A 57,671-nucleotide genomic window follows, 5' to 3' on the forward strand; every position below is an offset into this window, starting at 1 on the left:
CCGCTCATCTCTCAATCCTCGCGAAAGGCCCGGTTGAAGCTGTCGAGAATCGGACGAAGCACATAATTCGCAGCCGTAAACTCGCCGGTCTTGATCAGCACTTCGACCGGCATGCCGGGCATGATCTCCACTTCCGGCAGATCCTTCAGGGATGCTTCGTTGATCCGGATCCGGGCGACATAATAGGGAAGCTCAGTCTCCTTGTCGACGAGCCGGTCGGCCGAGACGTAGGTCAGCACGCCTTCGACAGGGGGCACCCGCCGATGCTTGTAAGATAGAAGGCGCACGTGGGCCTCAAGACCAGTACGGACCAGATCGATGTCCTCCGGCTTGACCCGGACTTTCACGATCAGCCGATCCTGGCGAGGAACGAGATCCATAAGAGGCTCACCGGCGGCGATCACCCCGCCTGGCGTATGGATGCGCAGATCCGTGATGGTGCCGGCCTCGGGCGCGCGAATCTCCGTGCGGGCGAGCACATCGCCCGCTGCCTGGATACGCTCGAGGATCTGGAAGATCAATGCCTGGGTTTCGCGCAAACTCTGGGCGACTTCGGTGTGGAAGTCGCTTTCCAGCTTCAGGATCATCGCCTGGGATTCGCCGACTGACTGCTCCGCGCGCGAGATCTGGGCCAAGGCGTCTCCGCGGCGTCCGTCGATCTCCGCCTGCTCACGTTCGAGCTGCAGGAGACGCGGCTTCGTCTGCAGGCCCTTGGCGACGAGCGGAGCTATGGCGGAGACCTCCTCCTTGATGATCTCCGCCCTCTTCCTGGCAGCCTCCTCCTGGAAATGAAGACCGACGATTTCCCGTTCCGTTTGCGCCCTACGCTGCTGGATGATTTCGATCCGCGACCCTTGAAGCCTTCGGCGGGTATCGAAGATCTTGGCCTGTCCGGCCAAGATCTCCTCCAGGTCCGCACTGCTCTTGGCAGCCAACCGGAGAGCCATTGGGAACTCGATCGCCTCGCGACTGTCGCGCTCCGCCAGGAGACGCGCCTCGCGGGCCTGCGCGTCCCAGAGCTGCCCCTGGAGTACCTGAACGGCGGCCCGGGCTCTCGTGCCGTCAAGGCGGATCAGCACCTGACCCGGCGTGACCTCGTCGCCATCCTTTACAAGGATCTCGGCCACAATGCCTCCCTCCAGGTGCTGGATGGTCTTGCGGCTCGACTCGGCTTCGATGGCTCCCCCTGCAATCGCTGCGCTTTCCAAAGGCGCATAAATCGCCCACACCCCGAACCCGACCACGAAGATGCCGACGAGAGCGAAGGCGTTGGTCGCCAGGAGGCGCAAGCGCTGGAGCGGGGTCTCTGACGGCGGCGGCAGGACGGCCGCAAGCTCATGGACGAGAACGTTCCTCGATTCTCTCATGACACAGCCCTCTGAGTCTCCTCACCTGCCCCTGTCTCATCGGATCCCTTGGCCTGCGGCGGCTCGGAGGAGTGGATGTCCGGGAGCGGCCTCGCCCTCTTGCGGGTGGTAATCTGAGGATTTCTGACAGGAAGAATCGTGCGTCCGCTCCTGATCTTTTCGGCAACCTCGCGTCGCCGTCCAAAAGCATTCATCGCCCCGTTGTCGAGCACGAGAACCTTGTCGGAAAGATTCAAGATCCCGAGGCGTTGAGCGATGATCACGATGGTCGTTCCGCGGTCGCGCATTTCCTGGATCGCCTGCCGCAGCGCCTCTTCGCCGTCGGGATCGAGGCTGGCGTTTGGCTCGTCCAGGACAATGAGCTGGGGATTGCCGAAGAAGGCTCGTGCCAGGCCGAGCCGCTGACGCTGTCCGCCCGACAGCCGCAGGCCCCCCTCCCCGATATCCGTTTCATAGCCCCTGGGAAGGCGCATGATCGTCTCGTGCAATCCCACCAGGGTAGCGGCAGCGATCACATCCTCTGACGGGGCGTCCTGAAGGCGGGCGATGTTGTCGCGGACCGTGCCACCGAACAGCTCGATGTCTTGAGGGAGATAACCGAAATAATGGTGGCCGCCGGAGGCCTGCCAGATTGCGATGTCGGCACCGTCTAGGCGGACATGCCCCGATGTGGGGGCGAGCGTGCCCGCGATGAGGCGCGCAAGGGTAGACTTTCCCGCCCCTGAAGGCCCCACCACGCCCAGGATTTCGCCCGGATCGAGCGAAAAGGTCAGTCGGCGCACGGTCGGCGTATCCGCTCCCGGAGGCGTGAACGTCACCCGCTCCAGAGTGAGAGCGCCGCTGGGGCGCGGCAGCCTCATGACCTCCCGGCCTTGAGGAGCCGCCGCCATGATCTTCTGAAGGCGGCTGTAGCCGAGGCGCGCACTGGTCACGGCCTTCCAGGTTCCTATGGCCCCCTCAACCGGACCCAGAGAGCGGCCAAGCAGGATCGAGCTCGCGAAGATCGCACCCGGGCTGACGTCGTGCACGATCACGAGCCAAGCGGCGCAGGCCATGACGATAACCTGAGTGAGAAGCCTGACGAAGCGTGCGAAGGCCTGGATCGCTGCGGCCCTCGCCGAGGCGGTGAGTTGCGCCTCCTTGGCATAGGATTGGTTCTCGTGCAGGAGCCGGGCGACCCCCGGAAGCATCCCCATCGTACTGATAGCCTCGACATTGCGCAGGAGCGACTCGAACCGGTGCTGGCTCTCGACCCAGGCGGCGCTTGAGCGCGCAAAAAGGTTCCGCGTCACCATCTCATTGAGCAGCGCCAACCCGAACAGAACGATCGACGCCGTGAATCCAATGACGCCGAGCAGCGGATGAACAAGGATCATCGCGAGAATGAAGATCGGCGTCCACGGAAGGTCGAATAGCGCCGTGCAGGCCGTTCCGCTGAAGAACGAGCGCAGCCCGCTCAGATCACGCCACGCCTGCGCCGCTGCCGACGGATCATTGCGCAAGGCCGATTGAACAGCGCTGATCAGTACAGAAGCCTGGAGGCGGTCATCGAGCCATGTGCCGATACGGCCAAGCATGCTGCGCCGCAGTGCCTCCAGGATCGCGTGCACAGCCAACGCGACAACCACGATGGAGGTGAGCATGACGAGGGTATCGAAACTCCTACTCGACAGCACATGGTCATAGATTTGGAGGAGATAGAGAGGAACCGTCAGGGCCAGCAGGTTCACAAAGAAGCTGAGCGCGAAGACTAGGAGGAGCGAGACCCTGCAGAGGCTGAAGGCGCGCTCAATTTCCGTCTTCTTGCGAGTTTTCATCCAGGTGAGAGCCATGGGCGAAACATCTCCGCGATGGCGTAACAGGAAGCGGGTATGACCTGTCCCTAATTGATCTGATATTATCGGACGAGCCATGTGAACGGATACGCTGCATCCGACATCAAGATCAGCGCCCGGACACCGTCCGGGCGCCTCAAATCAGCAGAATGCATCAGGCGAAGTCGAAATCGATGTCAATATCCGCATCCTGATCGGCGTCCTGCTCCTGATTGACGTCGACATCAACGTCCTGATCCTGGTCAACATCGACATCAGCATCGTTACTCTGATCGTTGTCGTTGTCGTTATCCTGATCGGTGTCGTTGTCGTTGTCCTGATCGATGTCGACATCAGAGTCCTGATCCGCGTCTACATCCACGTCTTGGTCTTGATCTTGGTCGAGGTCCTGATCAATATCAGCATCGATATCGATGTCGAAATCGTTGTCATCGAAGTCAGCCATAGTGAAACCTCCCATTCGGAAGCTTGATGAAAGCCACCCTGGAAAACCTTTGTACCAGGAGCAGATCGACGATCGAGCAATCGGCAAATCACCTTGTGCTTCGTCGATTCATGATCATTCGCCGGTTCGCACCACAACGGCTAGTTGCCAAATCGCATTCGAACCAAAGGCCCATATTTCCGACCCGGCCGTCATCCTCATAGGTTATGGCCGCCGGGACAGGTGATGGCTCAAAGTAGTACGACCAACTCCGATACCTACTCCATTCATACTCTTGGCCACAAACGGGAACCGAGCCCGGACTTCCAGGCTCGCCGCATCTCACGCCCAAACTGGATTAATCATTGACGCCACTCAGGTCGACCATGATATCGACATCTGCATCCGCCAACGCATTCTCATCGAAGTCGACGCCGATCTTGTCGCCATCTTCGGCAACGAGGCCCCGGACTACCGCGTTGATAAGAGAGTCGATGCCCACAGCGGGATCTACATCAATATCACCGCGAACCTCCACGTCGACATCGATGTTCCTGTCAACCTCGGAGTCGTCTTCGATATCACTGTCAATGCTGTCCTTGTCCCCTTCATCGATATCGATATCGATGTCGCTCTCAATCTCGACATCGTCCTCAACCTTCGCGTCGATCTCAACGACGATGTTGCCGTCATCGTCCTCGCTTATTTCAACTTCAACGTCGATCCTCTGATCAACCTCCAGCCTCTGAACGCCTGCTACATCGACCTCTCGACCATCACTGTCATCATCGACGTCGACATCGATATCCTGATCGACCTCGCCGTTCTGATCGATTTCCGTATCGAGATCGACGCTCACAGGGCGCGGGCTGATGACATCTATCTCTATGTCGACATCGTCATCGGTTGAGGAATTCTGATCGACGTCGATTTCCCGGTCCAGGACGTCATCATCGGTCTTTTCCGTCGAGCGCCCATCATTGTCGTCGTTCTTCATGGCAGGACTCCACAACATAAGGCTCTGGCGACCCAGCATTATTTTATTTGCGAATGAGAAAAAGAGACCAAGTTGGGCGAGATGTTTTGAATAGGCGGACTACAGGATCCCTGAGTATTAAGCCGATCGAATTTGGGATTACGCTCGGCTTCGTTATACGCTTGCCGAGAACATTACCTGTTCGAATGGGCATGAAGAGGCGTATCTTGGGCCCTTAAGAAAATAAGTTGATGCTAGAATAAGTTTCCAATCTTCGTCCATTTATTTGCCGACGCCCTCCTATCGGACCAATCATTTTGCGATAATGCAAATGGGTAATACCCAAAGCATGAATAATATGGTCAGATCATCCTAGGATTCACTTCAACAAGAAGTCTGATGCTATCCCCTCGCAGAGTTATTTTAGGTCGATTGCCCGGCGTATGAATGAATTGCGCCCAATGCACATGGTCCGAGATTAGGACGTCGCGACGAGACACTGACTGTGGAGTTTTCATCGCAGTAGGGCAGAGCAAGGGAAGCAATGCCTATGTCGAGCTTAGCGAGACACCATCAACCTGAATTTCGTCAAGGTTGCATCGTCATCATTGATGACGAGCTCCTCTCCCAGGATTGCCTAGCTGAAGCGATAAGGGGAGAATTTCCCCAAATGAGGATCATCGGAATTCCGACTGTCCATGACCTCGTCCGGCCTGCGGAAATTGCGATCGAAGGGGTTCTTCTGAAAGTTCATCCCCGTTCCGGCAACTCCCACAACCTGACGCACGACGTTAGGGCTGTCTGCCAATATTTCGCCCGTGCCCCCGTGGTCGTCATATCGTCCAGGGACGACATTTCCACTGTTGAAGCTGCGGCTGCCGCCGGAGCGCGCGGCTTCATTCCCGTCACGACCTCCTTCAAGATTGCGATCGCCGCCCTTCGGCTGGTGCTGGCCGGCGGAACTTACTATCCGCATTCGTTCAACGGCAAGCTCGACCCGAGCAACGTCGTTCTCGAAGTCACTCATGAAAATACCATAGAGTATCCTTCGGATCTTTTATCGCACCCAGCTCTCCCTACCGATGTTCCGCAGGACGAGCTGGGATACGAGAAGGAGTTCAACGGCTTCAATGCAGCCTTTACCGCTCGGGAAATTGATGTTCTGACTGCTCTGCGGCAGGGACGCTCCAACAAGTGGATCGCGCATCACCTCAACCTGTCAGAGAATACCGTCAAGGTTCATATCCGAAATATTATGCGGAAGCTGAATGCAACCAACAGGACTCAAGTCGTCGTCCTGTCTCAGAGCCTCGTCCCAAATGGAAAGATGAATGGTGGTTAACCGGCACCTGCTCTGACGCGGCACCGCTGCATTACCTTGGCAGTTTCAGGGAAGGCGGCGATCCGAGGAGCCGCCCTCTTGTCTCTCTGTTCGAGCGCCTCCGTCTTCCGGTCGGGATCATTCCGCTGTGCGGGTGCTGGCGAGGAACGTCCGGCATCAGCTCCCGCAACTGGCTGAGATGATGCTGGAGCGGGGCGTTGAGGTGATGCGGATGATCCGCTACGGCCATCGCGGCCTGACAGGCGAGATCCGTCCTGTGAAGCAGCTCTTCGGTCCGCCGGCCTGAGTGATCCGATCGACTGGGTTGGCTCTGACCTTCTCAAGTTAATGCAACAGAGGCCCCATAGACTGCGCCCGCGCGGGTCAACGAACGAACCGGCGCAGGAAACGGGAGAAATCCTCCACCAATACGAACGCTGCTGGGACGAAGACAAGTGAGAGGAGTGTCGAGACGACGAGACCGCCGATAACCGCTATCGCTATGGGCGCCCGCGCCTCCCCGCCGTCGCCGATGGCGAGTGCCGAGGGGACCATGCCGGCGACCATGGCGACCGTGGTCATGATGATCGGTCTGGCGCGCTTGCGTCCGGCGTCGACAATAGCATCCTGCGGACTCATCCCCTTCGACTGCGCCTCCAGCCCGAAATCAACCAGGAGGATCGCATTCTTCGTCACAATGCCCAGCAGCATCAGGATACCGATCGCAACCGGCATACTGATGGGCTGGCGAACAGCCAACAGGCCTAGCATCGCGCCCCCAATAGAGAGCGGCAGTGAGAAGAGAATCGTCAAGGGCTGCAGGAAGCTCGCGAAAAGGACAACCAGCACGCTGTAAACGAGAAGGAGACCCGCCAGCATGGCGGTCGAGAAGCCCTTGAACAGATCCGTCATGACCTCAGCGTCACCCGCCTCGCGCACGGTGACGCCGGCTTCGGGAGTACGCGCAGCGGGCAGTGCGAGTATCGCCTTGACGGCATCGCCGAGCGCGGCTCCGCCGACCAGGTCAGCCTCAACAGTTACGCTGCGGGAGCGATCGTGGCGCTCAATCGAGGCCGGGCTGCGGCCAATCTCCACGTCCGCCACCGCGGCGAGCGGAATCGGCTGCATGCCCGAGGGCCTGCCCTGTGGCGGAGAAAGGCGTACCGCATCGAGTTCTCGCGGGTCCGTGAGCGTCGCAGGATCGAGGCGAACGCGAATGGGAACGAGCTGGTCGGCGGCATCGAAGTGGGGAAGGTTCGTTTCGACATCGCCAACGGTCGTGACGCGGATCGCGCGCGCAAGCGCCGCGGCGGGAAGCCCGAGCGCAGCAGCGTCGACAGGCCGCGGGACAATGCGAACCTCCAGCCGGTCGAGGGACGCGGTGGAGATCACATTGGCAAGCATGGGAAGACGGCGCATCTGCGCCGCTAGGTCGGCCGCCGCAGTCGAGACTTTTGCGCCATCGGCACCCATGACGATGATCATGACGGGCCTGAGACCGTTTGCGTCGAGGAAATAGGAGCGGATATCGGGTACGTTGACGAGTTCCGCCGCAAGGACGGCTTCGAGCTCGCGTTGGGTGCGGCTTCGTTCAGAACGGGGTGTATAGTTGACAACAAAGGTAGCATCGCGTGCCTCCGGCGTTCCGATTGGCACACGCCCTCCTTGAGCCAGAACGGAGCGCACCTCCGGCACCTCCTTGAGACGATGCGTGATGAGATCGGCGGTGCGACGGGTGTCGGCGAGGTCGACACCAGGAGGGAGTTCGACAACAATGAGTGAGCGGCTCGTATCCTGCGGGGGCAGAAGCGAAGTCGGCAGTAGCAAGGCACTCGCGATCGAGGCAACGAAGACGGCAAGCCCGATAACCACCGTAGCAATTCTGTGACGGACCGACCAAGCGACAAGCCGCGTATAGGTGCGCAGCACCCGGCCCTCCCTTTCGAGGATGTCCGGTACGGCAGGGAGGCCATAGGCCGCCATCATCGGCGTGATGAGGCGGGCGACGAGCAGTGAGAAAAACACCGCGACTGCAATAGTAACACCGAATTGCCTGAAGAATTGGCCCGCAACACCGCCCATGAAGCTTGAGGGTACGAAGATTGCAATCAGGGTCGCTGTCACGGCGATGACGGCCAGTCCGATCTCGTCTGCGGCCTCGAGCGCCGCTTCGTAGGCACCCTTTCCCATTCGCATGTGGCGGATAATGTTCTCGACCTCGACAATGGCGTCGTCGACGAGAATGCCGGTCGACAGCGTAATGGCAAGGAGTGTCACGAGGTTGAGCGAGAAGCCCATGACATCCATAACCCAGAAGGTCGGGATGACTGAGAGCGGCAATGCGATCGCCGCAATCAGAGTGGCGCGCCAGTCCCAAAGGAAAATAAACACCACGATGACGGCGAGTATCGCGCCCTCAACGAGTGCGCTCATCGTGGCTCTGTAGTTGCCGACTGTATAGTCGACCGGTGAATCGATAAGGCGAATCTCGTAGTCGGGGTTCGCTCGCTGCAGGACAGCGATTCGATCCGCAACCCCGCGAGCGACGTCGACGTCGCTCGCGCCACGGGCCCGGGAGACTGCAAAGGCGACGATGGGCTCACCGTCAAAAAGGGCGAAGGTCCTCGGCTCAGCCTTGCCATCCGTCACAGTACCGAGATCATCGAGACGAACTGTGCCGCCAGTCGGCAGGACGATAGGAATGGCAGAAAGGCTTGAGATGCTGCGAACGCCGGCAAGCGTGCGGATCGTCGCATTGCGGCCTCCGACCTCTACGCCCCCGCCTCCAACGTTGACGTTTGCCGCACGCAGTTGCTCATTCACATCGACGACAGTGACACCTGCGTCCGCCAGCTTCAGGGGATTGAGATGGACTGCGATCTCGCGCTCGGAACCGCCAATGCGCCTGATACCCGCGATTCCACGGAGTCCGAGCAGCGCCCGCTTGACGGTCTCGTCGACGAACCAGGAGACTTGCTCCGGCCCGCGGTCTTTAGACTTTACCGCATAGGTGACGATCGGTAGGCCAGCAATTTCGATGCTCTGGACGATGGGAGCCTGCACGGCCTGGGGTAGTTCAGCGCGGATGCGCGTCACTGCATCGCTAACGTCGTTGACCGCAGTGGTCGCATCCATCTCAAGGTGAAACTCGATCACCGTCGTCGAGAGGCCATCCGTAATGGTTGAGGAGATGTGACGCACGCCAGCCACGCCTGCCACGGCGTTTTCGACAGGTGTCGTTACCTGGGTTTCAATCTCCGTCGGCGATGCGCCGTACATCGGCACAGTAACGGACACGATCGGAAGGTCGACCGCAGGAAGGCGCGTAACCGGCAGCTGTCGGAAGCTCATAAGACCAAGCAGACACAGCACGAGGAAGAGGACAATAGCAGGGATCGGCTGGCGGATCGACGCTGCCGATATCGGGATCCTCATTGCTGCACCTCTGCAGGCGCCGTGCGCACGACATCGCCCTCGCGTAGGAAATCGGACGCGCGGGCGACGACGCGATCGCCGGCCGCCAGCCCGGATTCGACTTCGACCATGTCGCCCTGAATGAGGCCAGTCTTCACCGCGACACTCTCTACTTTACCATCGCGCACGCGACGAACCAGCGTTTGATCACGCTCGGAGACAAGAGCTGAAAGCGGGATGCCCGGGCCGCAGCTCTGCCCCGTCTCGATGACGCCTGACACGGAAGCGCCGAAGGGCAGCCGCGGGTCTCCATCAAAGTTGATACGCACCAAGGCGAGCCGGCTCTGCCGGTCCACCTCCGGCGCGACGAGGTGCACTTGACCGCGGATCTCCCCTCCAGGGGTCTGGAGGAGCACAGCGCGACCGGTCTGCACGTTAACGAGGCGGCTCGCCGGCAGCCCCGTCATCACGTCCATGGCACCATCGCGGGCGATCCGAAACAGGGGTTCCACGGAGGATGCGGAGACAATGAGACCCACCCGGGCACTGCGGGCCAGTACGATGCCGCCAGCAGGTGCCGTCACGTCGATCGACCCGCCACCCGGTGGCTCCGGCCGGCTGAGCCGCGCCAGCACTTGGCCGCTCCGAACCCGCTCGCCCGCCTCGACGGGCACCTCGTTGACGCGTGCGCCTTCAACGAGAGGGATAACGAGCACCTCCTCGCGGGGCACAAGCGTACCGATGAAGAAGACGCGGTCCTCGAAGCAGGTCTGGGTGGCGGTAGCAACCGTGACGGTCGGTGCCGGCATTGTGGCTTGCGCCGTGCCAGGCGCCGGCCACAGCGTCAGGACGACTGGAACCAACCAGCCTATGAAGAGAAGAGCCGTCGCCATCCGCTTCAGTTTCCCCAGAAGAGGGCGCCGCGGGCGGCTGGGCTCATCTAAAGCAGAGCTTCCGCGGTTATGCTGAGCCATGTTGAGTCGTGTACCGGCAGGTTCCATCCCGCACCCACTCATGTCCCGTTAAGCAATCCTGCAACGGCTGACGCAGATACCGTGGCCCGGCCGAGGTTTGCCGCGACAAGCGATTTCTTGCAGACGCATCAACCGTGTGAGCGCCCGCACAATTCCCCCGGAACTATTGGGCTTCGTCAGCATAATGACTGGTGATAGCCTGAAAGGTTCCACAAGGTCGTTCCGTGTTCCGTCCGCCCTTGCGCGAGAACCCATGCCTCATGCTTGCCGCTTTGAGATTACAATAAGCGAGGTCAGAAGCTGCTCGTTGCGCAACCGTGAATCTGCTCAGGCTCAACCGGAGCGGACCCGTGGGGTCCGGGACCAACATGGTCAGCCAGAAGGTACTTGCCGCGACCTTCCTCGCGGTATTCATCACCGTCCCGTCTTTGGCCCAGCCCGAAAATAGGCCGAGGACGTCTGCTACCTCGCAAAAGCCGGCGCCTATCGACGGTGAGTGGATTGTCGCCGACCAGACCGCACGCATCCGCATCGCACCCTGCGGCAATGGCAGCGACGGAACTCATTGTGGCACACTCACCTGGACAAAGACACCGGGGGGCGTCGACTCGAACAACCCCGACCCGGCCCAACGCAACAAGCCGCTTCTGGGACTTGAGATCATCAAGGGTATGATGCTCAAGGGGCAGAACTTGTGGGAGGGCACCGTTTACAACGCCACCAATGGCAAGACCTATATGGCTACTCTGGCGCCGCAGAGCCCGACCACACTCAAGATCGAGGGCTGCATCCTTGGCGGCCTTCTCTGTGACGGCGAAATCTGGACGCGCGCGGTCGAGACCGGTGGTACAGTTTCGCCCAAGCCCGCCGACGGCACCCGCCCCCGCTCCGTACAGCCCCGCTAAAAGGATCCGGAGTTGCCAATGAGTCTTGATATCCCTGCACTCTTCCATGCTCACGGAGAGGACCGCTACGACCTGCACATCCGCTATCTCAACGAGCAGATGGTACGTGTGCTGAAGGTGCTCGGCTACGATGTAAGCTTCCACCGGGCCCAGGGCGCTCATCTGTGGGACCGCGACGACCGGCGCTACCTTGACCTCCTGTCCGGCTGGGGCGTCTTCGCACTCGGGCGCAATCACAAGGGCGTTCGCGAGGCACTCGTCTCAACGATCGATGGAGAGCTTCCGAACCTCGTGCAGATGGACGTCTCGCCACTCGCGGGCCTTCTCGCCGAGCGGCTCCTGTCCCACACACCCTATCTCGACAAGGTGTTCTTCGCCAATTCAGGGGCCGAAGCCGTCGAGGCCGCCCTCAAGTTCGCCCGCGGCGCCACCGGCCGGCCGGGCATACTCTTCGCTAGTCACGCCTTTCATGGACTCACCTATGGCAGTCTGTCGGTTACTGGCGACGAGATGTTCCGAAGAGGTTTCGGGCCGCTCTTGCCGGACTGCGCTGAGATCCCCTTCGACGACCTCGCTGTCCTTGAGCGTGCGCTCGCGTCGAAGACCATCGCGGCCTTCATCGTCGAGCCTATTCAGGGTAAGGGCGTCAACATGCCCTCCGAGGGCTATCTGAAGGGTGCGGCGGAGCTGTGCCGGCTCCACGGGGCTCTCTTCGTCGTAGACGAAATTCAAACAGGCCTCGGCCGCACGGGCAAGTTCCTCGCCATCGAGCATTGGGGTGTTGAGCCCGACATGGTGCTCCTGGCGAAAGCGCTTTCGGGTGGCTACGTGCCGGTTGGAGCTGTGCTGACCCGTCGCTGGATCTTCGACAAGATCTTCGACCGGCTGGACCGAGCAGTCGTGCACGGCTCGACCTTCTCGAAAAACGACCTCGCCATGGCCGCCGGGCTTGCGACGCTGCATGCCCTCAAGGAGGAGCGGCTGATTGAGAATGCAGCTGAGAAGGGGACGCGTCTGATGACCGCCTTCGGGCGCATGGCCGAGCGTTACGAATTCGTGAAGAAGGTGCGCGGCAAGGGGTTGATGATAGGACTCGAGTTCGGCCCACCGCGGTCCCTCAAACTGAAGGCTGCCTGGAGCGCCCTCGAGGCCATGAACCAAGGTTTGTTCTGCCAGCTTATTACGGTTCCCCTGTTTAAGGAGCACGGCGTCCTGTGCCAGGTAGCGGCCCACGCGAGCCATGTCGTGAAGCTCCTGCCGCCACTCGTTATCGATGAGGGGGACTGCGCCTGGATCGAGCATGCCTTCGATACCGTGATTGCCGATTCCCACCGCGTCCCAGGTGCCGCATGGTCCCTTGGCAAGACGCTCGCCAGCCACGCGATGAAGGCGAAGGCCGGCGCTGCGTGAGGGCACGATCGGGCAGCAGCATACCTGCCTGCAGCTTTCTTATGCTAGACCATCGGACGCGGGAAGTGAGAACCGGTATTGCGTGAAAAATGCTCGAGACCATAGACTGACCGCATCGGATGTGAGTTCGGTTTCACATTCGATGCTGTAGGCAGAGAGGCGAACGATGCTCGGCTCAATCTGGACGGGTTCTCCGAGCCGCCGCCCCAACGCTGGCTCGACATTCTGCCTCGTAATCGATGCAGGCGCTGCTGGAGGTCAGGAGGTAGTCGGGACTTGCCCTGCCTCTTTATCGATATGACATAAGGTCGTATGGATTGTATAGTTCATGACCTCCAGCACTGCTTTCAGGAGGAGCAGGCGCATGGCCAGTATAGTGGTGAACGAGAATGGCTCCCCCCTTGTTGCCAGAAGCCTGTTCTATACAGCCAAGCATATATTGCCACGCTTTTGGCGTAAGACAATGTACGCCGCATATGCGCTCCGCCGAGCCGTTAACGACATTCCAGATAGCCGATCATATCGCGCCAGTCACCCCAGACAGCTTCGAGCACCGCGAACATGCGCCCGCCACTCCGGAATCGGGCATATCTGCATCCAACTGTTCGATACAGCATCCATTCATTTCCAAGCGGAGACTGTCCACGCTGGGCATTCGCGTCTCGTGAAGGCAATGTTAGCATATGGGCCAGTTTGATTGACAGCCTCATCCAATACTTCGCCTCGAGATAGGCGTTTGATCCAAGCACACTCAACTGTTGTGAATGCAAGGACTCTTGCTCGAAGGACATGGAGTATTGAATGACTCAAGTTAGTCCTAGTCGAATTGAACTATCAACCGATGTGATTGAGACGAACATCCAAGCTGCCAGCCGTGCGCTTATCGCATGTGCGCAGGCCGACGGTCATTGGAGATTTGAGCTTGAGGCTGATGCAACAATTCCTGCCGAGTATATCCTACTAAGGCATTATCTTGGGGACCCCGCAGAAGGTGACATTGAAGAAAAGATCGCCGCGTACCTGCGCCGCATACAGATTAAGAATAATGGCTGGCCTCTCTACCATGACGGATCGTTCGACTTAAGCGCAAGCGTCAAGGCATACTTTGCCCTTAAGATGATTGGAGACCCGCCTGACGCTCCGCATATGCGTTGGGCTCGTGATGTAATTCTCGCTCATGGCGGCGCCGTAAAGAGCAATGTATTCACGCGGACATTGTTAGCACTTTATGGCGAGATTCCCTGGCGCATGGTCCCGGTCATGCCAATTGAGATTATGCTTCTCCCGCGCTGGTTCCCCGTACATGTCCTGAAGATATCCTATTGGGCACGCACGGTCCTCGTCCCGCTCATGGTCCTGCAGGCTTTGAAACCAAAGGCACGTAACCTGCGTGGCATCGGTGTCCAGGAGCTTTTCAAGGCTCCGACAGGTAGCGAGCGCAGCTGGCCAGCGGGCCCGCGTCAGAAGTCGCTCTGGGCGGGTTTCTTCGAAGCGACAGATAGTATCCTTCATCGAGCGGAGACTGTCTTTCCGAAAGGTACGCGCCAGCGTGCGATCGAGGCCGCAGTAGCATTCGTCGAAGAACGCCTGAACGGCTGTAGTGGGTTCGGGGCTATATTCCCGGCTATGGTCAATGTCCTGATGATGTACGACGCTCTAGGGTATCCAGGAGATCATCCATCCGTCATCGCGGCGCGGGAGGCAGTTGAGGCCTTGCTCGTCGTGAAGGACAATGAAGCCTATTGCCAGCCATGCCTCTCGCCCGTGTGGGATACCGCACTATGTTGCCAGACGCTCCTCGAAGTTGGAGACGATGAAGCGGAGCAGTGCGCAAAGAAGAGTCTTACTTGGTTAAGGCAGCGCCAGATCCTTGATGTAGCGGGAGATTGGGCCATGATCCGCCCCGACCTGCGCCCTGGCGGCTGGGCATTCCAATATGCCAATCCTCACTACCCCGATGTCGATGACACTGCAGTGGTCGTCATGGCGATGCATCGCGCGCGATCTCAGTCGGCTCCGCAGGATGCCAACGCCTATGACGAGCCCATTGCCCGCGGCCGCGATTGGGTTATAGGGCTGCAGAGCCAAAATGGGGGCTGGGGCGCCTTCGACGCCGATAACACTTACAGTTATCTCAATCACATTCCCTTTGCCGACCATGGAGCGCTTCTTGATCCACCGACCGCCGATGTGACGGCTCGATGTGTATCTATGCTCGCCCAACTTGGCGAGAGATCCGAAAGAGACTCGCCACTGGCTCACGGCATTGCGTATCTCCTTGCAGAGCAGGAGGACGATGGGAGCTGGTTCGGCCGTTGGGGCATGAACTATATTTACGGGACCTGGTCTGCTCTCTGTGCCCTGCGCGCAGCAAAAGTGGATCCACGTTCAGACCCCATCCGAAGAGCCGCAGAATGGCTCGTACGAATCCAGAATCCCGACGGAGGTTGGGGTGAGGATGGCGAGAGCTATCGTCTCGATTACCGGGTTCACCGGCCTGCATCGAGTAGAGCATCTCAGACGGCTTGGGCTCTCCTTGGCCTTATGGCCGCCGGGGAGGTCACGCACCCTTCTGTTGAGAGCGGCATCGAGTATCTCTGCAGCACGCAAGATCGAGATGGTTTTTGGCCCGAAGAACATTTCACGGCCACGGGTTTCCCAAGGGTCTTCTACTTGCGTTATCATGGTTACCCTAGGCTCTTCCCGCTTTGGGCGCTTGCGCGCTATCGGAACCTGAAGCAGGGTCTCTATGATACAACCGACCGAGTCGGAATGTGAGCTCCAGAATGCCGCTCCTGATCGTGACCGGACTTGCCTATGAAGCGCGCATGATCGCGGGACCCGACCTCGTCACGATCTGCTCAGGAGGGTCGCCGGAACGGCTGCGCCATAAGCTTAGCCGACATACTCCTGCGTATAGGGCTGTGGTCAGCTTCGGGATTGCCGGCGGTCTTGATCCAAGCCTCTCGCCCGGCGATGTCGTTCTCGCTCAAGGTATTGTGAACGGAAAAGTGCGATGGCTCTCGCACCCTGGCCTCACCCAGGACTGGGTTCAAAGGTTGTCAGTAAGGGGCCAGAATGTCGTCGAGGCCGAGATTGCAGGGGTTGAAGACACGGTCCGGACTCCTGTCGCAAAAGCGGCACTTCGCTCCGCCACAGGCGCCGCTGCGGTCGATATGGAGTCCCATGTCGCAGCCGAATTCGCGGCCGTCTGCGGAGTTCCGTTTGCAGCCATTCGAGTGATCTGTGACGCCGCGAACCACTCACTTCCGCCATTTGTCGGTGACGCGCTGGATGCCGACGGGCTCCTGGATTGGCAGTATATCCTTCGCGGAGTCATGCGGCAGCCTATCCAGATCGCGTTGCTGGCGCGTCTTGCCCTCGCTTCATCGGCAGCCCTCGCAGGCCTACGTCACTGTCGGCCCCTTCTCGGACCCAATCTTGAGGTCGGCAATCTCGCCCAGCCTTTCAGTGACATTTCGTGAGTACGTAAACTGCGCCGGACGTTGTTGGCCCAGCGGGATATCCGGCACCATCGGGCCGCGCGTTGTCACTCCCTGCCAAGCGACTCGAGCCGCCTTCCAGGGCCGCCGAACCGCGTCCCTGACCGCCGATGCCTCATAGCCTGAGTGGACCATGCAGTCGGCGCATTTCTCATAGTGGCCCGTACCGTAGGCCTCCCAATCCGTTTCCTCCATCAACTCCCGGTAGGTCTTGGCGTAACCCTCGCCCAGGAGGTAGCATGGGCGCTGCCATCCAAAAATCGTTCGGGTGGGATTCCCCCATGGCGTACAATGATAGGCTTGGTTTCCAGCCAAGAAATCGAGGAAGAGCGCCGATTGGTTGAACACCCACCGCTTACCACCTTGGTCAAGACGGAAGATGCTCCGAAAGAGCTCCTTGGTGGCTTTTCGGTTGAGGAAATGCTGCTGGTCAGGAGCTCGTTCATAGGCGTATCCGGGCGAGACGGTGATCCCGTTCACACCAAGCTCCATGACCGTGTCAAAAAAGCGAGCGACTCGCTCTGGATCTGTACCCTTGAACAAGGTGCAGTTGATCGTTACCCGGAATCCTTTCGCTCGGGCCAGCTTGATTGCAGCAACAGCACGATCGTAGACGCCTGGCTGACACACGGACCGGTCGTGCATGCCCTTGTCGCCATCCAAGTGAATGGACCAGGTGAAGTATGGGCTTGGTTGATACTGATGAATTTTCTTTTCCAGCAAGAGCGCATTGGTGCAGATGATCACGAACTTACGCCGCGTGACAGCACCCTCGACAATCTGCGGAAGTTCTTTATGCAGGAGCGGTTCGCCACCTGCAAGGACGACGACTGGGGCGCCACATTCGTCTATTGCACCGAGGCAGTCCTCCAATGACAAGCGCCTGTTCAGGATCGGATCCGGATAGTCGATCTTGCCGCACCCTGCACAGGACAGATTGCACCGGAACAGAGGCTCCAGCATCAACACGAGTGGATAATGCCTTCGGCCCAGGAGATGTTGGCGAACCACATAGCCACCGATACGAAGAATTTGACGGAAGGGGATACCCACGAGCAGATCCTTGTCCTGGCGAAGTGCAGCACTTCGATCCTACTGATCTCAGGTAGTCGACAGTTCAGCAGGTAGGCGAAAGTTGATATTCTCTTCGATGCCCGGAAGCATGGAGATCTCGACCGGATACCTTCGGGACAGGGCATCGATAACCCTATCGATAAGCATTTCAGGTGCCGATGCACCGGCAGTCAACCCGACGACCTCGACCTTGAGCAGCCATTTGTCGTCAATGTCTGTCTCGTCTCCGATAAGATAACTGGGTATGCCCGCCTCCTCACCAATTTCTCGCAGACGATTAGAATTGGAACTGTTGCGAGCGCCGACAACCAATAGGAGGTCGCACATCTGACAGAGTTGCCGGACGGCCGTCTGACGGTTCTGCGTTGCGTAGCAGATGTCTCGAGTCTCGGGCCCGACGACCTCATGAAAGCGCCGCTCCAGAGCCGCAATAATCGACCGGGTATCGTCTACGCTGAGGGTCGTCTGGGTTACATAAGCGATGCGCGTCTCAGCTGGCAGATTAAGCGCGTCCACATCCGCCTCGGTTTGCACCAGATGAACGTTGCCATCAATTTGCCCTAATGTGCCTTCGACTTCCGGATGCCCGGCATGGCCGATGAGCACGAGCACCCGACCTTGCGCCACATAGCGCTGGGCTTGGTGATGAACTTTGGTGACAAGCGGACATGTCGCATTCAGCGCGGGCAGATTTCTTGCGTGAGCCTCTGCGACGACTGCACGAGATACGCCATGCGCACTGAAGATCACAACGGCCCCGTCCGGCACCTCACTGAGGTCTTCAACAAAGCGCGCGCCCTTCTTTTCCAGACCTTGAACCACATGCCGGTTGTGAACAATCTCATGCCGGACATAGATGGGAGCGCCATACTTGGCGAGGGCACGCTCTACGATTTCAATTGCACGAATAACGCCAGCACAGAAACCACGGGGCCGAGCGAGGATAACTTTCATATCCTATCCTCTTATGCACACGTTATGCAAAAGCCACGTTGAAGTCTCTACCTCGGGATGTGGCTCTTAAACTATCGCCAATTGCGGCGTTCTCGCACAACGATAATAACATCAATCTAGAGATATACTACTACGGTCCAATATTCTGTTCGGAGACATCCTCAAGCTCATCGAGGAAATACCTGAGCAATATACATTCAGCAGTGATGGTCACATCACCGTCGAGTTCAAGGCGCCTGCATCCATTGAATAGTCCCGCTGGCGCAAAGCACCGTTTGCCCCGGCAATCATGACTTCAAGATCGCTCGGTTCGACCCCCTATTGCGCGAACGAGGTAACGTGGAACACCCTCACTGAGGTATGCATGCCGCTTTGTATCCGGCTCCGCGTGAGCCCCTAGCGCCGAAGGAATCGTTGCACCCGAGCGAACAGCAACCTTGCTCGTTGCCGACAAGCTTGTCATCGTGCAGTCGCCTGACAGAGACAAGTTTCGATGGTGGGTTCGTATTCGAAGCCATTGCCCACTCTGGTTTCGAGTTTCAGCGGGGGCCCCTCGTTGCCCCTTGAGGATCCGCCACGCCGCCTGGTCGGCGTTGCTGATCACAATTGAGAGACGACGCGAGTAGCGCATTGTGCGGACCCTTCGGATCCGCTCAAGCGATGCGCTCCTCAAGTCTATGATCTTGAGCATCCCCTTACGCAACACCGGCTCCCGCTTTTGCGTTCGATGCTCTAGGAAACATCCCTGTCGCTGAACGAGACAAACGCAGGCAGCGCGGAGCCCACGTCGTGGTGATTCAGTCCCTGATGTAGGGCCAGTGACTTCCACGCCCATTTAACCTGGCCAGAAGGACATCATCTCCCAGCACCGCATTGGCATCGACCATTACCCTCGCTTTCGGTCCCGATGCACACCCAGACCGATACTCTGCAGCTTCTGTTCCTGCGCCGCTCCCAACGCCTCGAAGACCTTGGTGACGATTCCTGCGGCGTCGAGGCCGGCCTTGGCGTACATGCGCTCGGGCTTGTCGTGGTCCTGGTAGAGGTCGGGCAGCACCAGGGTGCGCACCTTCAGGCGGCCGCGATCGAGCGCGCCCTGCTCGGCGAGCAGCTGCAGCACGAAGGCGCCGAAGCCGCCCATCGCGCCCTCCTCCACGGTCACCAGAACCTCGTGCTGGCGGGCCAGATCGAGGATCAGCGCCGTGTCGAGCGGCTTGGCAAAGCGGGCATCGGCCACGCTCGTCGACAGCCCGCGCGCCTCGAGCTCCTCGGCCGCCTTGAGCGCCTCGGCCAGCCGGGTGCCGAGCGACAGCAGCGCGATGCGGCTGCCCTGGCGCACCAGCCGGCCCTTGCCGATCGCCAGCGGCACGCCCTGCGCGGGCAGATCGACCCCGACGCCCTCGCCGCGCGGATAGCGGAACGCGATCGGGCCGGCCTCATGGGCCGCGGCGGTTGCCACCATGTGCACCAGCTCGGCCTCGTCGGCGGCCGCCATCACGACCAGGTTCGGCAGGCAGCCGAGATAGGCCAGGTCGAACGCCCCGGCATGGGTCGGCCCGTCCGCCCCGACCAGGCCGGCCCGGTCGAGCGCAAAGCGCACCGGCAGGTTCTGCAGCGCCACGTCGTGCACGACCTGGTCATAGGCCCGCTGCAGGAAGGTCGAATAGATCGCGCAGAACGGCTTGTAGCCCTCGGTCGCCAGGCCGGCCGCAAAGGTCACCGCATGCTGCTCGGCAATGCCGACATCGAAGGTCCGGGCCGGGAACTCCTTGGCAAACAGATCCAGCCCGGTGCCGGACGGCATCGCGGCCGTGATGGCGACGATCTTGTCGTCCTGGCGCGCCTGCGCGATCAGGCTCTCGCCGAACACCTTGGTGTAGGCCGGCGCATTGGCCTTGGCCTTGGTCTGCGCCCCGGTCACCACGTCGAAGGTGGCCACGCCGTGATACTTGTCGGCGGCGGCCTCGGCCGGGGCATAGCCCTTGCCCTTCTGGGTCACCACATGGACCAGGATCGGCCCGGTCTCGGCATCGCGCACGTTCTTCAGGATCGGCAGCAGGTGATCGAGGTTGTGGCCGTCGATCGGCCCGACATAGTAAAAGCCGAGCTCCTCGAACAGGGTGCCGCCGGTCCAGAAGCCGCGGGCGAACTCCTCGGCGCGCTGCGCCTTCTCGTAGAGGAACTTCGGCAGCTTCTGGGCGAGCTGCTTGGCGGTTTCGCGGATGCCGCGATAGGTGCCGCCCGAGACCAGGCGGGCGAGATAGGACGACATCGCGCCGGTGGGCGGGGCGATCGACATGTCGTTGTCGTTGAGGATCACGATCAGGCGCGAATGCAGGGCACCGGCATTGTTCATCGCCTCATAGGCCATGCCGGCCGACATGGCGCCGTCGCCGATCACCGCGATGACGTTGTTGGCCTGGCCGGCAAGGTCGCGCGCCACCGCCATGCCAAGGCCGGCCGAGATCGAGGTCGAGGTGTGGGCGGCCCCGAACGGATCGTACTCGCTCTCGGCGCGCTTGGTGAAGCCGGACAGGCCGCCCGGCTGGCGCAGGGTGCGGATCCGGTCGCGGCGGCCGGTGAGGATCTTGTGGGGATAGGCCTGATGGCCGACATCCCAGATCAGGCGGTCGCGCGGGGTGTCGAAGACATAGTGCAGCGCGACCGTGAGCTCGACCACGCCGAGCCCGGCCCCAAGATGCCCGCCGGTCACCGACACCGCGCTGATCGTTTCCGTGCGCAGCTCGTCCGCAACCTGCCGCAGCTGCCCTTCCGAGAGTTGACGAAGATCCTCAGGGATCGTGATGGTGTCCAGGAGCGACATTGACATGTGCAATACTCCTGTTGGCGACTATAAACCCAACTGGCTTACGATAGAATCCTAAAGTTGCTCCGGAATCGGAATTCGCGCAAATAGTAATTTACGGCCTAGGTTGGCTGGATTCTCATGGCGGCGTAACTGGCATAATCAATGCCAATCACCCCTGAGATGTAGGACTGCCATCCCGATTAATAATCGGAGCAGGGCATTCAGTTGTCGGGACAGTCTAACAGCGCGCGCAAATGACGTTTACCAGTCCAATCTGTCACTTCAGAAGACACCAGATGGTTGGACCCGTACATATCCGAAAATAATGTCACGTTGAACAAGATCAGGTGCCTTGAGGCAACCGCGGCCACTTGCAAACTCGGCCACTTGCAAGCTCGACCACTTGAAGGTCAACTGCCGATGCAAACTGCAGACTTCCACGCTGCCATACCATGGAGATGATGAACATGGGTTGCAATAGAAGAGCGGTGGGAGCGGGAAGGATCGAAGTGATTGCACACCCTTGAGAACACGGCAAGAATCCACTGCAAGCCTCATACGGATTCTCTCTGCGGCCCGTGAGTTAGAGCATCGTGCGAAGAAGTGGGGACCGGTTCTTCGCGAAAAACGATGCTTCGCCAAAGAGAAAGAGCAAGCATTCTGATCCCGTCAGAATGCAATTTGCTCTAGGTGCTGGGTATGGCAAAGTCTCGCACCTACAAGCGTCGCTGCTGTAGAGCGATTTGGTACGGAAACGCAGACATTCCAACTAGCCGGAAACTCCGCTCTGTGTCCCCTGATAGCTCGCGCAGCGTCAGTACCCATGACGCGGAGGAGATGATGTTAGAGCATCGGATGTGAGAAGTGGACCCACTTTTGGGATCCCATCCGATGTTCCAAGCCTCGGATGGCGCATCGTTCATGCGAAAGACCGGCGCCACTCGCTCGCACGATGTGCTAACCCGACGTTACCCGTCGGACAGTCTCCTCCTGCCTATCCAATCGACGGTCTTGCGCCGCGACAAGCCGCGTCATCTTGCGCAAGTCCTGCTCCCCCAGTTTCATTGCTGCGTCGAGCCAAATATCGACAATATCTCGCAGCTCCTCATACTTCAGAGGATTGATCCGCCTCTTTGAGCGGTAGATTGCACTGTGGGCGTTATGCTTGCGCCTGTTGCGCGCAATATAGTCCCGGACTGCGTTCTCTCCCTGGCCATCCTCAGCAAGAACGTCGACGACACCGAGCCGGTGTAGTTCCTCAGCGGAATAGACATTACCACTCATGATGAGCTTCTCAGCAGCTGCCGTACCGATCTTGCGGGACAAGAGGCTATATGCTCCCATACCAGGGAAGAGATTGAACAGCACCTCCGGCAATCCCATCTTTGCGCTCTTCTCTGCAATAAGAACATCAAAAGACAGTGCGCATTCGAAACCACCGCCTAGCGCATCGCCTTGCACCAAGGCGATGGTGATCAGAGGCGTATGGAACGCCATCGCATTCCCATAAACCACGTCGATACAGGCATAGGCGTATTCCTGCAGCCCCTTGTAGTCCCTGCGCCGGATGCAGTCGGCAAAGTAAGCCAAGTTCCCGCCGAAGTTATAGACGCCAGGTGTCTGAGATGCCGCGACGAAGTACTCTAAGTGCTCACGCTGTTCGCGATTGCCCTCCTCCACGATCGCACGAACGGATTCCTGGACGCACATCATGTCCCGCAGGAGTTCCATTGTGATCATTGGTTGCTGGCTCGGACGCATAGCCGCCCAATAGATCATCTGCTCAAAGTCAATCTTGACGTCGATGTATGGCAGAGAGAGGCTGGTTGGGTGAGGTCGTGCCGAGCCGGACGCGGAGATCGACCCCGGCGTGATAGGAGTCGGAATTTCCAGATCCGTAACGGACTGAGTGTTAGAAATGGAATGGTCATCAGCTTTGACCAACGGCGATCGCATCCTGCTCTCCATCATAGAGAATTCATCAAAACAGCGAGCTTCATCTCGCAGTCGAGCGGTGCACACCTGTCGGAGGCAACCTTCCTTAAGGATAATGATCCTTTAACGGTCACATGGATAGCACCTAGGAAGATTTGTCGAGCAACTTGGTTAACATCGACCACTTTCTACCAGGCGAAAGCATCAAAGAGGTTCTCTTTTCTTGGTATATGCGAACAGCGGCATTTCCAGTCACAAACTTATATTAACCAAATTCATAGAAGGCGAAGCACACAGGATACAATCCCTACGTAATCGCGATATGAATAATATGCTCCACGCAATCGCCTGTCGCTTTCGGAGGAAGGTAACGAAATGCGAGATCGGCGATCTACGCATCACCAGAGGGTTTCTCAAGAGGGACAAACAGAGCTCGCGCTTGAACACGCGGCATGCCTTATGAAGCGACGGCAACGGCGTAGGTCATCCGCCCAAGTTGCTCATTGGGCAGGCTCCGCGACGCCAGAGGATCGATCGAGCTGGCAGGCCGGGGATGGCCGAGGATAACACATGACAGCTATTCTGATCCTCGATGACAAAAGCACCAACCGCAACATTTACTCCCGACTCGCACAGACGACCGAGGATGGTGCAGTGGTGCATGCCTTTGCCTCCCCTGAGGAAGCTCTTGCATGGCTCGAAAGCAACACCCCTGATCTCATCGTTACAGACTTTCGAATGCCCAGCATGGACGGCGCCGAATTCACCAGGCACGTCAGGAACAGCTCCAACGGTATCGACGTTCCTATTATCGTCATAACCGCCTACGATGACAGAGCCTTCCGGCTCAGCGCATTGGATGCGGGGGCTACAGACTTTCTGCGCTCCCCGGTCGATCATTATGAATTCGTCACCCGTGCTCGCAACTTGCTTAAGCTGCAGCGCCAGCAGCAAAAGATCAAAGGTCGTGCCCAGGCCCTCGAACAGCAGCTGCGCATCAGCGAGCGCTCTCAAGAGGAACTCGTCCGCAGCAGCCGAGAGGCTCTGGCCCAGGTCATTGATACGGTGCCGGCATTGATCAGCGCAACGGACAAGGACGACCGCATTGTTTTCGTAAACGCCTACCTTGCCGATTTCGTCAACTCGACCCCTGAAGCTCTGACGGGGCAACGGCTGAGTGCTATCCTGCGAAGCAACAAGCCGGAATTCAGCCGCCAGATTCATCGATCCGTCGGAGGGAACCAGCAAACGTCCGTGAGCTTCGAAGAGAGCTTGATCGACATCGCCGGAGCCGAGCGGACGTTCCTGACAACGAAGACGTCAATGCACGCCTTTTCGGGGGCCGAAACAAGCGTTCTTACGACGTCGGTCGACATAACCGAGCGAAAGCAAGCCGAAAGCACGTTGCGGCACATTGCACTGCACGACACGCTGACCGATCTTCCCAACAGGAGAATGCTGTACGAGTGGATTCACCAGAAGCTCACCGGTGGAGGAGCCGAGTTCGCAGTCCTCCTGATCGACCTCGACCGCTTCAAAGCGGTCAATGATGCTCTCGGTCACGCGGGAGGAGACCGAATGCTCCAACTGGTGACAAGCCGCCTCCTCGGAATCGTATCGAGCACCGACCTTGTTGCGAGGATGTCGGGTGACGAGTTCGTCGTGGTTCAGGCGAGCATCAGATCCCCGGATGATGCGGAAGAGCTAGGGCGCAAGATCATCGATTCCCTGTCTGCTCCTTTCCTCCTTGAAGAGAGCGAGATCAGAATTGGGTGCACGATCGGGATCACGTTGGCGCCGCGCCACGGCCAGAGCGCTGAGAACCTCCTCCGGTATGCCGATCTGTCAATGTACCGAGCCAAGGCCGAAGGAAGGAACACCCTGCGGTTCTACTCGCCCGAGCTGGACAGCATCTCATGGAACAACATTGGTTTGGAGGTCGACCTCCGCAACGCAATTACCCGAGAACAGTTCGAGCTCCACTTCCAGCCCCAGATCGATCTGGCGACGGGATCGATTGTAGGTGCTGAAGCGCTTCTGCGATGGGTCAGACCGGAATTCGGCCTGACTTCACCTGCCTCATTCATCGATATAGCGGAAGAGACAGGGCTGATTAATGAAATCGGCGCATGGGTACTTAAGCAGGCCTGCACTCAGGCTGCGGCATGGCAAAACCTCCCATATTGCCCGCTTCGCATCTCGGTTAATCTGTCGCCCATGCAGTTTCTGCGCCAAGATATTGTCGGCCTTGTCGAAAATACCCTCACGGTGACGGGTCTCGATCCGCAGTTCCTCGAGCTCGAACTTACTGAGGGCAGTCTTCTCAAGGATGTCGAGCGAACCAAGCAGATCCTCCAGAGCCTGAAGAAACTTGGGGTGAGAATCGCAATCGACGACTTCGGAGTGGGATTCTCCTCTCTCAGTTATTTGAAGAACTTTGCAGTGGACACGTTGAAGATCGACCGCTCGTTCATCTCGAGTCTCCTGGCTGGAAGCCGTGACGAGGCCATCGTCAGGACGATCATCTCCCTGGCTCAAAGCCTTGATTTGAAAGTGATTGCCGAGGGTGTCGAGACGGGTCCCCAACTCGCGTGTCTGCTCAATCATGACTGCAACGAAGCTCAGGGTTACCTGTTCAGTCGCCCGGTGCCATCCGATGTCTTCGAGACTTTGCTCAAGGAGAACCCTCAGTATCTCCTATCAAGGCAGAGCATTGTGCCGAAGAGGGCTCAAAGCGCGTGCTAGCCGATATCCTGTCGCGCCTGAGGTGCAGCCCCGATCGTGAACACGAGATGACCCTGAACAGGCTCATCTTTCTGAGCCTGATCGCAGCTTACACTTACTGGATCAACCCTTCGGTGCCTCGCGAGGCGCTGATCAGCGCAATTGCGTTCGCAATCATCTCGATCGGCATCGCCGTCCATCTTCTCCTCAGACCCCACCAAGCAAGAGTCCGCCGGACTATTGCCATTATCAGTGATCTTGCAACCGCATCCATTCAACTTCACTACGTTGGCGAGACATCCGCGGCCCTTTTTCCGCTTTACCTATGGATTACGCTTGGAAACGGCTTCCGTTTTGGCGTCCAGTTCCTCTATGTCGCGCTGGCCGTCTCGGTTATGTGCTTCGCGATCGTAATTTATACTACACCGAGGTGGTACAATGACATCTATCTCTCAGTGAGCTTGCTGCTGAGCCTTGTCATTCTCCCATTCTATGCGGGTACCCTGATCCGCAAGCTGTCCAATGCTAAGGCGCAGGCGGAATCGGCAAACCGAGCCAAGACGTTATTTCTTGCCAGCGTCAGCCATGAGTTGAGAACCCCGCTGAACGCGATCATCGGTCTTTCGGGTCTCATATCGGAAACGTCCCTCGACGTCGAACAGCGTGGCATCGTCCGAACGATTAGCTCAGCCGGAGAGTCCTTGCTCCGGCAGATCAACAGCATCTTAAACCTATCCCGCATCGAAGCAGGGAAGATGCCGATCGATCAGGTCGACTTTGATCTTTCCGAAGTTCTTTCCACTGCCCGGGCGATGGTTCTGACCCAAGCTCAACAGAAGGGGCTCCGATTGACGATCCATATCGCTCCGGAGACTCCTCTCCAGTTGCATGGACCGAAGCACCATCTGACAGAAATTCTCCTGAACCTCCTCGGAAATGCCGTCAAATTCACGGAGAAGGGGTATGTCACGCTAGCAGCGCACCCTATCGCCGAGGGTAAACAGACTTTTGTTCGCTTCCTCGTATCCGACACCGGCATTGGTATCGCGCCCCAGGGACTCGGAAGAATCTTTGAGAGCTTCACCCAAGCCGACGAAACCATCGTCAACCGTTTTGGCGGAACGGGGCTCGGGCTTTCCATCTGCCGACAACTCGTAGATGCCATGGATGGCAAGATAGGGGTCGAAAGCAGAGAAGGTCACGGTAGTCGTTTTTGGTTTACGCTTCCGATGAGGGCATTGGATCCGGAGGCAGCGGGCGGACAGCTGTCTCAGAAGATCCAATCCCTCCTGGTCTGCGCCGAACCTAGCCTTGCCCACACCATTGCAACCCGACTTGGAGACCGCGAAGGTATCCCTGTCTCTCAGACCCTGTCCGAGGGGAGCGAATGGCTTTGGCAGAACAGAGATCGGCAGGTCGTGCTGTTCTACTATAGTGACCTGCCAGACGACCGTATTGCGGCAGAGATCGAAAGGGCAGACCTTCCTATCCCTCCAATTCTCATACGCCCTGGTACCTCCCGGATCTTCACGGCTTCGGAGCTGATGCATGTATCAAGCAGCATCCTCCCGCTCGACTTCATGCAAAACGAAGCTCAGGCCGCCTCAGTTGCAGCGGCCGCGCAAACGTCTTGGGCTCAGTCGCTATGGGGCGCCCCGAGCGTAATCGAGCTACCCAGCGCATCGCGTCCTCTCTCGATCCTTGTGGCGGACGATAATGCGACAAACCGAACAGTCCTATCGAAGATTCTGGAGCGCGGCGGGCATACAGCGCGATGCGTCCGGAACGGAGAGGACGCGCTCAGCGCACTTGAGGAGGAATCGTTCGATCTAGTCATCCTCGATGTCAACATGCCGGTGATGACCGGTATCGAGGCTGCCAAACTGTTCAGATTCTCCGAGCCCCGAGGCAGCCATACTCCGATCATCGCCCTCACGGCCGATGTCACGCCGGAAGTTGCTGCCGAGGCGCTCGGCGCAGGTATGGATGCCTGCCTGACAAAGCCCGTACAGCCAGCAACGCTTCTCAAGGCGATCGAGGAGCACGTAGCCGCCCATCGCACGCAAACGTCGGCCGAAAGTGCCCCAGCGCCTGCCGCCCCGACGGACACCCCTTCCTCCGTTATAGACGAAGCCGTGCTTAAGGAACTGGAACACCTGGGCGGACAGGATTTCGTTCGCAGTCTTGTGGAAGAGTTTTTCTCCGATGCCGGCCATATTGTCGGCGAGTTACGGGATGCAGCTGCGTCAGGCGACACGCACAGGTTTCGCCTCGAAGCTCACGGCTTGCAGAGCGCATCCGCGAATGTGGGCGCAAAGACGGTGCATGAAATCTGCATCCGTTGGAGACGCATTACGAGCGCTGATCTTGCCGCAAGCGGGGCAGAGCAGGTTGAACATCTGGTGCGCGAGCTTGCGCGTACCCATAGCCTGTTTACGAAGTATCTCTTCGAGCCGGTCAGCGCTTAGACAACGTTGCGCCTGCTGGCAAACGGCAGCCCAAGGGCGCCGATCGCGGGGCGTCCAGCGCCAGGGCGCCCCGGTCTTGATGATCCAGCGCAGGCCATTGAACGCCTCGCGGAGAGAGTGCTCACGCTGGCCAGCCTCTCCGGGCAGAAGCGTCAGATTGGGCGCGACAAAGGCCGTTCTTCGTCAGGCACATCGGAGGGGTAAGGTTCGAGAGCAGAGGTCATCCCGCCACAACGAAGATGACCTCAATTCAGGCCCGTAACAGCCGCTGCAGCGTCGGACGTGCGATCGAACCCACATCCGATGCTGTCAGCCTATGGTCTCGAGCATCTTTTCACGCAATACCGGTTCCCACTTCCCGGGTTCGATGATCGAGTGGCACATCAAACCGACGCAACACCTTGTGATCGCAGTTTCTGCCATGCTTCATAAGCTGAAAGCACTGTTTCCATCTGCGCCGTGTGTCCCGCGACAAAATCATCACCGTAAATCGTTTCATCAGGGTATTCAGTGATAAGCGTCAGCGGCACGGTATGCCGATCGTCCACCGAGGAAAGGCATGGAAAGCCATTGATGACGCGAAAGCCCGTTTCGCCCGCGTGGATTTCGTAGAGCGCGATCTGGCGATCGTTGAACTCCAAGAGACCTGGAATGGCGCCGAGATGACGCGTCACATGGTCCAACACCGCCTCGGCCGCCTCCTCCCAACCAGCGTGATGCCGCATGACGAGAAAGAAGCCTTTGGGCAGCGTCCACATGGCGAAGTTACGCGGCACATAGCCGGAAAGCGGCCGCGTCCACTCATGCGCTGGATAGCCGTGAAGGTTCACATGCAACCCGGCACCACTCAATTGTTGCGCCTTGAGACGGATAGACTTTTCGTTGAGATGAGGGCCCGCATTCTCCTCCGTTCGATACTCCAGATCGTCGCCGAGCGCAGTGTAGCGAGCGGCATGGTGCATATGCCGCGGATTATCGATGCGCAACCGCTGGTGTAGTGCATATCCGTCGGGGTTTTCCAGTGGCGAGACGGTGAAATGCGCATTCGCGCGCTGCTTGAGTATGCGTGCGGCGCGAATGGCGCCGACGATCCCGGTTGTCTCGTTAGGGTGTTGCCCCCCACTGACCATCACTGCGGCATCACCGCCCTTCAGATAGCGCCCCGACAGATTTCTGCCTGAACGCGAAAGTGCATTGAACTCTTCGCCCCCGATATCTGCGAGCAACCGCGTGATCTGTCCGGCGGCCAACGGCTCGCTAGCCGTATCGACCGATTGGTCCAAGCCATCGCAGAAGGCCGTCGTTAGCGGTCGTACCTCGACGCGAACCGATATGGTGCCCTCGCTCTTGACGATCTCCGGGACGATCTGACCGGGCTTCAGCCCTCGGTCGCCGAGCGGGCGACCCGACTTCTTCTGAAAGAGCTCCAGCAACGAGAAGTATAGATCCTCGTGCATCGCCTCTCGCAGACTGACAACCTCGTCGCCGACCGGGAGCGGCAGGTCCTCCGCCGGATGGACGACGCGAATGTTGAGTTCAGGGAAGTAAGGCTCCTCATCGTTCCATTCGTAACCCGCTATCGCCCGGATGGTGTTCTCAAACAGGCGCTCGTAATCGGTCTCCAGCCGCTCGCCCTTCTCATCTCCGGCGAACCGGACCCAGCCGGTCGGCGACAGGTTCATTTCCCCGACGATATCCGAGTGAACGCGGTTCGGGGCGAACACCTTCAGCGTCTCCGGCATGCCGGCACGGGTGATGATCACGTCGTAGCAGAGCTCGCTGTCCTCGCGGGGCAAGAACACGATCTTCGCCTCGCCGACCAGAGCGGCAAGTGGGTAGGCCTCGAGACGGAATCGGTTGTCAGAAGCCGCAGGATGGACAGGATAGCGGATCTCGATTGCGGTGACGCCGACGAGATCGATTTCCTCGAGAAATGCAAAGAGGAGCGGCTTGTAGGCGCTTCGGATACGTGCGGTGACACCTTTGTCCGCCAGCGCCTGTTCTGCCGCCCGACGGCTTCGCGTGTCGTCGAAGGTCCACGCTTCGAAGGACTGTCCCCGAACGGCGCGCGCCACGAGTTGTTCGAGGCTCCGCTCGAAGACCTTAGAAAAAATCTCACTCATCAGGAATTACCTTGTTCTGCCCGTTGGATCGAGGCTGTCGCGTAGCCAATCCCCCAGCAGGTTCAGGCCGAGCACCGTCAGCATGATCGCCAAGCCTGGAAAGACGCTGACCCACCAAGCTGTCTGGAGATAGGTCCGTCCGTCCGCCAGCATTCCGCCCCAGCTCGGGATGGTGGGATCGACGCCCATGCCCAGGAAGGTCAGGCTGCTTTCGAGCAGGATGTTCGTCGCGACATTGAGGGTCAATAGCACGATGACGGGGCCAAGCAGATTTGGCAGCAGGTGCTGGAAGATGATGCGCCGGTCCCTCACGCCGATGGCGCGGGCCGATAGGATGAATTCACGTTCGCGCAGGGAGAGAACCGAGCCCCGTACGAGGCGGGCGTATTGCACCCATTGCGAGACGATCAGCAGGATGATCGTGTTGGTCAGACTGCCGCCGACAATGGCGATGAAGGTGATGGCCAGAAGGATAAACGGCATCGCGAGCTGGATGTCCGCGAAACGCATCACGAGCATATCCCAAAAGCCACGGTAATAACCTGCGATAAGACCCATCAGCACCCCGAACACGACGGCGCCGGCGACGGACGTGATACCGACGAGCAGCGAAATCTTGCCCCCCATTACGACACGCGCCAGCACATCGCGGCCAAGCGGATCGGTGCCAAGGGGGTGGGCAGCCGAGGCGAAGGGCTTCGCCAGGCGCGCCATCAGGTCGATCTTGTCGGCGCCGCCGGGAAACAGCAGGTCGGAGAACAGCACGGCCAGGCAAATGACGCTGGTAAGGAATGTGCCAAGAATGAACTCGACACTCATGAACCGTGACGAGCGGGACAGGGTTGCGGCCATGCGGTTACTCCGTGCGGATGCGGGGATCGACTAAGCCATAGGCTATGTCGACCAGAAGATTGATGCCGACGATCATCAACGAAAGAACGGTGATCACGCCCTGGAGAACGGGGAAGTCCCGCGCTCCGACCGCATCGAATGCCAGCGTGCCGAGGCCGGGCCAGTTGAAGACGCGCTCGATGACGACGATGCCGCCGAGAAGACCGCCGAACTGGATGCCGAAATAGGTGATCAGCGGAATGGCGCAGTTCCGGAGCGCATGCTTGTAAAGGACCTTGGTTTCGCTCAGGCCCTTCGCGCGGGCGACCATGATGTATTGCGACTGCAACGTTTCCAGCATCGAGGTCCGGACCAGGCGGACGTTCGTGGCAGTCAGGATGATCCCCATGGTAAGGGCAGGCATGATATAGCTCGAAAGCCCGACCATGCCGCTCGGAGGCAGGAGATTGAGCGTGATGGCAAACAGCAGCACGAGCATGGTGGCGAGCCAGAAGTTCGGGAAGGACAGGCCGACGAGCGACAGGATGCGGACGACCTGGTCCGCCCACTTTCCGCGCGCCGTCGCCGCCTTGATGCCGAGAGGTATGGAGAGCACGATCGAAACCGTGATCGAGATGAAAGCCAGCAGCAGGGTTGCGGGAAGCGCCTGAGCAATCAGCGTCGTCACGGGCGCATTGCCGGCGAAGCTGCGCCCCATGTCCAGGGTCATTAGCCCCTTCAGGAATAGATAATATTGTTCAAGGAACGGCTTGTCGACGCCGAGTGCCTGCCGGATGCGCGCGAGGTCATCCTCCGTCATGCTGCCGCCGCCCTGAAACATCGTCACGGCCGGGTCGCCCGTCAGGCGAATGGCGAAGGATACGAGAAGGGTGATGGCAATCACGATGAAGATCGCCTGAAGCAAGCGTTTGATGAGGAAGCCGGCCACGTATTTATTCCCGAAACGGTAAAGGGAGCGCCGCCGCCTTCTTGGCGGCGGCGCCGGGTTCGGATCATTCCACCGTGACGTCGGTGAATTTCATGCGGTTGTCAGGCGCCGGGACGAAACCTTTGACGCGCTTGCTGACGCCGTAGATCGCCTTGGTATTGTAGAGCGGCAGTTCCAGCGCGCGGTCGGCGGCATAGGCGGCGATTTGGCGAAGGATCTTTTCGCGCTCCGCACGATCGGTCAGCGGTCGCTGCGATTCCAGGAGCTTGTCCAGCTTGTCGTCCTTGTCGTACGGATTCCAGCGTTCGCCCGAGTGGTACATGGAATAGGCGGTGTTGTCGTAATCGAAGGTCCAGCCGCCCCACTTCTGCTGGAACATCGCCCCGGTCTTGCCTTGCGGGATGATGTCATTCAACAGCACGTTGGTTTCGTAGGGCTTGATCGTGGCGGTGACGCCGACGGCCTGAAGATAGCTGGCGACGATCTGCGCGACTTCGTTCATCGTCGCGTCATTGCCCCGGATGTCGATCTGCACCGTTGCGCCCGGCTTGACGCCGGCTTCTGCAAGCAGCTTCTTGGCGCCTGCGGGGTCGAAAGGAAGCGGCTTCAGCGCCGGATCGTAACCGAACGAGAGCTCACCCTGGAACGAGGCAATCTCGGCCGCCTGGCCAGCGAGCAGCGACTTCACGATGGTGGCCCGATCGACCGCCATGGTGAGAGCCTTGCGCACCTTCGGATCGGCGGTAATACCGTCGCGGGTGTTGAAGCGCAGCGCATCGACCGTTGGCCCGGGAACGCTGACGACCTGCAGCTTGGAATCTCCCTCGATGACCGGGATCATGCCGATCGGGATCGTCGGCGGAATGACGAGATCGACACGGCCGGCCTGGAGTTCGGCGACGGCGGTCGAAGGCTCGGTAATGAAGCGGTACTCGAGTTCCGAGAGCTTCGGCGCGCCGCCCCAATAATTCGGGTTGGCTTCGAGCTTGATGTCGACCTTCGGCGTGTAGGACACGAACTTGAATGCCCCGGTGCCGACCGGATTGACGTTGAAATTGTCCTCGCCCTTTTCCTTGATGTACTTGGGCGGCACGATCATGGCGCCATAGCCGGCCAGCTTGGTCAGGAGAACCGGATCGGGAGCCTTGAGCTTCATATCGACGGTGAAGGGATCGACGATCTCGACGCTTTCGATCGCCGTGTAGTTGGAGCGCTGCGGACCCTTGGCACCCTGCTCGCCGAGCAGACGGTCGAACGTGAACTTGACGGCCTCGGCATTGAAGTCCTCGCCATCGTGGAACTTGACGCCCTGACGCAGCTTGAAGCGGATGCGTTTGCCTTGGTCCAGCTCTTCCCAGGATTCCGCGAGGCCGGGAACGAGCTTCAGGTCAGGACCGCGATAGGTCAGTCCGTCGAAGATGTTGGTGGCGACCGCCGCCCATTGAACCAAAAAGGTATCGACCGGATCCCAGCTGCCCGGGTCCTGCGGGGAGGATACCGTGAGCTTGCCCGCAGCGAGGGCGGGAGCGGCCGAGAAAGCCACGCCGGAAAGGGCGATAGCCATGAAGGACCTAGCGACTCGTCTTTTGATTGTACTCATTTCCTGTTCCTCTCAGAAAGTTGCGATTTTTCGCGGGTGTTCAGGCACTCTTCGCGACGAAGTGGCCTGGATTGATTTCCTCATGCATGAGGATCGTGGGCTCATCGCCGACGCGACGTACCGGATTGGGGATCTCGCCCTCGAGCAGCGTCGAATTCCGCTCGGCGTTCGGATCGGCAACCGGTACGGCGGACAGGAGCCGGCGCGTATAATCATGCGTCGGTTGTTCAAAGACTTGGCGGCGACTTCCGATTTCCATGATCTGGCCGAGATAGAGAACGGCGACGCGGTGGCTCACCTTCTCGACGACAGCCATGTCGTGGCTGATGAACAGATAGGCCAATTGACGCTCCGCCTGCAGGTCCATGAACAGATTGATGATCTGCGCCTGAATGGAGACGTCGAGCGCCGAAAGGGCTTCGTCTGCGATGATGAGCTTCGGATCGGATGCAAGCGCGCGGGCGATGCAGACGCGCTGGCGCTGGCCGCCAGAGAACTCGTGTGGATAGCGGTCGGCATGCGTGGAGCTCAGGCCCACGCGTTCCAGCAACTGGTCGACGCGGCGCCGGACTGCCTTGCGATCCGAAATAAGGCCATGTGTGTTGATCGGCTCGGCAATCGAGAAACCGACCGTCTTGCGCGGATCCAACGAGGCGAAGGGATCCTGAAAGATGTACTGGACCTCTTGTCGCATCCGAAAGCGCTCCGCCGCGGACATGGACGAATAGCTCTTTCCATTGAATGAGATTTCGCCCGAGATGGCGGTCTGCAGCTGCTGGATCGTGCGACCGATCGTCGATTTGCCGGACCCGGATTCACCGACCAGCGCCAGCGTCTCGCCCGGATAAATGTCGAAGCCGACCTTCGAAACGGCGCTCAGGCGATGGGTCACCTTGCCAAGGATGGTCTTGCGTATGTCGAACCGGACGAACAGGTCCTTGACGGACAGAAGAGGCTTTTCATCATACTTCGCCGTATTCTGCACGCGTTCCTCGCCGACCATCGTCGGCTCGCCGTTCTGAAGAACCGTCAGCGGCATGCGCTTCGGGAACTCCTCCCCGGCCATGCTGCCAAGACGGGGGACGGCGGAAAGAAGCGTCTGCGTATAGGCATGGCGCGGGTTGGCGAAGATCTCTCCGACCGGCCCCTCCTCGACCTTTCGGCCCTTCCACATGACGACCACGTCATCAGCCATCTCGGCGACCACGCCCATGTCGTGCGTGATGAAGACCATGCCCATGCCGAGCGTCGTCTGTAGATCACGCATGATGTTGAGGATCTGCGCCTGGATGGTCACGTCGAGCGCCGTGGTCGGCTCATCGGCGATCAGGAGCTTCGGCCGGCACGCGAGCGCCATGGCGATCATGACACGCTGGCGCATGCCGCCGGAAAGCTGGTGCGGATAGCGGCCGAGAAGCGCTGCGGAATCGGGCAGGCGCACCATGTCGAGCAGGCGACGGGCCTCGGCCATCGCCGAGGCCTTGCCCATCTTCTCATGCAGCATCAGAACTTCGCAGATCTGGTCGCCGATGGTGAAGACCGGATTCAGAGACGTCATCGGCTCCTGGAAGATCATGGCGATCTCTTTGCCGCGGATCGACCGCATCTCCTTCTGAGACGCCTTCAGGAGATCCGTCCCGTCGAACAGGATGCGGCCGCCGACGAACTTCGCGCCCATCATGTCTGCAAGCCGCATGGCTGAAAGCGACGTCACCGATTTGCCCGAGCCGGACTCGCCGACGATCGCCAGCGTCCTTCCCGCCTGAACCTTGAACGACAGGTCGTCCACGACCCGATTGCCACCAAATTCGACGCAGAGACCCTCGACCGACAGAAGCGGTTTGCGATTGTCCGTCGGTGTCGTCATATCCGTGTCTCCGGCTTGGGCTGCGCTGTACTGGTCTTGGCCGCGCCGCTCTCCCTGGCGATGCGGGCCAGGATGGCGCCGGCGTTCTGAGAAGAGCCGGCTTCGGCCAGGATGGTGAGAACGCCGGAGACCGGCGCGGTTACGGCGGTCTCCATCTTCATCACTTCCATCACGGCCAATACTTCACCCGTCTCTACGGTAGCGCCATCGGAAACATTCCATTGAACAAGCACGCCGGGCACAGGCGCCAGCACGGTCTCTGCATCGGTCCCGTTGCTCTCTTGCGCCTTTGATCGGCCAGACGATGCCGGCATCGGGCCGAGCAGGCGGCGAAAAGCATCGGGGATGCCGATCTCGACACGTTTTCCGTCGATTTCGACATGCCCCCGCAACAGCCAGACATCGGGCGCCGGCGCTGGCCGGTCGGCCGCTTCCAGCACCTCGGCGAAGTCGGTCTCGATCCACCGCGTATGGACGCGGAAATCCGAGGCAAAGTCCGGGTGCTCGATGACGGCACGGTGGAACGGCAGGACAGATGGTACGCCGCCGATCTCGAACTCGCCAAGCGCGCGACGCGCCCGGGCGATCGCCTGTTCGCGTGTTGCTCCCCAGACGATCAGTTTGGCAACCAGAGAATCGAACATCGGCGGAATGATGGAACCGCGAGTGATGCCGGAATCGAGCCGTACACCCGGGCCACAAGGAGGCGCAAACGCGGTGATCTCGCCGGTCGACGGCAGGAAACCGCGTCCCGGATCTTCCATGTTGATGCGGAATTCGATCGCGTGACCGCGCGGTTCGGTCATCTCGGTGATGCTGATCGGGAGACCTTCCGCAATACGGAACTGTTCGATGACGAGGTCGAGACCGGTCGTCTCCTCGGTCACGGGATGTTCGACCTGGAGACGGGTATTGACCTCGAGGAAGGAGATCACGCCATCGGCGCTCAGCAAGAACTCGACGGTACCCGCACCCGTATAACCCGCCTCTGCGCAGATATCGCGCGCCGCCTTATGGATCCTCTCGCGCTGCTCCTCGGAAAGAAACGGCGCGGGCGCCTCCTCGACAAGCTTCTGGTTACGCCGCTGCAGCGAGCAGTCGCGAGTTCCGACGACAAGAACATTCCCGAGGCGGTCCGCCAGCACCTGCGCCTCGATATGCCGCGGGCGGTCGAGAAACTGCTCGACATAGCATTCGCCCCGACCGAAGGCAGCCACCGCTTCGCGGGTCGCCGATAAGAACAATTCTTCGACTTCGTCGAGCCGGCGGGCGATCTTCAGGCCGCGACCGCCGCCGCCGTGCGCAGCCTTGATCGCGATCGGCAGGCCGAAGCTCCTGGCGAAAGCCAGCGCCTCCGCCGAATCGGAGATCGCGCCGTCGCTGCCGGCGACCAGTGGAGCACCGACCTTCTGGGCGATGCGGCGTGCTTCGAGTTTGTCACCGAGAGCTTCGATAACCTTCGGATCGGGACCGATCCATGTCAGACCGGCGCCGACGACGGCCTCGGCAAACTCGGCGCGCTCGGACAGGAAACCATAGCCGGGATGCACGGCATCCGCGCCGGCGCGCTTGGCGATGGCAATCAACTTGCCGATATCGAGATAGGTGTCCTTGGCTACGGCGCCATTCAACGCGTAGGCCTCGTCTGCCATTGCGACGAACAGCGCGTCGGAATCCGCGTCGGCATAGACGGCGACGGAGGTCAGGCCGTAATCCTTGCAGGCTCGGATGATCCTTACCGCGATCTCGCCACGGTTTGCTATCAGAACCTTCTTCATGCGCTTTGTCCGGGAGTGATGTAGGGAGCGAAACGGTTGACCGCATTGAAACGGATGCGCGCTCCGACGGGAATTTGGCCGGCGAGATCGAGATGATGGCTGGCGAGATTGGCGATGACGGGATAACCGCCAGTGAGCGGATGGTCGGCGAGGAAAAGGACCGGCTGGCCGCTGGCCGGCACCTGGATGGCCCCGCGTACGGTGGCCTCGCTCGGCAACTCGCCGTGGTTCCGGCGTTCCAGCGCCTGACCCATCAGGCGGATGCCGACGCGGCTCGACTGGGGGGTCACCGACCATTCCTGTGTCAGGAAGTTCTGCACGGCCTCGTCGGTGAACCAATCGGTACGCGGGCCCATGACCACGTCCAGTGCAACCGTCTCGTCGCTGCTCGGCATGGCGAATGCCGGCAGTTCCGACGATACGAACGCTCCCACGGGCGCCGTCCTAATGAGGATGACGTCGCCGGAACCAAGTGCCGCCGGGCCAATCTGCGCCAGCGTATCGATCGCGGCGCTGCCGAGGACCGGCGCTATGGCGAAGCCACCGCGAAACGCGAGATAGGAGCGCATTCCGGCCGCCGGCCTGCCAAGCGAAACGACGTCACCGTCGTCGAGCGCGATGGTGCTGTGGTGCGGAGCGACAATCTTCAGTCCGCTTGCATCTGTAACGGTGATCGATGTTTCGGCACCCGCCAGGGCCATGACGCCCTGGCCACGCATGCGAAAACTCAAACCGCCGAGTGTGATCTCAAGTGCAGCGGCATTCGCCGGATTGCCGACAAGGCGATTGGCGGCCTTTAAGCTTGCCCGGTCGACCGCGCCCGAGGCACTGATGCCTTGCCGCGCCAGACCGGGGCGGCCGAGATCCTGAAACAACACCGGCAGACCGATGGAGAGGATTTCGATCGCGGCCGATCCCGCACTTGGCCCAGGGCAGTTTGCTGGCTTCGCTGAGACCTTCTCCGAGTCCTTGACTTCATAGGCATGGCCGCCTGCCATGTTGCGGAAGCGCACGCGATCACCGGGCTGCAGCAGCGAGGCGGGCGTGCGATCGATCTCGAACATGGCGAGCGGCGTCGTACCGATCAACTGCCAGCCTCCGGGGCTGGCCTTCGGATAGACGCCGCTGAATTCACCGGCAAGACCTACGGCCCCCGCCGGCACCTGGGTGCGCGGCGACTTGCGGCGCGGGACATTCAGACGCGGATCGCCGCCCGAAAGATAAACGAATCCGGGCGCAAAGCCGGTAAAGGCAGCGACGTAATCGCTTTCGGTGTGCAGGCGTATGACCTCGTCGGCGCTCATGTTCAGAATGGCGGCGACTTCGGCGAGATCTTCGCCGTCGTAGCGGACGGGAATTTCAACCAGCGCGCCCGAAGCCGCCTTGCGTTCGCCGCCCGCTCGTGCCGCAACTGCGTCCACCAGGGCGTCGTCGGACAGCGTATGAGGGTCGAACGCGATGAGCAGCGTACGGGCTGCCGGAATGACTTCGCGGATGCCGGCAACCGGGTTATTCTCGAGTGCATCGAACAGCGCCAGCGCCTCTTCGAGATCAGCCAACTCGACCAGAACGCAGTCGCCACGCACCGGAAGGATGCGGATCGACATATCGCGAGATTCTGGGAGCAAGGTCGACTGCATGAGGGCTCACGCGGCAGCGGTAAAAGGCAGGGCGGCGAGACCGGCCCGCTCGGGAAACGCGCACAGACGCTGAGCGATCGCCACGATGCGCTCGGCGGCCGCGCGCAGTGCCTTCAGGGTGTCGGCAGAGTCGCCGACATCAAAACCACAGGCGACGTCAGCGCTGCCGACCACGTCGAATACGGCTACATCGTCGCCCATCTTCCAGGCACCAAAACTTTTGCCCAGGTCGCCATCGAGGTCGATGCTCATCAACACATGCCCTCTCCTTCCTTGCCTGGAATCCGAGCTAGTGCTAACAAAGGCGAACAATGCTGTCTATAGTGTTGAACAAAACTTATTGAGTGTCCTACAAAGCTTTCAAAGCACATCGTTCGTACGCCACGAGGGTTTTGCACAATCAAATCCACCCCTTGGCGGCTTCGTGGGCGTCGCTTCGCTTGTTGCCGATTGCGAAGCGCATTACCCACAAGTCGAAATCCGTTCTGCAGGAGGAATGAGCTTGGCCGCACGCAAACCGCAGCGAGTGGAGGGGCAATTGACCGCCTCTGCGGACATGAGGGGCGCCAGGACGTCACGCGCCTCCGAACCGCCGCAGACTCTCGCGGAAGCGGTGGCGGAGCGAGTTCGTGAACAGGTCATATCAGGGATGCTCACGCCGGGCAGCCATCTCTCGGAACAGATGCTGTGCGACGAATTGCAGGTCTCCCGCAATACATTACGCGAAGTCTTCCGCCTTCTCACCAAAGAGGGCCTGCTGCGTCACGAGGCCAATCGCGGCGTCTTCGTCTCCATCCCCAGCATGTCGACGATCATCGACATCTACCGCGTCCGGCGCTTCATCGAATGTCCGGCTCTTGCGCAGGCACATCCCGGGCATCCGGGCGCAAAACACATGCGCGTCGCCGTGGAGGATGCCCGCCGCTGCCGCGAGGCAAGGGATTGGCTCGGCGTCGGCAGCGCCGATATTGCGTTCCACGCGGCTATCGTCGAATTGGCCGACAGTCCACGACTCTCGGCATTCTATGCGCAAATCGCGCTGGAGCTGCGACTCGTTTTCGGTCTGCTCCGGGATCCGGAATTCTTGCACGGACCATTCATCGATCAGAATGTCGAGATTGTCGGCGCACTGGAAGCCGGGAGAGCATCAGCAGCCGCCGAGTTGCTCGAATCTTACCTGCTGAGAGCAGAGCGCTTTATTCTGGGCGCCTACACGCGCGTTGTTGCCTAGAACCTTTGTTGTGAGGCGGGCTCATGGCCTGCGTTCCTGATAGAGTTGCCGCACTGTTCCGGGGAAACGCAGGTCGAAGCTGGCCGGGCCCACGATCTCGGCCGCCGCCCCGAACGGACCGTAGGCTCTGGCCTGTTTCATTCTAAGATGACTTTTGCGAACCTTCTTCCTCGGGCAAGTCATTGAGATCAGGAAATTGCTGATAGATCGCGCATAGGATTTGCGTGTCGATCAAACCTATGAACCTTCCGAGCGCCCGTCGAAGCTCTTGCATGTCCTGTGGGGTCCAGTCTGTTTCGAGAGCCGTATGGCATGCAGCTTCCGAAGCACTTCCAACGTGAGGCATTTTGCTTCAAACGCGAAGTCTCTTTTCATGGCCATTCCCATATCCGTAGCCGAAGATGTTTGGCAGGTTAGGAATCCAGTTGCAGCTGAGTTCATTGAACTTTGATGGACGGAAACGTTCCTAGAGCCTGTCCCATGCCTGAGGCGTCCGTCTCCGCAAGGAGGTTATCGGGTATATCGTCATGAACTAGGGTTCAAATCGAATATCTCGGAGAGTTACGGGAACAGCGTCTCTGTCGATATGCTCTTCTATGCGATCATGAGTGATGATGATGCCGACCAGTGGGTCGCCTATCATTGTCTCTTTTGTTTCGAAGGACACCCATATCTCACGACCCTTGAAGTCTTGCAGGATTATCTGTAGGTCAAACATGATCTCGGGCTTGTAGAGATCCCATGATGATATGAAGACCCTCTGGGCCCAATTGGATTTTTCATCCAAAACCCAATAATCGGCATCTCCGAAAGCAGACTCGGTTCCGTATTGTGCCATGACGTTGCAGACAGCGTTGTAGAGATTTTTCCACTTCGACATGAGAACCCGGTACCCATAGCCTTACAAACGCGGCATACTGGTAGTAACTAGGGCAAACTTTTTTGGATCATATGTAACGTTGGGCCGAGCTCCATCATCCCTATAAATCTGCAGCTCTTTCATTACGCCCCTTTCCACGAACAGAATGAAATTGATAAACGGCCCTATATCTGTTGTATGAAAATCGGCCTGATATGCTGTCACTAAAGGTCCGCTATAGTCTAGGGGCCAAATCGGCGCTCCTTCGGCCGGCTGAATCATAAGAGAGCCAAATTCGTCTATTACTCTGACATGGCAAGACGATAGTTGCTCCTTTAGAAATTCAACTTCTGGAATGGCATCAATAAGCAGTCTTTCTATGATGGCTTTTTCTAAAACGGTTGGCTGTCGTTTATCTGGAAAAGTCATGGTTGTTGCCCGTGCTAAGCATCTTGTGCACCTAAGTGTTGCTGTGAACTTGTGTTCATTCAGAGAACCTTGGCGCTACTTATAGTAGTAAGTCCCAATATGAAGTATACCGTTAGGACGTAAATAGGCTCTGTATTCATAATTAGGTGTTCTTCCCCAGAATGGACCCCATGCGTCACCAAGGTTTGGAAGACATTGCAGAATTTCTGCACGAGCTGCCATTGGATTAGATACATGTCGATCTCCATGCCCCCAGGTTACTGTTATGCTCTGCAATCCTCTTGGATCGGTTTGTTGGAGCGGGTTTGCACCGGCATAGGCATAGAGGCTGGGCCCGTCGCGCGGGACCCTTCTGCCTTGGTCCGGCGCCGGTCGGGCCTGCAGGCCGAGTTCCTGCAACCAGGATCGGAAGTTTTCGCCGACCGTGTCGCCGGACGATGCTGGTCCTGATGGCTGCGGGTCCTGGTGCAGGTCGAGCGGGTCCGGGGTGATGTAGCGTCCGGTGCTGGGATCGTAGTGGCGGTGCCCGTTATAGGCGAGGCCGGTCTCGAGCCGGAACCACTGCCCAGGAAAACGCAGGTCGAAGCTGGCCGGGCCGGTGATCTCCAGTCCCTTCAACTCGATCTCTCTGATGTAATAGTAATGGAAAAATTCTTCTTGAGCTGAGCGACTACGCAAATGCCAGATGCCGGCTCCAGAACGAAAAATGATTCTTGAGAGCCTCTAAGATCAAATTTCAGTACGTCAGAGACAAAAGATGCAAGATAAGGTTTCTTTAGTAGAAGGTCGGCACTAAGGACATAAGCAGCATAAATCACGTTTTGGATATGATCCGTTGTCAGGGACAACACCTTTATCCCTGTTATTTCAATTCGTATTGCATCGGAGAAACTGCTTGCGATGTGGAGAACGATCCCATCGTTAGGGTTCGAGAAATCCACTCCTCTGAGTTCCATATCATGTAGATTAGGTTCAACTATTTCCCCATCAGGTGACAGCTGAAGGCCGACAAGGTCTGTCATGTATGCCTCTCTAGAACCTGGGAATAGGGACTGGACCATGCCGGCCCCCTTGATCCCAAAAGTGGAGATGAAGTCTACCGGCACCGTGGTCGAAGTGATTGTCAACATCACACCCAACACCACCCCACCAATTATAAATGCGGATCTGTCCCTTTGGGTGAAAAGCTAAGCCACCGCCCGCCTGAAATCGCGGCAAGCTGATAGACTGCAGTCCGTTAGGATCGGTTTGTTGGAGCGGGTCTGAATGGACGTAGGCGTAGAGGCTGGGCCCGTCGCGCGGGACCCTGCCGCCTTGGTCCGGCGCCGGTCGGGCCTGCAGGCCGAGTTCCTGCAACCAGGATCGGAAGTTTTCGCCGACCGTGTCGCCGGACGCTGCTGGTCCTGGTGGCTGCGGGTCCTGGTGCAGGCCGAGCGGGTCCGGAGTGGTGTAGCGGCCGGTGGTGGGATCGTAGTGGCGGTGCCAGTTGTAGGCGAGGCCGGTCTCGAGCTGGAACCACTGCCCGGGGAAACGCAGGTCGAAGCTGGCCGGGCCCACGATCTCGGCCACCGCCCCGAACGGATCGTATGTGGCGCGCCACACGATCGTGCCGGCGGTATCCGCCAGCAGCACCGGCCGCGCGAGATGGTCCGCCTGCACGAACAGCAGGACGGGATGGGCCGGATCGGCCGTACCGTCGAGCACCGCGACGGGCAGTTCGCCGAGCCAGACATATTCCTTCAGCGTGGCGCCCGAGGCGTCCGTCTCCGCGATCACGCGATCCTCCCCGTCGTAGACGAGGTGGATCGTGCCGTTCGGCACCCCGTTCATGAGCTCGCGGATCGCCAGGCGGTGGCGGCCATCATAGGTATAGCGCGCCCGCACCGGGCCGAGCCGCCCCAGCCGCACCTGCGCCAGCTGGCCGGAGCCGTCATACTCATACGCCAAGGCGGCGCCGCGATCCTCCTGCGCGAGGTTCCCGGCCCCGTCATAGGCGAAGCGGCGCTCGACCGCGCCGTCGCGGGTGATCTCTTCCAGCCGGTTCGTGCCCGGTTCATAGGCATAGGCGCGCCGCGTCAGGCCGCTTAAGTTCGTGTGTTCCTCGGCCAGTCGGTTGCCGGTGCCGTCGTAGCTCCAGGCCCAACGCTCTCCGATCCGCCCGGCCCAGGCCAGGCGCTGCGCCGGATCGTAGCGCAGGCTCAGGACGTCGTGCCCGCCCTCCCCGTCCGCCGCGATCTCGGTCAGGTTGAGCCCGTCGCCGACCGTGTAGCCCCGCTCCAGCACCCGCGACCCGTCCGGGCGCGTCACGCTCAAGGCGGCGATCCGGTACTCCCGGTCGTAGGCGCGCGCGAGCACCATGCCGTTGCCAAACACGGCCCGACGCAGCGGGCCCTCCGGGAGGTATTCCACTCCGGACAGGAGCTCCTCCACCGGCCCGCCCGCGCTGCGCTGCAGGCCGATCGCGTTCACCCGCCCGAGCCCGTCATAGCCGTAGACGAGGCTGCGCCCGGACGGATAGGTCAGCCGCGCAAGCCGCCCGGCCCCATCGTAGCCGGAGCTGACGGTGCTCACCGCCCCGGCGATGTCGCGCGTCTCGCGCACCAAACGCCCCTTGGCGTCATAGGCGTAGACGCTCGTGCCGGCGGCATCCGCCATGCCGGTCAGCCGGCCCCGCCCGGCATTGCCGTTCCGGCTGTCGTCGTAGCTCCAGCTCACGAGGGAGCCGCCGGAGGAACGGCGCGTCACCAGCCGCCCCGCCGCGTCATAAGCATACACGATCTCGATCCCGCGCCCGTCGCGCTTTCGGATCACAAGCCCGCGCTCGTCGTAGTCGAACACGCTCGTGCCCCGGTCCGGCGACACCTCCTGGATCACCTCGCCGAAGCCGTTGCGCACGTAAGCCGTGGTCAGCCCGCCCGGGTCGGCATAGCTCGTCGTCTCGCCCCGGCCGTTATAGCCGTGCACCACCCGGCCACCGTCGCGCTCGAGTTCGGACAAGAGCCGCCCGAGCCCGTCATAGCCGCGCCCGATCATGTGCCCGCGCGGGTCGGTCAGGCCGGTGGGCTTGCCCGTGCGATCATAGGCGAAGGCCCAGGCCCGCGCCTCGCCGCCCACCTGCCGAATCAGCCGCCCGAGTTCGTCGAAAGCTCCGGTTTCCTCGAACACGATGCGCCCATCCGCTCCCGCCTGCGTCCGCCGGGTGATGCCGCCGAGCGCATCGCGTTCATACGTGATGTGGTCGCCCGCATTGTTGGCGATCCCCACCAGGCGCCGGGCGCCGTCCCAGGTGAAGGTCAGGGTCCGGCCCGCAGGTTCGGACACAGTCTCGGGATCGCCGGCCGCCGTATAGGCCATGGCCCAGCGCTCCTCCTGCGGGCCCGGATCGATCACGATCCCGGTCAGCTGCCCGAGTCCGTCATAGGCATAGGCGGTCATTGTCCCGTTCGGATCGGTCACGGCGGTGGGCTGACCGCGGCTGTTCCAGGCGCTGATCCGGGTTCTCAGCCCGACCGAATCGGTGACGGTCTCGAGCAGGCCTTCGGTCGTATAGGTATAGGTGACGGTGTCGTCCGGCCCCGGCAGCGGGCCATCCACGGAGGTCACCCGGTTGCCGATGCCATAGGCATAGGTCCAGACCCGCCGCCGCCCGTTGGTGGGATAGGGCAGGCTGTGGCTCGTGGTGTCGGTCTGGCCCAGAGCGATGAGGCGGCCGGCGTCGTCGTAGGACAGGTCGGTGGTCAGCCCCTCCTCGACGATCCGGGTCGGCACCGGCAGCACGGGATGCCAGATATAGTTCACGCTCGTCGTCTGGGCCTGGGCCGTACCGGCGGCCGTGAGCAGCAGGCCCGCGAGCAGGCTGCGGATGATGGGCATCGGCTGGCGCATGAGGGCCCCCTCGAAGGCGAGCGGTGGGTTCAAGGATGGGACCGGGTGGCGGTGGTGGGCAGGCCGCGGGCGTCGCGGAGATAGGCGGTCACCTGCCCTTCCTCGTCGGTCGTGCTGAGCACCCAGCCGTTGGCGTCGTAGGTGTAGGCGCGGGTGCTCCCGACACAGTTGGGGGACGGCAGGCCGTCCACCCCCTCGAGCCGGAACGCGCCCTGACCCGTGGCCCGGAACCGGTACACGGTCCGCTTGCCCAGCGCGTTGGTCACCGTGCGGGTGGTCAGCGGCGTGGTGGCCTCGCCATAGTCCACGCTCACCCGCTCGGCGCCTTCGGCCAGCTCGCTCGCGACCGCCCGCCCGCGCCCATCGTAGGCGACGGTCAGGGTGCGCACCCCACGCGCGTCCACGATGCCGGTCACCTGGGACGCAAAGCGCACATCCTCGTGCAGATAGGCGGTCTGCTCCAGGAGCGCTCCGTCCGCCGCCGTCTGCGTCACCCGCGCCAGCCGCTCGGGCCGGGCCGGGCTGTCGGCGGGGGAGAGCGGCTCGTACGCATAGGCGATCCGGCTGCCGCCCGGCACCGTGGCCGAGGCCAGCGCCGCCGGGTAGGTGATCGTTGCGGGGCCGCCGGTGGTGGCGTAGTGCCAAGTGAAGGCGATCTGCCGCCCGAAGCTGTCGGTGAGGCTGGCAAGCTCGGAGAGCGGCCCGTAGGCGAAGCTCTGGCCGTAGCCGTCGCGGCGGGCGAGGCTCACGGGCCGGGCCACCTCGAAGAAGGCATTGAGCCCCGGCTGGTCGAAGCTCTCCAGGATCCAGGTGGCGCCCTGCGGGTCGGTGAAGCGCCAGCGGGTCTTCATGCGCCGGACCTGGGACAGATCGGCCGGCCAGGGCCCCTCGAAGGCGAGCCGGTATTCGGCGTTGCGGGCGCCGTTGCGGGTGCTGGCATAGACCGGCGTCAGGGAACCGTCGCTCTGGCGCTGGAAGTCATAAGACGCGCCGTCGGCGGTCTTGAGGGTGACGCGCTGGGTGGTGGAAAAGGACGGGTCGATGGCCAGCTCGTGCTGGAACGCCAGGCGCCAGCCGAGCCCGAGGCCGAGCGGCGGGGCGTCGACGAAGGCGCTGCCGCCGCGGCTGCGGTAGGTCCGCTCGAGCCGCAAGTCGCCGTCGGGGGCGGCGAAGTCGGTGGCCGAGAGCAGCTTGGCGCCGGTGAGGATGGCGATCGGATGCGGCGTGACCGGATTGACCGATCCGCCGCTGCCCTCGCAGGCTTGCACCTCCTCCCGCGGATCCGCCGCCTTCACGCACGAGCCGGGATAAACCCGCGAATAGCCAGACGCACAGATGAAATCAGTCGGACCAGGTCGTGCAAACCAGCAAGCTTGCGCGCCAACATTAAGGAGGCACCAATCGCAGGTTTTGGTCGACCAAGATTGCGGGTTATCCTTGTATCCGTAAAACGTCGCGTCAGGATTGTAGACCTCGTGCTGTCGTCTGCAGGCCGCAATCGGGGTCGTATAGTATTCCGGAATACGATCAGGTGGGACTACCCGCCACCCCAGCACGCCTTCGCCTTGGGTCTGGGCCGAGGCGGCAGCGAGGCCCAGCCCGGCCAGCAGCGGCAGGGCGGGCAGAAGGTGGAGCAGGGAACGCAGCATGACGGGGTGCTTCTCCTGAGGCGCGTGGACCACTCGAAAAAGGCAACATTATTTCGCGTATCGTCAAGCTCACCCTGCGGAACCGCAGCCGGCCGGGTTGTGGATGACGGTTCTGTGCCTCCTGGAGACATTTGAGGATCGGACAAACCGTTCCGACATAATGCCGCGCAGCATCCCGCAATGCTGGCCGGGGTTCTAGCGGATGCGCCCACCCTTGGCGCCAGACGCATGGCCACGGCATCGAAAGGGGTGAGCACACAGGAGATTGTTTGGAAGCGGATCTTTCATAAGCCGCCTGAGACCTATTTCGGCGCCCAGCCGAAGGCATCGAAGCCTTCGGCAACCTCAACAGAGCTGAAGGCTTGTCCATCCAACCGCTGTCCGACACCCACAAATGGGGAGGTGACAGATTTCGTTACTTACAAACTCAAGATCGGCACATGCGCCGCGCCTAATGTCGGTCCTTGGCAACTAATGTAACTCACCGCCGAGATATAAATCGCGCACACGAGGATTTGCCAACAATTCATTTGCCTTCCCCGTAAGCGCTGACTTTCCCAACACAAGGACGTAGGCGCGATCAGATATCTCCAGAGCCTGGACGGCATTTTGCTCGACCAAAAGAATGCCAATGTTTGTTTGCCTTACAAGCTGAACGATAGCCTCGAAGACATCGGCAAGCATGGAGGGGGAGAGGCCTGCGGATGGCTCATCGAGCAAGAGATATTTCGGTGAAGGCATGAGAGCACGGGCGATCGCCAAGAGTTGCCGTTCACCACCGGACAGCGTGTAGGCTTTTTCATACATCTTACGACGCAGCAGCGGATAACGACTGGAAAGCTCTTCGATCCGTTGCATGCGGGCGATCGCGCTCATAAAGGTGCCACCGAGGTTAAGGTTTTCCCAAACGCTGAGCGCGCCGAAAACGTTGTCGGATTGCGGGACGATTGCAATCGAATGGTCTCGAATCCGGCGATCAACCGGTATTTGTCCGACAGACTTCCCCTCGATACGCACTTCCCCTTTTCTCGGCGGAATGTAGCCGGCTGCAGCCTTCAGGCTTGTAGACTTCCCCGACCCGTTTGGCCCCACTACAGTAACGATCTCTCCCCGTTCGGCGCGCATGTCGAGTCCGTTAAGGATGTCGACGCCTGGTACGTATCCGGCAGTTACGCCGAGCAATTCAATTGACATTTGCAGTACTCCTCACAAGCGTCGCGGCCGCACCTTTCCCCAGATATGCTTCAACGACGCTTTCATGATTCATGAGATCGCCTGGAGGGCAGTCTGCAATGATCTTACCTTGATCGAGGACAACGCAGCGTTCACACAATCGACCAACGAATCCCATGTCGTGCTCTACGACAATCAGTGTGACACCACGATCACGCAGCATTTTCAGGTTATCGATGAGCTTGAGCCGCAGTGAAGGGTTTACGCCTGCAGTCGGTTCATCGAGGAGCAATAGCTTCGCTCCACCAAGCACCGCCGCCCCAAGCGCGAGCAGCTTCTGCTGCCCACCCGACAGAGCTGATGCAGGGCGATCTGCAACAGGACGAAGGCCCAATATATCGAGCATCTCGGCCACTTGACCTCTGGCCCTACATTCCTCCGTTCGTACAGCGCCCGGCCTTGTGAAAAGACTCCATATGCTGCTGCCCGCAGTTTGCTCGACACTTGTCAGGAGCACCTCTGCACAGCTCATCTTCGATGGCATGCGCGGGAGCTGGAAAGTTCGCCTCATGCCTAGCTGACTGATGCCATGACTTGAAAGGCCGCTGATATCGTGCCCGTCAAATGTTGTCGTGCCACTCGACGCCGATAGAAAACCGGAAAGAACGTTGAGCAATGTCGTCTTTCCGGATCCATTGGGACCTAAAAGTCCGACGATTTCTCCCCGGTCGACAAACAGGTCAACGCCCATCAAGACATTCACCCGCCCGAACGACTTATGAACCCCCTTCGCGCTAAGCATCGATTTTCCTTATCTTTTCAGACACGACGCCCTCAGGCCGAAGGAGCAGGAACAGCAGAAGCGTGACGCCGATTAACAGCAAGCGGAGTGCGCCGACCATCTCAGAGGGGACGCCGAACCAGTCTTTCGCGAACAGAGCTAAGCTGAAGATGAACTGGACGACAAACGCCCCGAGCAGCGCTCCGAAATTGTTGCCGATGCCGCCGATGATCACCATGGCCCAGAAGAGGAATGTGCCGAACGCCACCAAGTCCCCTGGGTTGATGTAGCTGATGTAGAGCGTCAGAACACTGCCACCCAGGGCCGCGACCCCGCCGCCGATCGCCATGCCGGCAGCCTTGTAGGCAGTCAGGTTGTGGCCGAACGAAGCACACAGATCCGGCTGCTCCCGAAGAAGGCGAAGAATCCGGCCGAACTGCGATTCCGTGAGACGCCGCACGAACAGGAAGGACACGAGGACTGCGGTCGCGCCGGTTGCTATGAACGCGAGCATATTCTCCCGGCCGCTCATGCCGGGAAACAGCGGTTGCCCGACCCCTGTACCGCCAGCGCCGCCCGTGAGCCAGGATTCGTTGATGAGGACGATACGAAAGATTTCCGCGAGACCGAGCGTGGCAATGGCCCAGTACTCCGTGTCCAGACTTCTCCCCAAAAGTCCGGTGAGCCCTCCAAACAGGCAACCGGCCGCGATCCCGACTGCGGCGGCAAGAACGGGAGGTAGCCCCGCCTGTACTCCGAGAGCGACAGCGTAGCCGCCAACCCCAAAGAAGGCAATTTGACCGAAGTTCATCATACCGCCGATCCCAGCCTGAAGATTCAAGCTGAGGGCTGCGATGCTGTAAGCCGCGGCCACGATCAACACGTCGAGAATGAAATCAAACACGTTTGGTCTCCTGGAAAAAGAGCCCGCGCGGCCGCAAAATCAGCGTGATAATCAAAAGCAAGAAGCTTGCCGCCGGTCCATAGGCGATCGAAATGTAGCTGAAATCTTGGCCTGTCAGAAAACCGAAATCGAGATTGATGACAGCCGTCTCTACGAAGGCGAGGAGCAGAACGCCGAGAACCGCACCAACTGGGCTTCCTAATCCCCCAACAATCGCTGCGGCAAATACCGGAAGCAGTAAATCTTGCCCGAGGTTAAAGTAGACTTGGCTGGTGATCGCCAGGAGAACGCCGCCCAATCCAGCGAAGCAACCGGAAATGAAACCAATTCTATTCAAGACGCGTTCAGTGCTGATCCCGCATGCTTTTGCAAGCTCGGGCTGCGTTGCGACCGCGCGCATGCTTCTCCCGAGATTCGTCCAATAGAGAACAATGAAGAATACGATGCACGTTGACATCGTGATTGCCAGCACGGTGGCTTGAACGACGGTAATCGAAGCGCCGAAGAATTTGATAGGCGTTTCCAGCGGCAGATCGAATCGTTCTGATTTCGTGCTGGCGATCGCCTGAAGCGCCGCTCGTATGATCATCGCGACAGCGAAGGATCCGATCATCGCAACGACCGGCGATATTCTCAGAAGCCTTCGGAAGACGTGACGGTGCATCAGCACCGCCACAATTCCGGTCGCAATGGTCGCAATTGCCGCTGACGCGACCAGCGGAATCCCGGCATTGACAAGGAACAATGCGAGGAAAGCTCCGATCGTGGCATACTCCGGCTGGGCCGAGTTGGGAAACCGCACGAGCGCATAGACCGTACTGAGACCCAGGGTCACCAATAGGAGATCGTTCGCTCGCAGAAGCGAGTCGACAATTAGCTGCATCATTTCGCTCTCCGGATGGCAGTCGTCAGAGCGCCGTGACAGCACCGCCCTTTACGATCCCCAACAGATAGTCCTGTCGTGATCTCTCGTTGTCACTGTCGAGCGTGATCGTGCCAGTAGCCCCTTGATAACTCAGGGATTTGGCGGCAGCCATGACAGGATCCGGATCGAGCACACCCGCCTTGTTAATCGCCTCCGCGGCCATGCAAACGGCGTCGAAAACGTAGCCATTGAATGCGGACCTGAAGTCCTCGTTGTATTTTGCTTTGTATAGGTCCCGGTACCAGGAGCTATCCGGACCGATGAAGTTCACCTCGGCACCCAGCTGATCTTCGACCGATGGCTTGGGCGCATCGCTTGCGCACATGGAAAGATACAGGCCGAACCAAGGCGTAGTCTTGAGGCCAAGTTCAAGGCCTTCGCGATTGATGATCGCGGCTTCCTGGCCGTAGGCACAATAGACGATCACTTCGGGCTGATGCCGAGCGAGTTGTTGCAACTCACGTCGGTAACTCGGCTGCCCCTCGGTATAGAGCATCATCTGGGAAATCGCGCCGCCACGGGCTTTGTAGGCCTGTTCGAATGCCGCGGCCATCGACTTGCCGAATGCATTGTTTGGGAGAATAACAACCGCCTTCTTGAAATTCCGGCTGACGATCGCGTCGGCGGAGAACTTCGCGAGCACGTCGTCCAATCCAATGACGGAGAAAGCTCTCCCACCACCTGGCTTGCGAAGGGTCGTCGCAGACGAGCCGTAGTTTACATGCAGGATTCCTTCACGGCCGAGGGCTTCACGTACCGGAACTGTTACGCCCGATGAATACTCGCCCATGACGACATTTGCTCGGTCGACAGAAACAAGCTTTCTGGCTGCTGTCAGGGCAACCTGGGCATTACCCGCAGAATCCTCGATCAGGACTTTAAGGGGCTGTCCGAGAACTCCTCCCTTCGCGTTCACTCGCTCAAGTGCAAGTTCCGCACCACGCCGCATATCCTCCCCCACGGACGCACTCGCGCCTGTCAGGGGAAGAATGAGTCCAAAGGTCGCCGGATTGCCGGCCCCGGCCAGCACCCGAGAGGGAAGAGTACTCGCGACCCCGGCAGCGGTGGCTGAAGCGAGAAACTGTCGTCTATTGAGTTCTGTCATTGTCGTTCCCTTATTTGCCCAGGAAAGTTCAGCTTTCATCGGTGGAAATACGTCCGCTTCTCACGGCTCTTGCTATTCAGATCGAAGGGCGCGCACTGAGCTGGGTGGCGAGACGCGAGCACCAGGAGGTGATACTCTTTCGCCTTGCCCTTCGCCGGATGCTTCGCGGCCTACACGCATTAGCGACGCACCCCGCCACATCCGAATGCATGTTGATATTCACTATAGAATACCAAACATAATATCGTGTCAAATCCATTTGGGGGCTCTTTCCGGATACCGAGTTGTACGTGCGCACCCAGTCCTGCGAGGGCCATCCAAATCCCTGGACCGTTCAATTCACAATTGTATTCAGCGGTGCATTAAGACAAAATGCCGTCGTATAGAGTTACCAATGGTTTTGGGTTGACGCTTGCTGCCGCTCTTGGTCAGACCGCTTCGCCCCGTTACAGCAGGAGCAAGACGCTCGAATGGACTTGGGAATTGCTTGAGAGCCACGTCGAAGCAGTAGAGGAGCGCCGCGGCGAAATTGGACCGATCAAGCGCATGGAGCCGTGCGGGAACGGACGAGGCTATCCGACCTTCGTTACGGACCTGTGCCCCGGTGTCCGTTCAGATTATTCGTTATTGTCGACAGACTGAAGTCATCGAAAGGACGTAGAGTGACAAACCTCGACCCTCAATCCGGTACCGTAAAACCTGCACGGAAAGAGCGATCCAAACCTCAAGTCTCTGGCGGCAGCGTAATGACCCGGACCTATAATGGGCTGCGTCGTCTCATCCTGACCTATGAGATCAAGCCCAATGAAAAGATAAATGAGCTTGAACTTGCAAAGAAATTTGGCGTCAGTCGGACACCTGTCCGCGAAGCGTTGAGCAGGCTGGTCGTCGAGCAGCTTCTCCGTTTCGAGCCGTCTGCGGGCTTCTACCGCCCGAAGATCAGTGCGCACGAGATCACTAACCTATACGAATTTCGGGTATTCCTCGAGACGGAAGGAGTTCGCTTGGCAGTGCAGCGTGCGAAGGACGAAGAGATACATGACCTTATGGCGTTCTGGGATGAGTTCTCGGCGAAGAAGAATAGCACGAAAGAGGAGCTGATTCAGGGCGACGAATCTTTTCATGAGCGGCTTGTCGGTCTCGGGCAGAATCCAGAATTTGTCGACGCTCTCCGTAACTTGAACGCTCGTATCCATTTCATTCGATGGGCAAGTCTAAATGGCCCCGAACACGAAGATAGTTACCGCAAACACAGAGAGCTTCTTGAAGTGCTCCAGACACGAAATGAGAAGGAAGCGATAAAAGTGCTCCGATCCATTATCGTCAAGCGTCAAGAAGAGCTATTGGATATCCTGAAAGAAGGCGCAGCAATCCTGTACATTTCCCATGACTGATATGGGTTGAACTGTCACTCCCGTCGGGGTCGGGCTTCCGGGACGCTGTTTTCGTTGGCGTAGAACACGTTTGGACGGCGCCCTCGCAGTCCGGGCGTCCTTGAGAGACACGGTATCAATCACACGAGACTGGCAAGCAATCTGCCGATCGACCTCCTGGCGTCACCGGAGAACATGCGGGTGTTGTCCTTGTAGAAGAGTGGGTTCTCGATCCCGGAATAGCCCGTCCCCTGCCCACGCTTCGACACGAGGACCTGCTGGCCTTCAGGACCTCGCGAGCCGGCATCCCGGCGATCGGGTTGCTCGGCTTCGCTGTCGCGCAGGCTTGCGAGATCTGAGCCATACCAAGTGACTGATGTCGGCAACGTTTCTGATAGCAAACGTTCAAACCATTTGTCGACCTGGGTTCGACGACCAACCACTTATCTGGATTCCCTCAGCAGAGCGAGATACTCCTCCTGAATCGGTGTTCTCGGGTTGGTAAGATGGCAATGATCTTTGAGCGCCTGCACGGAAACATTCTCCATCATGGGATCGGTCACCTTCAATTCGCCGAGCCCGGTGGGCAGTTTCAGTTCCTTGCTGAGTTGGAACATCATCTCGTCTGGTGCCCCTCCCAAGATCTCTGAAAGAATGGCCCACTTTTCGCCGATCACCCCACGGTTGAACCGCAGGACCGCAGGCATAAGCACTGCATTGAGCGTTCCGTGATGGAGATTGAGTTCACGAATTGCACCTAGCGGATGGGTGAGCGCGTGAACAGCTCCCAGTCCTTTCTGGAATGCCATTGCGCCCTCAAGGGCACAGACCATCATCCCTCGGCGAGCGTCGGCGTCGTTTCCATCGAATGTTGCGGCTCGAATTGAGCGCAGTCCCCGCCGCAGACCATCGAGAGCGATCGCGTCCGCAGGAGGATTGAAGCTCGGCGCCATGAAAGTTTCAAGGCAATGCGAGATGGCGTCCATACCCGTTGCCGCCGTCAGGAACGCGGGTAGCCCATATGTTAGTTCCGGATCGCAAACTGCAACTGACGGAACGATAAACGGACTGATGATACCAAGTTTTCGTCCATCACTTGTGATGATCACGGCGGCGCGACCAACCTCGGAGCCGGTGCCGGCCGTGGTGGGAACGGCAACGAGCGGACATATATTGGCGTGGATCTTTGAAACGCCCCCCGATACCGCTGCATATTGCGCGAGGGGAGCCCCATGGCCACTGAGAAGACGGACGCCCTTTGCGAGATCAATTGACGAACCGCCGCCGATAGCGACGATTCCGTCACAATTGGCTTGCTTGTATTGCGCGTAAGCCGAAAGAACGGCTTCCTCTGTCGGATTTGCCGGCGTGCCCGAATAAAGTGCGGCTTGGTCTAATATCTCAGAAGGAATGCGTTTCAGCAGGCCTGCTGCGACGATCCCGGGATCAGTGATGATCAGTGGACGTCTTACACGAAGATCAGCGAGAATCGCTGGCAACTTGGCGATACTGCCTTCGCCGAATTCAACTTTTGTTATGTAGTTGATGACCGACATTGCGACCTCACTCGCTGGGAAAAAGTCTTTGGCGGAGAAACTGGACAGCATAGTCAAAGGGGACCCGCGCCGAAGGGATAATACCGCCCATCGTTAGAAACGCATGCATCTGGTCTTCCAGATGCACATGGGTCGTGGGCACGCCGTCCCGCTCGAGGCGCTCCGCGTAGGCGCCGCCTTCTTCGCAGAGCGGGTCGTGAGCAGCCGTGATGATCAGAGCGGGAGCTGCACCATGAAGCGACTGGGCTTTCATGGGAGAAGCACGCCAATCGTGCCTATCGAGCGATCGAGGAGCATAATGATCTCGGAACCAACGCATGGTTTGCGCTGTCAGAATACTCCCGTCCTGCACACGCTCGTATCCTTGCGATTCCGTGGAAATGTCGGTTACAGGGTAGAACAAGACCTGTGCTATTGGTGGAACGTCGACTTCGGTCCTGAGTGCAAGTGCCAATGAAGCTGCGAGCGCACCCCCGGCGCTGTCGCCGGCCAATGCTACGCGAGTGGGGTCGATTCCCAACTCAGTCGCATTGTGACAGACAAAATGGTACGCGGCCAGGACATCATTGAAGCCGGCCGGGAACGGATAGTCGGGAGCAAGTCGGTAGTCGACCGCAACAACGACGGCATCCACCGACGTCGCTAACATGTGGCAGATCGCATCGTGTGTCGAGATGCTTCCCAACACCCACCCTCCGCCGTGAATGTAGAGGATTGCTGGGCTCCCACCCGGTGCGCTCCGCATCGGCCTGTATATCCGAATGGGAACAGCATGCTGCGCTGTTGCTACCGACAGGTCCTGCGTTTGCGCAAGTTCTGTAACGGAGAAGGCCGTCATGCAACACGAGGATTCGTAAAGCTTCCTTGCTTCCTCGGGTGCCATTTCCTGAAAAGGGAGGCGCGCGCTTTCACGAGCCTTTCGAAGAAATTCGAGCGCGTCGGCATTGAGAGCCGTGGTCTTCGACGAAACCATGCTGTTCGTCCCTCAGCGCGTTTCGAATTCAGCGGGCTCGAGCTGGCTCGTGACTGCCTGGTAATCGCGAACCGTACCTGACCAGTTGTTCACGACACGCCCGGTTTCTGTCTTGTACCAGCTGTTGCAGTTGCCCGCCCAAGCACTTTTCTGGATTTCTGCCTGAACTTTGCGATCGTAGGCCTCAAACACGTCTTCTCTGATGGAAGTGGCGCCTACGTTGCTCTTACGCTGAAATGCGAGGGCTTGCAGAACGTAGTTGAATTGAGCCTCAAGCATTTGCAGAATGGAGTTATGGCCAAGATTTGTGTTTGGCCCATAGAGCATGAAGAAGTTTGGGAACTTCGGCACGCAAATCCCGAGATACGCGGTCGGCTCTCCGGCCCAGAATTCGCGCAAACTTAACCCTTCTTCTCCAAGGATCTCGACTGGTCCTTGGAATGATCGTGTCTCGAATCCGGTTCCGTAGATGATCACGTCTAAAGGATGGAGCCTCCCGTCTGAGGTGACGATCCCTTCAGAAGTAATACGCTCAATTCTCTCGGTAACCAGTTCCACATTATCGCGGACCAAAGCCGGATAATAATCGTCGGAACGGAGAATGCGTTTGCAACCGATTGGGTAGTCGGGTGTCAGTTTTTGCTGGAGCTCGACATCCGATACCTGCGAGCGGAGGTGAGCCTTGGCAACCTCCTCCAGCTCCTTCGCGGACGCTGTGCCCGCCATCATGCGTTGGAAGACGCTTTCGCGAAAGTCAAAGATCCCTTTCCGGCTTCTTTCGAACTGCCCCGGAATTTCTGAGAAGACGCGCATCTCATCGTCGGTGTAGGGGCGGTCGAGTCTCGGAACGATCCAGTTCGGGCTTCTCTGGTATACCTCGAAGTGAGATACCAATGGCGCGATCTCAGGAATGTATTGGATCGCGCTGGCGGCATTTCCGATACTGGCCACACGCTTTCCTGCAAGCGAGATATCGTGCCGCCAGCGCGCGGAATGAAATGCCACGCCGGCAAAATCCTCGCGCCCCGGAATCGCCGGCATGCTCGGTCGGTTCAGCTGACCCCAGCCTGCAACAACATTCCGGGCCCTGATCACTTCACTGTTGTTGAGGTGAACTAACCAGCTCTTCGCAGGGGCATCCCATACGAGCTTATCTACGGAGGTGTTAAACTGAAGGAATTTTCTCAGATCATACTCATCGACCAGTCTGCGGATGTAGGCCAAGAGCTCAGGTTGTCGGGCGTAGACCCTACTGACGGATCGATTTGGCGAGAAACTGAAGCAATAGAGATGGGATTCGGTATCGCATGCCGATCCAGGATACGTGTTGTCGCGCCATGTTCCCCCGACATCGGGTCCCTGTTCAATGATGACGAAGCTCGTCGAGTCGGAGTTCAACAGGGAAATCCCCATTCCGATGCCGCCAAAACCCGCGCCGATAATTAGAACGTCCACGTCACTAGGCATGCCAAGTTCCTCCGAAATTTCATTGAGAATGCGCCGAACTCGCGGCGGCGAGCCTAGCGTTTAGAGCAGTCGCTCCTTGGAACGTGCCGCTCAGGACGCGGCTCTATGGAAGACTTGCTCGGGCATCCTGAGCGAACTTTCGTTGTGACGACGGGTGCAATAGGCATTGGTCCAATGCCGCGGCCATTAAAGTCTCCGGTGGCGCAAATTCCACCTGTCCGCCGGAAAAGCGATGGAAGACAATTATCGGCGGGATCGGCGCTCCCGGAGCACGGGGGATTAAAGGTGACGTTACTCACCTGCAAGCAATGGTCGTTCAGAGCCTTCTTTCCCTTCGCGACCGCCTCTCGGCCTCGTAGGGGCCTGCCAATAGTACCCGTTGTCAGCCGGTTGGTTCTTCTGCAGAGCGCAAACTGCATTGCGGTTCGCGGAGGCGCCGATGTTGTTGCAGCCCAAAGAGACGCTCGAAGCCCTGAGCCC

General features: G+C 59.4%; 43 protein-coding genes and 2 pseudogenes (1 of these 45 running past the window's edge). 10 read left to right on the forward strand and 35 right to left on the reverse strand.

The window, feature by feature from the left end:
* From AB8841_RS08110 to AB8841_RS08130, 5 genes are all read right to left on the reverse strand, one after another.
* Positions 1–8, reverse strand: the start of a protein-coding gene (locus tag AB8841_RS08110) for a hypothetical protein (protein WP_370435268.1). 958 nt of this gene lie to the left of the window's left edge; 8 of the gene's 966 nt are visible here — the first part of the coding sequence; the start codon lies at positions 6–8; its stop codon lies beyond the left edge, outside the window.
* A gap of 3 nt (positions 9–11) precedes the next feature.
* A complete protein-coding gene (locus AB8841_RS08115) occupies positions 12–1,367 on the reverse strand; it encodes an HlyD family type I secretion periplasmic adaptor subunit (RefSeq protein WP_370435269.1) in 1,356 nt (451 codons plus the stop codon).
* Positions 1,364–3,199: a type I secretion system permease/ATPase gene (locus tag AB8841_RS08120; RefSeq protein ID WP_370435270.1), complete on the reverse strand. Its 1,836-nt coding sequence runs from the start codon at positions 3,197–3,199 to the stop codon at positions 1,364–1,366. The genes AB8841_RS08115 and AB8841_RS08120 overlap by 4 nt, the downstream gene beginning before the upstream one ends.
* Before the next feature lie 157 nt (positions 3,200–3,356).
* The gene (locus tag AB8841_RS08125) at positions 3,357–3,647 is read right to left on the reverse strand and encodes a hypothetical protein (RefSeq protein ID WP_370435271.1); all 291 of its coding nucleotides are present in this window, start codon (positions 3,645–3,647) and stop codon (positions 3,357–3,359) included.
* 337 nt (positions 3,648–3,984) lie between these two features.
* On the reverse strand, positions 3,985–4,623 hold the full coding sequence (locus tag AB8841_RS08130; protein WP_370435272.1) for a hypothetical protein: 639 nt from the start codon (positions 4,621–4,623) through the stop codon (positions 3,985–3,987).
* Positions 4,624–5,152: 529 nt separating this feature from the next.
* Between AB8841_RS08130 and AB8841_RS08135 the strand changes: the two genes are divergently transcribed.
* The gene (locus AB8841_RS08135) at positions 5,153–5,944 is read left to right on the forward strand and encodes a response regulator transcription factor (protein ID WP_370435273.1); all 792 of its coding nucleotides are present in this window, start codon (positions 5,153–5,155) and stop codon (positions 5,942–5,944) included.
* Between the two features lie 127 nt (positions 5,945–6,071).
* Positions 6,072–6,230 (forward strand): hypothetical protein, encoded by a 159-nt coding sequence (locus AB8841_RS08140; protein WP_370435274.1) that lies wholly within the window; start codon positions 6,072–6,074, stop codon positions 6,228–6,230.
* 77 nt (positions 6,231–6,307) lie between these two features.
* Here AB8841_RS08140 and AB8841_RS08145 read toward each other — a convergent pair whose 3' ends face one another.
* Together AB8841_RS08145 and AB8841_RS08150 are read right to left on the reverse strand one after the other, a co-directional pair.
* A complete protein-coding gene (locus tag AB8841_RS08145; RefSeq protein WP_370435275.1) occupies positions 6,308–9,358 on the reverse strand; it encodes an efflux RND transporter permease subunit in 3,051 nt (1,016 codons plus the stop codon).
* The gene (locus AB8841_RS08150) at positions 9,355–10,311 is read right to left on the reverse strand and encodes an efflux RND transporter periplasmic adaptor subunit (RefSeq protein ID WP_370435276.1); all 957 of its coding nucleotides are present in this window, start codon (positions 10,309–10,311) and stop codon (positions 9,355–9,357) included. The genes AB8841_RS08145 and AB8841_RS08150 overlap by 4 nt, the downstream gene beginning before the upstream one ends.
* Before the next feature lie 368 nt (positions 10,312–10,679).
* On the opposite strand from AB8841_RS08150, the gene AB8841_RS08155 reads away from it, so the two are divergent.
* From AB8841_RS08155 to AB8841_RS08170, 4 genes are all read left to right on the forward strand, one after another.
* A complete protein-coding gene (locus AB8841_RS08155; protein ID WP_370435277.1) occupies positions 10,680–11,216 on the forward strand; it encodes a DUF2147 domain-containing protein in 537 nt (178 codons plus the stop codon).
* 18 nt (positions 11,217–11,234) lie between these two features.
* Positions 11,235–12,626 carry an aspartate aminotransferase family protein gene (locus AB8841_RS08160; protein WP_370435278.1) on the forward strand — a complete coding sequence of 464 codons (1,392 nt, stop codon included), beginning with the start codon at positions 11,235–11,237 and terminating at the stop codon, positions 12,624–12,626.
* Between the two features lie 801 nt (positions 12,627–13,427).
* Positions 13,428–15,404: a squalene--hopene cyclase gene (shc, locus tag AB8841_RS08165; protein WP_370435279.1), complete on the forward strand. Its 1,977-nt coding sequence runs from the start codon at positions 13,428–13,430 to the stop codon at positions 15,402–15,404.
* A gap of 50 nt (positions 15,405–15,454) precedes the next feature.
* Positions 15,455–16,111 (forward strand): nucleoside phosphorylase, encoded by a 657-nt coding sequence (locus AB8841_RS08170; RefSeq protein WP_370435280.1) that lies wholly within the window; start codon positions 15,455–15,457, stop codon positions 16,109–16,111.
* On the opposite strand, the gene hpnH is transcribed toward AB8841_RS08170, so the two are convergent.
* The 4 genes from hpnH to AB8841_RS08190 all read right to left on the reverse strand — a co-directional run bounded on the left by hpnH (position 16,034) and on the right by AB8841_RS08190 (position 22,922).
* Positions 16,034–17,182 (reverse strand): adenosyl-hopene transferase HpnH, encoded by a 1,149-nt coding sequence (hpnH, locus tag AB8841_RS08175; RefSeq protein WP_370435281.1) that lies wholly within the window; start codon positions 17,180–17,182, stop codon positions 16,034–16,036. The two genes, AB8841_RS08170 and hpnH, sit on opposite strands and share 78 nt — an antisense overlap.
* A gap of 48 nt (positions 17,183–17,230) precedes the next feature.
* Complete coding sequence (gene ispH, locus AB8841_RS08180; RefSeq protein ID WP_370435282.1) at positions 17,231–18,157, reverse strand: 4-hydroxy-3-methylbut-2-enyl diphosphate reductase; 927 nt, start codon at positions 18,155–18,157, stop codon at positions 17,231–17,233.
* An 886-nt stretch (positions 18,158–19,043) separates the two neighbouring features.
* A complete protein-coding gene (dxs, locus tag AB8841_RS08185; RefSeq protein WP_370435283.1) occupies positions 19,044–20,987 on the reverse strand; it encodes a 1-deoxy-D-xylulose-5-phosphate synthase in 1,944 nt (647 codons plus the stop codon).
* A 936-nt stretch (positions 20,988–21,923) separates the two neighbouring features.
* A complete protein-coding gene (locus AB8841_RS08190) occupies positions 21,924–22,922 on the reverse strand; it encodes a crotonase/enoyl-CoA hydratase family protein (protein WP_370435284.1) in 999 nt (332 codons plus the stop codon).
* A 549-nt stretch (positions 22,923–23,471) separates the two neighbouring features.
* Here AB8841_RS08190 and AB8841_RS08195 point away from each other — a divergent pair.
* Both AB8841_RS08195 and AB8841_RS08200 read left to right on the forward strand, forming a co-directional pair.
* A complete protein-coding gene (locus AB8841_RS08195) occupies positions 23,472–25,646 on the forward strand; it encodes a putative bifunctional diguanylate cyclase/phosphodiesterase (RefSeq protein WP_370435285.1) in 2,175 nt (724 codons plus the stop codon).
* Positions 25,647–26,020: 374 nt separating this feature from the next.
* A complete protein-coding gene (locus AB8841_RS08200; protein ID WP_370435579.1) occupies positions 26,021–28,093 on the forward strand; it encodes an ATP-binding protein in 2,073 nt (690 codons plus the stop codon).
* On the opposite strand, the pseudogene AB8841_RS08205 reads toward AB8841_RS08200, so the two are convergent.
* The 9 genes and pseudogenes from AB8841_RS08205 to AB8841_RS08245 all read right to left on the reverse strand — a co-directional run.
* Positions 28,067–28,317, reverse strand: a pseudogene (locus AB8841_RS08205) (transposase); the annotation flags it as partial. The gene AB8841_RS08200 and the pseudogene AB8841_RS08205 sit on opposite strands and share 27 nt — an antisense overlap.
* Positions 28,318–28,476: 159 nt before the next feature.
* Positions 28,477–30,216 (reverse strand): M14 family metallopeptidase, encoded by a 1,740-nt coding sequence (locus AB8841_RS08210; RefSeq protein ID WP_370435286.1) that lies wholly within the window; start codon positions 30,214–30,216, stop codon positions 28,477–28,479.
* A 6-nt stretch (positions 30,217–30,222) separates the two neighbouring features.
* Positions 30,223–31,068 carry an ABC transporter permease gene (locus AB8841_RS08215; protein WP_370435287.1) on the reverse strand — a complete coding sequence of 282 codons (846 nt, stop codon included), beginning with the start codon at positions 31,066–31,068 and terminating at the stop codon, positions 30,223–30,225.
* Positions 31,069–31,072: 4 nt separating this feature from the next.
* Positions 31,073–31,996 carry an ABC transporter permease gene (locus AB8841_RS08220; RefSeq protein ID WP_370435288.1) on the reverse strand — a complete coding sequence of 308 codons (924 nt, stop codon included), beginning with the start codon at positions 31,994–31,996 and terminating at the stop codon, positions 31,073–31,075.
* Between the two features lie 64 nt (positions 31,997–32,060).
* The gene (locus AB8841_RS08225) at positions 32,061–33,596 is read right to left on the reverse strand and encodes an ABC transporter substrate-binding protein (RefSeq protein WP_370435289.1); all 1,536 of its coding nucleotides are present in this window, start codon (positions 33,594–33,596) and stop codon (positions 32,061–32,063) included.
* 40 nt (positions 33,597–33,636) lie between these two features.
* The gene (locus AB8841_RS08230; RefSeq protein ID WP_370435290.1) at positions 33,637–35,463 is read right to left on the reverse strand and encodes a dipeptide ABC transporter ATP-binding protein; all 1,827 of its coding nucleotides are present in this window, start codon (positions 35,461–35,463) and stop codon (positions 33,637–33,639) included.
* The gene (locus tag AB8841_RS08235) at positions 35,460–37,241 is read right to left on the reverse strand and encodes a biotin carboxylase N-terminal domain-containing protein (RefSeq protein ID WP_370435291.1); all 1,782 of its coding nucleotides are present in this window, start codon (positions 37,239–37,241) and stop codon (positions 35,460–35,462) included. The genes AB8841_RS08230 and AB8841_RS08235 overlap by 4 nt, the downstream gene beginning before the upstream one ends.
* The gene (gene pxpB / locus AB8841_RS08240) at positions 37,238–38,848 is read right to left on the reverse strand and encodes a 5-oxoprolinase subunit PxpB (RefSeq protein ID WP_370435292.1); all 1,611 of its coding nucleotides are present in this window, start codon (positions 38,846–38,848) and stop codon (positions 37,238–37,240) included. The genes AB8841_RS08235 and pxpB overlap by 4 nt, the downstream gene beginning before the upstream one ends.
* 39 nt (positions 38,849–38,887) lie before the next feature.
* Positions 38,888–39,133: a LamB/YcsF family protein gene (locus AB8841_RS08245; RefSeq protein ID WP_370435293.1), complete on the reverse strand. Its 246-nt coding sequence runs from the start codon at positions 39,131–39,133 to the stop codon at positions 38,888–38,890.
* 304 nt (positions 39,134–39,437) lie between these two features.
* On the opposite strand from AB8841_RS08245, the gene AB8841_RS08250 reads away from it, so the two are divergent.
* Positions 39,438–40,112: a GntR family transcriptional regulator gene (locus AB8841_RS08250; RefSeq protein WP_370435580.1), complete on the forward strand. Its 675-nt coding sequence runs from the start codon at positions 39,438–39,440 to the stop codon at positions 40,110–40,112.
* A gap of 532 nt (positions 40,113–40,644) precedes the next feature.
* On the opposite strand, the gene AB8841_RS08255 is transcribed toward AB8841_RS08250, so the two are convergent.
* The 11 genes from AB8841_RS08255 to AB8841_RS08305 form a co-directional block, all read right to left on the reverse strand.
* Positions 40,645–40,992 carry a hypothetical protein gene (locus AB8841_RS08255; RefSeq protein WP_370435294.1) on the reverse strand — a complete coding sequence of 116 codons (348 nt, stop codon included), beginning with the start codon at positions 40,990–40,992 and terminating at the stop codon, positions 40,645–40,647.
* 21 nt (positions 40,993–41,013) lie between these two features.
* Positions 41,014–41,400, reverse strand: coding sequence for a hypothetical protein (locus tag AB8841_RS08260; RefSeq protein ID WP_370435295.1), 387 nt, complete (start codon positions 41,398–41,400; stop codon positions 41,014–41,016).
* A 75-nt stretch (positions 41,401–41,475) separates the two neighbouring features.
* Positions 41,476–42,018, reverse strand: coding sequence for an RHS repeat-associated core domain-containing protein (locus AB8841_RS08265; RefSeq protein WP_370435296.1), 543 nt, complete (start codon positions 42,016–42,018; stop codon positions 41,476–41,478).
* Positions 42,015–42,422, reverse strand: coding sequence for a hypothetical protein (locus AB8841_RS08270; RefSeq protein ID WP_370435297.1), 408 nt, complete (start codon positions 42,420–42,422; stop codon positions 42,015–42,017). The genes AB8841_RS08265 and AB8841_RS08270 overlap by 4 nt, the downstream gene beginning before the upstream one ends.
* Positions 42,423–42,432: 10 nt before the next feature.
* A complete protein-coding gene (locus AB8841_RS08275) occupies positions 42,433–45,285 on the reverse strand; it encodes an RHS repeat-associated core domain-containing protein (RefSeq protein ID WP_370435298.1) in 2,853 nt (950 codons plus the stop codon).
* A 29-nt stretch (positions 45,286–45,314) separates the two neighbouring features.
* A complete protein-coding gene (locus AB8841_RS08280) occupies positions 45,315–46,934 on the reverse strand; it encodes a DUF6531 domain-containing protein (RefSeq protein WP_370435299.1) in 1,620 nt (539 codons plus the stop codon).
* 471 nt (positions 46,935–47,405) lie between these two features.
* On the reverse strand, positions 47,406–48,128 hold the full coding sequence (locus AB8841_RS08285) for an ABC transporter ATP-binding protein (RefSeq protein ID WP_370435300.1): 723 nt from the start codon (positions 48,126–48,128) through the stop codon (positions 47,406–47,408).
* A complete protein-coding gene (locus tag AB8841_RS08290; protein WP_370435301.1) occupies positions 48,118–48,909 on the reverse strand; it encodes an ABC transporter ATP-binding protein in 792 nt (263 codons plus the stop codon). Before AB8841_RS08290 ends, AB8841_RS08285 begins: the two co-directional genes overlap by 11 nt.
* Positions 48,902–49,792 carry a branched-chain amino acid ABC transporter permease gene (locus AB8841_RS08295; protein ID WP_370435302.1) on the reverse strand — a complete coding sequence of 297 codons (891 nt, stop codon included), beginning with the start codon at positions 49,790–49,792 and terminating at the stop codon, positions 48,902–48,904. Before AB8841_RS08295 ends, AB8841_RS08290 begins: the two co-directional genes overlap by 8 nt.
* Complete coding sequence (locus AB8841_RS08300) at positions 49,785–50,678, reverse strand: branched-chain amino acid ABC transporter permease (protein WP_370435303.1); 894 nt, start codon at positions 50,676–50,678, stop codon at positions 49,785–49,787. Before AB8841_RS08300 ends, AB8841_RS08295 begins: the two co-directional genes overlap by 8 nt.
* A 22-nt stretch (positions 50,679–50,700) precedes the next feature.
* Positions 50,701–51,822 (reverse strand): ABC transporter substrate-binding protein, encoded by a 1,122-nt coding sequence (locus AB8841_RS08305; protein ID WP_370435304.1) that lies wholly within the window; start codon positions 51,820–51,822, stop codon positions 50,701–50,703.
* Between the two features lie 662 nt (positions 51,823–52,484).
* Here AB8841_RS08305 and AB8841_RS08310 point away from each other — a divergent pair.
* Positions 52,485–53,216 carry a GntR family transcriptional regulator gene (locus AB8841_RS08310; protein ID WP_370435305.1) on the forward strand — a complete coding sequence of 244 codons (732 nt, stop codon included), beginning with the start codon at positions 52,485–52,487 and terminating at the stop codon, positions 53,214–53,216.
* A 119-nt stretch (positions 53,217–53,335) separates the two neighbouring features.
* On the opposite strand, the pseudogene AB8841_RS08315 reads toward AB8841_RS08310, so the two are convergent.
* The 4 genes and pseudogenes from AB8841_RS08315 to AB8841_RS08330 all read right to left on the reverse strand — a co-directional run.
* Positions 53,336–53,523: pseudogene (locus tag AB8841_RS08315) on the reverse strand (NAD(P)(+) transhydrogenase (Re/Si-specific) subunit beta); the annotation flags it as partial.
* Positions 53,524–53,638: 115 nt separating this feature from the next.
* Positions 53,639–54,751, reverse strand: a complete 1,113-nt coding sequence (locus AB8841_RS08320; protein ID WP_370435306.1) for an iron-containing alcohol dehydrogenase — start codon at positions 54,749–54,751, stop codon at positions 53,639–53,641.
* Positions 54,752–54,758: 7 nt separating this feature from the next.
* Positions 54,759–55,724 (reverse strand): alpha/beta hydrolase, encoded by a 966-nt coding sequence (locus AB8841_RS08325; RefSeq protein WP_370435307.1) that lies wholly within the window; start codon positions 55,722–55,724, stop codon positions 54,759–54,761.
* A gap of 12 nt (positions 55,725–55,736) precedes the next feature.
* A complete protein-coding gene (locus AB8841_RS08330) occupies positions 55,737–57,191 on the reverse strand; it encodes a flavin-containing monooxygenase (RefSeq protein ID WP_370435308.1) in 1,455 nt (484 codons plus the stop codon).
* Between the last annotated feature and the right edge of the window lie 480 nt (positions 57,192–57,671).

Origin of the sequence: Microvirga sp. TS319 (assembly GCF_041276405.1) — a bacterium.
Lineage (GTDB): Bacteria > Pseudomonadota > Alphaproteobacteria > Rhizobiales > Beijerinckiaceae > Microvirga.

Coding starts and splice junctions, on each gene's coding strand:
- AB8841_RS08115 (WP_370435269.1), bottom strand. CDS start 1,367: ATGAGAGAATCGAGGAACGTTCTCGTCCATGAGCTTGCGGCCGTCCTG.
- AB8841_RS08120 (WP_370435270.1), bottom strand. CDS start 3,199: ATGGCTCTCACCTGGATGAAAACTCGCAAGAAGACGGAAATTGAGCGC.
- AB8841_RS08125 (WP_370435271.1), bottom strand. CDS start 3,647: ATGGCTGACTTCGATGACAACGATTTCGACATCGATATCGATGCTGAT.
- AB8841_RS08130 (WP_370435272.1), bottom strand. CDS start 4,623: ATGAAGAACGACGACAATGATGGGCGCTCGACGGAAAAGACCGATGAT.
- AB8841_RS08135 (WP_370435273.1), top strand. CDS start 5,153: ATGTCGAGCTTAGCGAGACACCATCAACCTGAATTTCGTCAAGGTTGC.
- AB8841_RS08145 (WP_370435275.1), bottom strand. CDS start 9,358: ATGAGGATCCCGATATCGGCAGCGTCGATCCGCCAGCCGATCCCTGCT.
- AB8841_RS08150 (WP_370435276.1), bottom strand. CDS start 10,311: ATGGCTCAGCATAACCGCGGAAGCTCTGCTTTAGATGAGCCCAGCCGC.
- AB8841_RS08155 (WP_370435277.1), top strand. CDS start 10,680: ATGGTCAGCCAGAAGGTACTTGCCGCGACCTTCCTCGCGGTATTCATC.
- AB8841_RS08160 (WP_370435278.1), top strand. CDS start 11,235: ATGAGTCTTGATATCCCTGCACTCTTCCATGCTCACGGAGAGGACCGC.
- shc (WP_370435279.1), top strand. CDS start 13,428: ATGACTCAAGTTAGTCCTAGTCGAATTGAACTATCAACCGATGTGATT.
- AB8841_RS08170 (WP_370435280.1), top strand. CDS start 15,455: ATGATCGCGGGACCCGACCTCGTCACGATCTGCTCAGGAGGGTCGCCG.
- ispH (WP_370435282.1), bottom strand. CDS start 18,157: ATGAAAGTTATCCTCGCTCGGCCCCGTGGTTTCTGTGCTGGCGTTATT.
- dxs (WP_370435283.1), bottom strand. CDS start 20,987: ATGTCAATGTCGCTCCTGGACACCATCACGATCCCTGAGGATCTTCGT.
- AB8841_RS08190 (WP_370435284.1), bottom strand. CDS start 22,922: ATGCGATCGCCGTTGGTCAAAGCTGATGACCATTCCATTTCTAACACT.
- AB8841_RS08195 (WP_370435285.1), top strand. CDS start 23,472: ATGACAGCTATTCTGATCCTCGATGACAAAAGCACCAACCGCAACATT.
- AB8841_RS08200 (WP_370435579.1), top strand. CDS start 26,021: ATGTGCTTCGCGATCGTAATTTATACTACACCGAGGTGGTACAATGAC.
- AB8841_RS08210 (WP_370435286.1), bottom strand. CDS start 30,216: ATGAGTGAGATTTTTTCTAAGGTCTTCGAGCGGAGCCTCGAACAACTC.
- AB8841_RS08215 (WP_370435287.1), bottom strand. CDS start 31,068: ATGGCCGCAACCCTGTCCCGCTCGTCACGGTTCATGAGTGTCGAGTTC.
- AB8841_RS08225 (WP_370435289.1), bottom strand. CDS start 33,596: ATGAGTACAATCAAAAGACGAGTCGCTAGGTCCTTCATGGCTATCGCC.
- AB8841_RS08230 (WP_370435290.1), bottom strand. CDS start 35,463: ATGACGACACCGACGGACAATCGCAAACCGCTTCTGTCGGTCGAGGGT.
- AB8841_RS08235 (WP_370435291.1), bottom strand. CDS start 37,241: ATGAAGAAGGTTCTGATAGCAAACCGTGGCGAGATCGCGGTAAGGATC.
- pxpB (WP_370435292.1), bottom strand. CDS start 38,848: ATGTCGATCCGCATCCTTCCGGTGCGTGGCGACTGCGTTCTGGTCGAG.
- AB8841_RS08245 (WP_370435293.1), bottom strand. CDS start 39,133: ATGAGCATCGACCTCGATGGCGACCTGGGCAAAAGTTTTGGTGCCTGG.
- AB8841_RS08250 (WP_370435580.1), top strand. CDS start 39,438: ATGAGGGGCGCCAGGACGTCACGCGCCTCCGAACCGCCGCAGACTCTC.
- AB8841_RS08255 (WP_370435294.1), bottom strand. CDS start 40,992: ATGTCGAAGTGGAAAAATCTCTACAACGCTGTCTGCAACGTCATGGCA.
- AB8841_RS08260 (WP_370435295.1), bottom strand. CDS start 41,400: ATGACTTTTCCAGATAAACGACAGCCAACCGTTTTAGAAAAAGCCATC.
- AB8841_RS08270 (WP_370435297.1), bottom strand. CDS start 42,422: ATGACAGACCTTGTCGGCCTTCAGCTGTCACCTGATGGGGAAATAGTT.
- AB8841_RS08275 (WP_370435298.1), bottom strand. CDS start 45,285: ATGCGCCAGCCGATGCCCATCATCCGCAGCCTGCTCGCGGGCCTGCTG.
- AB8841_RS08280 (WP_370435299.1), bottom strand. CDS start 46,934: ATGCTGCGTTCCCTGCTCCACCTTCTGCCCGCCCTGCCGCTGCTGGCC.
- AB8841_RS08285 (WP_370435300.1), bottom strand. CDS start 48,128: ATGTCAATTGAATTGCTCGGCGTAACTGCCGGATACGTACCAGGCGTC.
- AB8841_RS08290 (WP_370435301.1), bottom strand. CDS start 48,909: ATGCTTAGCGCGAAGGGGGTTCATAAGTCGTTCGGGCGGGTGAATGTC.
- AB8841_RS08300 (WP_370435303.1), bottom strand. CDS start 50,678: ATGATGCAGCTAATTGTCGACTCGCTTCTGCGAGCGAACGATCTCCTA.
- AB8841_RS08305 (WP_370435304.1), bottom strand. CDS start 51,822: ATGACAGAACTCAATAGACGACAGTTTCTCGCTTCAGCCACCGCTGCC.
- AB8841_RS08320 (WP_370435306.1), bottom strand. CDS start 54,751: ATGTCGGTCATCAACTACATAACAAAAGTTGAATTCGGCGAAGGCAGT.
- AB8841_RS08325 (WP_370435307.1), bottom strand. CDS start 55,724: ATGGTTTCGTCGAAGACCACGGCTCTCAATGCCGACGCGCTCGAATTT.
- AB8841_RS08330 (WP_370435308.1), bottom strand. CDS start 57,191: ATGCCTAGTGACGTGGACGTTCTAATTATCGGCGCGGGTTTTGGCGGC.